Consider the following 57671-nt stretch of genomic DNA (forward strand, 5'->3'; position numbering starts at 1 on the left):
TCGGAAAAACACATCTGTCGGTCGGACTCGCCCGCGCCGCGGCGCACGCCGGATACCGGACGTACTTCACCACCGCAGCCGACCTCGCGGCCCGCTGCCACCGAGCCGCCCTCGAAGGCAGATGGGCCACCACGATGCGATTCTATGCCGGGCCGACACTGCTCGTGATCGACGAACTCGGGTATCTTCCGCTGCCCGGCGAAGCGGCATCAGCTTTGTTTCAGGTTGTCTCACAACGATATATGAAGACATCAATCGTAATGACAACCAACCGTGGCGTGGGATCGTGGGGCGAAGTACTCGGCGACAACACCGTCGCCGCAGCAATGCTCGACCGCCTCCTACACCGCTCGGTCGTACTCAACCTCGATGGCGATTCCTACCGCTTACGAGACCACAACGCACGAACGGAAAAGCTCCGCAAAGCCACCACCGGAACCCGCCAACCGCTACAGTAAACACCGCTCACAGGTAGGGAATTTCACCGAGCATGATCAGGGAAATTCGCTGAGCCTCGTCAGCACAGCGCTCTGCGCCTCGCGCATCGCCATCCGCGCGGCCTGCCGGAACCGTTCAGCGTCCTTGCCCGTTCCTTTGCCGACACTTCGGATGTGGTCCCGGTAGGACTGCAGTGCCGTCACTTCGCTGGCACTCATCCGCTGTAGACAACTCATCCACGCTCGTTCAGCGGCCAAACGCGAGGTGAGAGAGCTAATGTCCGCTGTTGTAGCGTCGAGCTCGCTGCTCAGACGAGCCTCGAGGCCAGGAGCCCTTTGCTTCTCCACCCAGTCGTGTGCGCGACGCCAGTGCCATGCCTCATGGATGGTCTCCAGTCGGACCGCGATGTCGGGCTCGTCCGCGCGCGCCACGAGTTCGTCGAGCAGTGCGGGAGCTTCCGCTCGCAACCGCTGTTTGATGACTTGGCACTCTTCGTACTCGCGCTGCTGTTGCTGTGCCCGCGCATACGCTGAGACGGCGTCGCTGAGGCGCTCTCTCGAAGCAGCATGAACGCTGTCGATGATGGTGCGCGCTTCGGGCGCTGGCGCGGGCCCGAACGCATTGCTCAGTGAATCAGTGACTCGAGCTAGTTCCGCACGCGCGGATCTCCGCTGTAGTTCCAGCGTGATGGCCGACGCTGCGTGGGAGAGGCTTTCGGCCTCGTCGACGCTGCGGACGATGACCTGGCGACGGGCGCTCCGGTAGAGCGTGTCTTTGAGGTCATTGCAGGCGGCTACCAACCGTTCGATCGTCGTCAGATCTCGGCGAACGTTGTAGAGGCTGTTTACCTGGACGGCGCGGGGCTGTTCGCCGGGGAGGTTGATGCCGAGGGTGGCGAGGAGTTGGCGCGCAGATTCGACGGCGTCTAACGCTTTCAGATGGGCAACAATTATCTCGAGCTCGTCGGCTCGTCTCACTGGATCGCCGTCCACAGCGATGTTCAGCTCGAGCTCGTCAAATGCTTTTTGCTCTGCGGAACGCCGGAATCGACCCTTCCACTCGACACCGGACTGAAGACGATTGAGCCATGCTTCGACAGTCCGCAGTGCTCCGCGGGACACCGCAGGTGCCTCGACAGTGGTCGTACCTACCAATCGATCACAGCGGATCGCTTCCTCCACGTACGCGTCCAGGTCCTGGACACGACTCCAGAGATGGTCAATCGCGCCCGTGAGCACACTGTTCGCTAGGTGCTGTTGGTCGGGGGCAAGCGCACGGCCGTTGTCGACCCACTCTCTCAGCGTCTCGCACTGGGCGAGAACCTGCTGAGCAGTGGCGTCGTCGACGGATTCAATGATCTCGACGAGATCGCGCGTCTGTGCTGGTAGGTCCATGGGAGGACGGTTGACTGCGTCGAAAAGACTCGTCATGTGTGCCGCGCCGGGAAGCAGCCCTTCTAATCGAGGCAGAGTTTGTCCGGCGCGAGCTTCATGTTCGGTAGTTTGCAGTTGGACTAGTCGAACGAGCTCCCTGAATTCTGCTGCACTCAAGGCGGGTTCGGCGGAAGCGAGCGGACCAGGTAGCCACTCCAGCCGGTCGCGATGCTTTTCGAGACGACGAACGATCGCGGCTAGCGTCCCGCTGTATCCGGGCGCGATCTCGGGGTGCTGGTACGTCTCGGATTCACGCAGAGCCCGGATCGATTCGAGAATCGTTGATCGCCGGGTGAGCGCTTGTTCGCGTTTGTCGGTGAGGTCCGCAATCGTGCGTTCGGACGCTTCGGGGATGAACGACGTCTTCCGTTCGGCGATCGTCGCGACGCTGCGATTAAGCTCTTGGGAACCACCGCGGGACAGATCGGTGATCGACACACAGAGTTCCTGCATGTCCTCGGGGAGCTTGTCCCGGAGAACCTGCAGCGCCTGGGACTTCTCACTAGTGACCAGGACGCGCTGTCCTCGAGCAAGCAACGCCGACATCAGGTTTGCGATCGTGTGGGTCTTGCCTGTCCCTGGTGGACCTTCAACGACGACGCCACTGTCGCCGCCGAGTCGCTCGATGATCTTCGACTGTTCGGCATTCGCAGGTAGCGGGAAAAGTGGATCCTCAGCTAGCTCGCTCGGAGCCGTGGCACCCGTGGATTCCAGCCATTGAAGGCGCTCCTCCGCCTCGATTGACGTGACCAATTGGGCGAGACCAAGCGGCGTCTTAGCGGACACCTGTTCAGCTTGGTTGATCATCTGGTCGTAGTACTCGACCAGTGCGAACGCACCGCGCTTTCGTAGGACCAAGGCCGGAGCGAGCGCGAGCGACACATCGTTGCTGACGGTAGGCGGTTCGAGAGCGTCGTCTACTGATACCTCCACGCCAAGCGCCCGAACCGCCCAGCTTTTGAGGAAGACCTGGATCGACGCGTCGAGCGGGGAAGCCGATTCTTTGAGTTGCGCCAGAAGCGTTCGGCTTCCGGTCTGGTCAAAGATCTCGAGGCTGTCATTTGCCACTGCTATGGGACCGCCTGGATTGCCACGAGGATGGGACCACCTTGGCGCGTTATTGAGGATGCTCTGCGGGGTTGGGTCGGTCAAGTCCGGGTCGGTGTCGTTGGCGGTAGGAGGGGCCTTCGATGACGAGGGTGTGCGCGCGTGAGGTGAGTCGGTCGATGGCCGATTGGGCCAGTAGCGCGTCGGCGGTCATGGTGAGCCATTCGGCGGGTTCTCGGTTGGATGTGACGATGGTGGTCTTGGTCTGCTGGTGGCGTTCGACGATGAGTTCGTAGAAGTCGTTGGTTTCGGTCGCGTCGAGCGCTCTGAGTGCGAAGTCGTCGATGATCAGGATGTCGACGGCGGTGATGCGGCGGAGTTCGGCGTCGACGCTGTTGTCGAGGCGGGCGGCTTTGAGTCGGTGGAACAGTTTGTCCGCTCGCGCGAACAGCACTGTTTTGCGTCGGCCGATGGCCATGTGGCCCAACGCGTTTGCTAGGTGTGTTTTGCCGACTCCGACGGGGCCGAGCAGGATCGCGGAGTGGCCGGCGTCGATGAACCGCAGGGTGGTGAGGTCCTCGAGCAGGGGGCGGTCGTAGAGTAGATCGTCTGCCGCGCGCCAGTTGTCGATCCGCATGCTGGGGTCGAGACCTGCCTTGGCTGATCGTCGGGCGGCGGAGCTGGATTCACGCCGTGAGACTTCATCGGCGAGCAATTGTTGCAGGAACGTCAGGTGCGAGGTTTTGTGTTGGCGGGCCAGGGCTGCGCGTTGGGGCAGGGTGTCGGCGAGGGCTCCGAGTTTGAGGGTTTTGAGCAGGCCGAGCATGTCGGCGCCGACAGGTTCGGGCACACTGTTGGTGGTTCGGGTCATCGGTTCACTCCTGAATGGTGTTGTCGGGGTTAGGAACAAGTGTCAACTGTGTTCTGTTGGTTGCGTATTCGGAGGGGTCGCGGGCAAAGCGAGACGATTCCGACCCGGCGGCCACGGGCATGTCCGGGGTGGTGTTCTCGGTGGCCTGCTCAAGCATCGAGGCGATCTTGGGCACGGCGATGACATCGAACTCCAGGGCGGTGGCACAGGCAGCATCGACAGGTCCGGGCCCGTAGGTGCGCACCAGGCCGAGCAGGGTGTACACCGCCCGCACCCGAGACCACGGGCGCGGGTCGTCGACGATACGGGCCGCGTAGAGCCCGATATGGGGGCCGTGATGCTCGCAGGTGGCCTGCAGCTTGCTGATGTTGCGCAGCGCGTAGGCGGCCTTGTCTGCGGGGTAGTCGTTGGGGTCGGTGCTCTGCCCACCGGCGGGCTGGCGCGGGTGTTGCTTGACCAACTCGCCGCGGTGATAGAACTTCACCGCTTCGCTGTCCAGGCGAACGTCCAGTGTCGAGCCGATCCAGGTTTCGGGCAGTGAGTACAGTGCTTTGCCGACCGAGGCGTGAAAGTCTCTGTGCACCTTGACAGTTTTGAAGATCGGTACGTCGTAGTCGGCCGGTATCGGTAACAGGTGGGCGCGCTCGTCTGTGTCGAACAGCACCGCTGGCGCGGCGGCGGTGGTGCCGTGAATCCGCAGCCCCGCGGTGCTCTGGCACCACGCCACCGCGGCGGCCTGGGCATCGGGCAGGCTCGAGAATCGCTCACCGGCCCAAAAGTTGTTCTGCACGTAGTGGATGGTGCGTTCTACCCGCGGCTTGTCGGTTGGTGTGGCGACTCGGGCGGTGTCGGTGACGAACCCGGCATGCTGGCCGTAGTCCAACCAGCCCCGAGACAACCTCGGATTGAGGGTGTCTGCTTGGGTGACAATAGGTTTCATGTTGTCCGGAATGATCACAGCGAACACGCCGCCGAAGAACTCCCACGCCGCTGAACAGCCCTCGAGGATCGTTGACAGGGTTTGGGTGTGTGAGAGCCACACGAACGTGTGCCGCGAGTACACGGCGGTGAACACCAGCGCGAACACTTTGCGGCGCTTACCTGTTGCCGCATCATCGAGCATCCCGAGGTAGCCGAAGTCGATCTGGCACTCCACCCCGGGATCCCCATCGGCCACCCGCACCGTGGTCGTGGTGCGGCGATACCCACAGCACTCGGTCGCGAACCGCACCAGCGTCCGATACGGGACCACACACCCCTGACGGGCCAGCAGGATGTGAATCTTCGTCACCGTCAACGGTTCTGGATTCTCCGGCGTTCCTCCCCTCACCCACTGCGTGATCTGTTCGCTGAACGGCACCAACGCTTCCCACGCCTGGCCATGACCATTCGGCCGCGCCGGACGCACCCCGGCCACCACCGCACCGAGCAACTCATCGGTCAGTGCCGACGCACCGACATCGCGCGTCAACCCCGCCGCCTGCGCCGCCGCGATGTAGCGTCGCACCGTCTTCCTATCGACACCCGCACGCGCGGCGATCGTGCGCAGACCCGGCGCCGGTAACCCCACCGCAAGGCCCAACCACAACCGCAGGACTTCTCTGATCTCTTCCACTGCAACCTCCCGGTAGCCCATGCCGTCGGCCCCTTCCGTGAACATCGTCACGGCCGAGTCAACGGACAAAATGAAGGACCACCAGCGCGACGCGCCGGTGGTCCCATAACTGGCAATCCAGGTGGTCCCATCCCTATGGCAAACAATCAGCCCAGGTGGTCCCTTCACGGTGGCAAATGACAGAGGCCGGTGAGAAGCTCACTGTCTTCTAATCGGCAGGAAGACAGCTCTACGAGTCTCACGAGCAGATCACCGGTCGATTCGTCTCGTTCGACGGTCGCTTCCTGCGTCACGAGGTGTGTGTTGACCCGTGAACCGTCAGCCATCTTCGACGGGAGACTGAGTAGACCCGACGCGACCACCAGTTCAACAGACTCTGGCCGCGCGCTGAGCTCGTGCAGCATTTCTGTCAGGGCCTGATAGAGCTCAAATTGGGGTCGACGCTGCCGATCTGTCTGGGCCCACATCGCCCAGTCTTGATACCACCGGTGATACTCCGAGCGAGCACTCTCAACCTCAGGTGCCGGCGTAGAGTTCGACGATTCGGGCTCATGAAACTGCGGACCTGCCGTATCGCTGCGGTCGATTAGGTCTGTGTCGGCCACCCACGGCTCGAGAGAGCGGGGTAACGCGGGCGGATCTTCCAGATGCACGCGCGGCGCCTGAACGACCACCTCGCCGGCCGTCGCAGAGTGTTCCACCTGGAAGGGTGCACTACCAGGGAAAAGCCACTGAACTCGCTCGTGGTCCTCTACCCGGAGGACGGGCCGTGTACGGGCCTTCACCATCTCGCGGAGGAACTGCATCAACCTGCCGACGCGATCCTTCAGGTCCGCGTCATTTTCTCGACTGGCCACTCGACAACCTACTAACTCAAGCCGCGAAGCCACGGCGCCCTAGTAATCGAAGACACCATAGCGGTAGCCCGCGACAGTTAGCGGAAGTAACTGTCGCTTTGCAGGCGTGTGCGGAGGTTCGCCCAGAAGGCGCCTCGGAAATCGTCCGTTCGGGTGACAACGCGTTAGCGCTGCGCGATGCCGGTGTTCCACTCGCGATACCCGTACGACGAACACGCTGAGCAAACTAGGCCGTTCCGATCAGCGCAGACTACCAAGCCTTCCAGTTGGAACAACGTTCGAAAATGACTAATGCGTGGACGAATATGAGATGCAGCCCTATATCGGGTGCAGATTCTATTTGGAAAAGGCGGGCCGGCAAGGTGGACCCGCACCCTTCGGACAGATTCCGAAGTGCATAGTCGTCCCGAGTTCTTGGGAATTCCACCTATATTGCTAGTCGCTCCAGAGGCGGCCGCCGCGGTCCCGGCAAAAACCACGAAAGAATCCGATCCCGGTCACTGCCGTCGCGTAATCTCGTCGACGAAAGCAGTCCAGTCCTTATCGCCTACGATGGCAATCGATTCCGCGCGGGATGCAGCTCGTCGGATGCCCTCTGAAATATCCGCCGGGATCGGTGCGTTATAAGCCGTCGAAACACCGGGTGCGTGTGCAACGAGTTCGATGTCGAACCGATATGGGTACATCAACTCGGACTGGCGAACCTCATCGGGCCAAAAGTACCCCGACTCCAGCACAAGTGGTGACAGCACGCGGAATATGTACACGTCGATCGTCGCGGTGACCCACTCCTCGGGTTGACAACGAGGACCTCGACGAAGGCCTTTGGCCTGCGCGCCGATAACGTGCCAACCGAAAGTAGTGGCAGCCTTCCAGTCGACCGGCTCCTTTCGTAGCCCCCACCGCCCCTTTCGGATCCCGAATCTCAGGTTGCGTTGTACGTCAGGGTCGACGCCGGAGTACGTAGTGAGGACAGACGGCATCCCTAGGGCCCCTCAACAAGAGAGTGCAGCAGGGCCTGGGTTTCGGGGTCAGTGGAGTACATTCGCATACCCCGCATTCCGCGAGTAAGAAGCACCTTGTAGGTGTTCCGAATAGCCCGATCGAACGACAAACCGTCACCCCGCTTGACCTGCTTGTCGTGGCTGTACTCCGGGCGCGCCTCCCAATGGTCCGTACGCCAGACCAGGTCAGGCCCGAAAATTACGGCGCCATAGTCATATTCGAAACCCTGGGCTGTGTATACGCATCCAACCTGGTCGAAGCCTGCCGGATCAAACGCCCAGTACGCCGTCCCTGGGGCTCCAGCATGTGATGTGGACTTCTTGTTGTTCCAGGGCCGCTTCCAGTCGCCGATCACTACATCGTCGACAAGTCCGCCGCCTTTTATCGGGTCGCTCCACTCCCAGCAGTACCCGGCGGCGATGCGGGCGGAGTAGCCGTCCTCCAATAGTTGGCGCAGCCTGGTCTCGATCAGTGAAGGAGCTTCATCGACGTGAACGTCGAAGGCTTCGTCACCCTCCCATTTGACCGGACCTCCGGGCTCCAACTGTAGGAGGCGATGGACCCACTTTTCGTATGCTCGGCTACCCCCGCAGCGGAACTGTCCATCAAGGTCGACTTCGGTGACCTTGCAGCCCATCCTGCTTGCTGCGCTCTTGATTTCGGCCACACTGCCGCGTTCCGACGGCTTAACGACTTGGTACTCATCTAGCAGAAAGACCGGGACTCGCGCCGAATCAATGAGCTCTTCCACCTGTGGGCGGCCGGTGCGCAGGATCGCCTTGGTAAATCGGTTGGTGGAGGTCTCACGTATGCGGTGAGCCTCGTCGCAGATCAGCACATCGACACCGTTCGGCTCTGCATCGATGAACTGGTTGTAGTAGGTGAAGAGCCGCTGGACACGGGGTTGCCTCGCGCCTGCAACCTTTCGCAGCGTCTGAGTGAACGCAGACGACCCGGTGGCGTGGAGAGTCGTGCGACCCTGCCGTGACAGTTCACCGAGGAGACTTAGCGCGATGACGGACTTTCCGGAGCCTGGTCCGCCCTTGATGATGACGACCTCTTTCGTCGCACCACGGGAAGCGTTGCGCACGGCACGCATGACGTCTTCGTAGGCGACCTGTTGCTCGTCAAGAAGGACGAACTGCTCGCGGTGCTGGACCTCCTCGGCGGCCAGTGCCATCAGTTGCTTACTTGGCCGGACGGCGGAGTTCAGTAGAAGGTCCGCTGCGCCAGCGCCATTCGCCGCCGATAACTTTGACTTTAGGAAGCTGATGAAGTCGCTTCTCCGGTCGGCTGTGAAGAGTCGTCCAGTTTCGCTCTGCTCGAAGTCCCACAGCTCGTCAACTCCCCCACTAGACGCGTTGTGTAGGTAGACGACTCCAGAGAGCTGTTCAGTGGTTCCCCCGAGGGCGGCGATGAAGTCAGAGATGTGGGTGCAATATCGACGGACCTGCTCGACCGGATGAAGCCGTTCCAGCACGCCGTCCAGGAGGACGACGCTTTCAGTTCCTGGAGCCTTGCACGCTCTCGTCCATTGCTTCAGCTCGACAACGACGTAGGACGGTTCAGCTGTCTTTGGATGCTCACCACACAAAACGACGTCGGCGCGTTTACTCGTCAGCGGTAGCCGGTACTCAATCAGCATCTCAACCTTGTCGAGACCTGCGTCTTCGAGGTCGCCGACCAGCACTTGAAGGCTTCGTTCCCAGGAACGGACCTCTCCAGGAGACGGCTGATACCCGAACTCGTACGAAAATTGCTCAGTCAGCGTCTCGACCAGGCGGGTAGAAGTTATCTGGCCGCGCACACCGGCGACCGAGGCTCTGAACAGCGACAAGGCAGCTCCAGGAAGACACGAAGGACTTCCCGCTCGGGTTGGAGCCTTGTCGTAGAGACGCGTCTGTCGGGCCGTAGCGGATTACTCGGCCGAGTCTAGTGCCGTAGGCGACAATCGGAGCAACGCGGCCGCGCACCTTATGCAGGACATTGCAGCGTTGATCAATAGGAACTCGAGTCTGTGTGGCTTGACCGGCTTGGCTAACCATGAGGGCATCGCGGACCGCAAGCTGCGTGCCTTTCGGAAGAACGACGAACATATTGATCCAAGTACCGCGCTTTGATGCGCGGTACCGCGGAGTGGACATGCGGTCCGTCGGGCGCGACTCCGACACCCGGCGACGAAGCCGTCCAGCGACCTGTTGGCCTTGATAGCCTCAGCGGATGCGACGACGAGCCCGCTCTCGGGTCGAGGAAGCTTCAGCAACAGGATGGTGACGTGGCACAGGGTGAGGACCGTTGGATTGAGGTCTCGAAGTCCGCTTTCTCCCACGAAGCCGAGGGACTGAAGTTTCTTCACGATCTTGTACCGAATGCTTCGCCCTACCGTGCGTGGACGAACTTCGAGTTCATGGACAACCATGGACAGTGGCATGAGATTGACGCCCTGATCCTTGGCCGCCGCCGGCTACACCTGGTTGAGCTGAAGGCGTACACCGGCGTCCTCCAGGGGTCAGAGACGAGCTGGGTGATCACATCGCTCGGTGGCCGCTCGCGTACCCAGCGTTCGCCGCTGCTGGTCACTCGCCGCAAAGCGCAGCGCCTGGCGTCAAGAATCGAGGAAGAGGCTCGCAAAGTCGCGTTGAGTGCGGGGCTTGATGCTGAGAAAGTTCGCCGAGCCCTTCCGTTCGTGCAGGAATCCGTGTTCCTCCACGGAGACCAGTTTCACGCCGATATGCCGGACTTGGCCAAGTCCAGCCTCTTCGGGATGGATGGCCGCGAAGACCAGACCGGCCTTCCTGGCATTTCAACCCGCCTACTCGAACCCCCGAGCGACAGTCGCCGCGTCGATGAAGACCTCAGTGTCATCATCGCCCTCGCCTTGCAGAACCTGGGGATCGCGCGGCGTACCGAGCGCGACGCCGGTTCGTGGACCATCACCGGAAAGCCCCTGGCGAACGGAATCGACTGGCAGGAGTGGTCCGCCAAGCACAAGGCGACCGGGACAGAAGGCCGCGCCCGCATAGTGTCGCTCCGTCCTGGCACTCCGGCGCAGGCCCGCGCCGCAGCGCATCGGCGGATGCAACGAGAGTTCTCTCTACTGAGCTCTCTGCGCCACGAATCGATCGTCGCGCCGCGAGACCTGGTACAGGACGACGACGGCAACACTGTCCTGATCTTCCCCGACCTGCCCGAATACGAACAGCTCGACCTCGCACTCGCCACGCGCGAACTCACCGCCGAGCAGCAAATCCAGGTCCTCACGGAAGTCTCCGAGGCGCTCGCGTACGCCCACCGCAACCAGGTGGCGCACCGCGGCCTGAGTCCCAGCACGGTGCTGATCAATACGCATGCTCTCGACGAGGGCGGCACGGTTCGCATCAGGCTGGCCGACTGGTCATGGGCAGGTCGCGTCCACTCCCCTGGCACCCAGTCATCGACCATGCTCGGAACGCCCGACCAGCCCGGTACGGCGGTCGAAGACGTCTATCAAGCCCCCGAGGACAGATGGGCGTCCGACGCCGACCGCCTGGCGTTGGACGTGTTCTCCCTCGGAGCTCTCGCGTACTACCTCCTCTCTGGTGGGCAGGCGCCGGCCAGCAACCGGGCAGAGTTGCTGGAACGACTGCGACAGGAACAAGGTCTCGACCTTGCAGCGTCTGGCGGCCGGTTTGTCGACGAGAATCTTCGGGCTTTGGTGCTCCGTTCCACATGTCCATCGGTCTCCAAGCGGGTGGCCGCTGACAGAAAGACCGGTGTCCCGAGTTTCGGCGCGCATCAGTTCGCGGCCGAATTATCCGACTACCGTCGCGACCGGCTCGAGCCGGCCACGCAGCATGTTGATCCACTCAACCCCGCACCCGGCTCGCTGATCGCGGACCGCTTCGAGGTAATCCGGGTACTTGGCGTCGGGTCCACTGCCCGCGGGGTGCTGGTCACCGACAGGAACGACGACGACGCCGTTCGGGTGTTGAAGGTGGGTCTCGACGATAGCGCGGCGGCGCGTCTCCACGATGAAGCCCAGGTGTTGACCGAACTCGCCCGGCACACTCCACGGGTGCCCGGAGTTGTGGAACTGATCGACGGACCACTCGACTTGTCTGGACGCAAGGCGTTGCTGCTCACCAATTGTGGCGAGCAGACGTTGTCTGACCTGGTTCGACACACGCCACTGACCGAATCGCGTTTGCGGACCTGGGGGCTCGAGTTACTGGACATCGTGGTGGCGCTCGACTCGATCGGTATCTCGCACCGTGACATCAAACCAGCCAATCTGGGTCTGGCCCGCGTTGACGGCCGGACTAAGGCAGCGCGGAGAACACGGCTCGCCCTATTCGACTTCTCGTTGTCACGAGCAGATGTTTCGCAGATCGAGGCCGGAACGCCGCCGTATCGGGATCCGTTCTTAGGCATAGGCATTCGAACCACATTCGACTCGGCGGCCGAAAGGTATTCGGCGGCCGTGGTGCTTTACGAAATGGCCACCTCGTCCACTCCCGTGTATGGCGACGGAATGAGCGACCCACGGGTACTCAACGACGACGTCACCGTGACCGCCGAAGACTTCACCGCCGCCGGATTGAGTCGGAGTCGCGCCGAAGCATTGGTCGCGTTCTTCCGGACGGCGCTTACACGGAATGCAAAAGACCGTTTCGATACCGCCGCCGCGATGCGCGCGGCCTGGGCGTCTGCATTCCAGGTTAAAGCCGCCGGCGAGCACCCCTCAGCTCCTGCACCGATTGACCCCATTGCGAAACCTGCTGCGCCACAGCCCGTAGCGCGCACCTACGACTCACTGGACACTCTCGCAACCGAGTTTGCAAAAGCCGCTGGCAACAAGCCGTCCGTGATGCGTCGACAGGTCGTTGAACTGGTACTCGGCACCCACGAGCGCAGTCCCGCCGACCCGTTCATTACCTATCCAGCACTGGCTGCGCTCGCGGGGGTCACATCTGGTCGCATTGCACAGATCTTCGGAGAGTTTTCTGATCTCTGGGCGAAGAATGACCGATTGGCAGCTACCGCCGCCGACCTCTACCGGCGCGGACTCACCCTGCTCGAGGCATCAGGCGGTGCTTCGACACCCGAACTCCTGGCACGCGAACTCGCAGGATCCCTGAACACCGAGTCCGTGGCGGATCCACAGCGCACCGCGCTTGGTGTTTTGCGCTTGCTGCTGTCCTCCAGGCCAGGTACCGAGTATCAAGACCGTTCCTCGACCGACACCGCAGTGCAGATGGTGCGCCGCCACGGCTCGGGCACGGTTGCCATGATCGCGACCGTCGCTGTCCCCCGTCGACTGCCGGCCGTGCTCGCATCCGCTGCCGAGACATTGGTCGATTCCGCTCTCGCGCAAGGCACGCTGCTGGTCATGCCGGACGACGCCAAGAATCAATTGCGATCGGCCGCAGCTGCCGTTCTCGATCTCGACGGCGCCGATGTCGAGATACCGGGGCACGCGCTGCTCCGCATAGCAGCGGTCGCGTCCACCGAAGTTGCGCTGTCATCGCGTGACGAGCTTCATGCAGCATCACTACCTGTCGATGGGGCTTTACGAATACTCCTGCGTGGTCTTTCAACTGCCGATTCGTTCGGCCGCTCCGAGTTGGAATCGCGTTGGTCTGCACGATTCCCCGCGCTCACGCAACTGCTGCCGCGCAGACCCGATCTCGACGGGTTGATCGAATCGGTGGTCCCAGGCATGACATGGGACGACGCGTCTGCGCGGTATCGATTCGCCGACGCACCACGTACAGGAACGAACATCCCCACCCGTACGACCCTGACCACCGCTCACCCGGTGCCAACCACCGGCACGTCCGACGTCGAATACATACTCGCAGCAAGTGCACGCGAGCGTACGTTCCGTGCACTTGGTGTGCCACTCGGGTATTCCGACGTGGTCGCCCAAGCGCTCGTCGAACACTTCGGTGCTACGCACATCGATGTCACCGAGCTTCTGCTCGGCGAGCTGAAGCAGCGTGCCTCCTCCGCAGGATTAGCTTGGGAGGCCATCCTTGCTGCCGATGCCGGTGCCGCCGCAGACCGCGATGGCCTCAAAGGGTTCGTTGCCCAGGCGCTCCCAACGCTGGTCTCCGCCGTCGATCACGCCGGTGGCCCCGTGGTGCTCACCGATCTGTCCACTCTCGCCGCATATGGCCAGTTGAGCGTCCTCCATAAGTGGCTGGATCTCACGGCCCCACCGAAATATGCAGTGTGGGCACTGGTTCCACAGCCTGAAGAGGCCGGCGGCCCGCCCGGGGCGAGAGTCGACGGCACGGCACTTCTCCCGAACAGCCCAGAACAATTTGTGCAAGTGAACAAGGACGAGATCAAGGCTCTGATTGCCGCAGTCCGTTCCAACGACCAAGTGAAGGAACACATCTGATGGCGTTGGCCACGATCGCAGGCACCCAGTTGACGGCCGCCCTGAAACCTCAGCTCACGCTCTTGGTCGACGATATGCGTACGCGTTTGGACGCTGATCCCACGAGACTCGACAAATGGAAGAGCACGCATCGGGAAGCAGTCCAGGAACAACGCACTGCAGGATCCTGGACTGATTGGGCCGAAGATCAACTCAACCAGGCTGCCGTTGGTTGGTTACTGACATCGGTGTTCGTCCGCTTCTGCGAAGACAACCTCTTGTTGGGTGAATCGGCCGTGTGGATCTCCGGCCCCACACCGATGCTGCGCCAGCGGGCTATCGATGCAGAGAATGATTTCTACCGTAACCACCAGGATCTCTCGTACCGAGAGTGGTTGGCACAGTCGTTCGAAGCGTTGCGCGACAATCCTGCGACTGCGGCGCTCGTGGACGAGCATGCAGCACTGAACATCATGGAACCGTCTTCTGACGCAGTGCAACAGCTTCTCGGGTTCTGGCGCCGAACTGACGATCACGGTGACCTCGTCTGGTCGTTCGCGGACACCGAGCTCACAACACGTTTCCTCGGCGACCTCTACCAAGACCTCTCTGACTTCGCGAAGAAGAAGTACGCACTCCTCCAAACCCCGGAGTTTGTCGAAGAGTTCATTCTTGACCGAACGCTAGAACCCGCCCTTAAGGACCGGCCACTCGAGGGCTTCAAGATCATTGATCCCACCTGCGGGTCGGGACACTTCCTACTCGGAGCTTTCGAGCGACTGGTCGAGCGGTGGCACCACCACGCACCCGGTTTAGAACTACGCACCCGCGTGGACAACGCGTTGGCATCCGTGTATGGAGTGGACCTCAACCCGTTTGCTGTCGCCATCGCAAAGTTCCGGCTCATTGTCGCTGCAATGAAAGCCTGCAACGAGAAGTCACTCGTAAACGCTCCGAAATTCACTTTGAATCTCGCCGCCGGCGACTCCCTGCTGCATGGACCGGAGAAAGGTGGCGCCCACGCCATCGATTTCGGCGACACCGCCTACGACAAAGACGCCGTGGTGTCGGCACTGACCTACAGTACTGAGGACGCTCGGCTACTCCGGACGCTTCTTGCTCCGGGGCAATACGACGCCGTTGTCGGCAACCCGCCGTACATCACTGTCAGCGACAAAGCGTTGAACGCGCGCTATCGCGAGATCTACCACTACTGCAAGGGCAAGTACGCACTCACCGTCCCGTTCATGGAGAAGTTCTTCACCCTCGCCAAAGGCGGCGATAGGGCTGGCTGGGTTGGCCAGATCACCTCGAACTCGTTTATGAAGCGTGAGTTCGGTGTGCCGCTGATCGAAGACTTCCTAGCTGGCAAGGACCTCAGGCTCGTTGCTGACACCTCGGGCGCGTACATTCCCGGGCACGGTACTCCGACAGTGATCGTTGTAGGGCGCAACCATACGAAGATCCACGACGATGTGCGAGCGGTTCTCGGCATCCAGGGTGAACCGGGCGCACCCGAGAATCCTGCCAAGGGCAAGGTGTGGACGTCCATCGTCGCGAACGTCGAGAACGCTAGCTACGAAGACCAGTGGGTATCAGTGACGGATCTCCCCCGCGAGAATCTGCGGCAACACCCCTGGAGTCTTTCCGGCGGTGGCGCGGTGAACCTACTACAAGCAATCGAGTCTGCACGCGTTTTCGAGCTCCATGATGCCGCGAAACGAATCGGGGTATTTGGTATGACCAACTGCGACCCCGGAATGATCATCGACCGGCGGACGAGTGCACGCCGTCAACTGGAGCCAGAGGCGCTACGCCGATTGGTTTTGGGTGACGAGATTCGCGACTATCTGATCGCTGAAGGCAATGATGTTTGGTTTCCCTATCGCGGACACAGTGAACTGCAATCCATTTCGCTGTATCCCAATGGCGCGATGTACCTGTGGCCGAACCGAACGGAACTCGGCAACCGGGTCACATTTAACAAGGTTCCCTACTTCGTCGAAGGGCGTCCGTGGTACGAGTGGCATCAGGTGCCGAAGGGGGACGATCAAAACACCCCGACGATTACCTTCGCCTTCGTCGCCACACACAACCATTTTGTGCTCGACCGCGGCGGGAAGGTGTTCAAACAGTCTGCGCCAGTGATCAAGCTGCCGGCGGGCGCGACTGAGGATGATCACCTACGGTTGCTCGGCACCCTCAACAGTTCCACCGCATGCTTCTGGCTCAAGCAGAACAGTCACGACAAGGGCCGGCCGGGAGCCGACACTGCTGGAGCTGACGAGCCGTGGGAACGCCGATTTGAGTTCACTGGCACCACTCTCCAAGAGTTTCCATTGCCTGCCACGGCACCGCTCGACCGCGCGCGTTACCTCGACACTTTGGCGCAAGAGCTTGCCCAACATGAACCTGCGGCGTCTGTCGCAACAGACGGCCCGATAGAGAGCAGCCTTGCTTCAGCACGCTTAGCGCACAAACAGGTTCGGATGTTGATGGTGGCTGAGCAAGATGAACTGGATTGGGAAACGTATCGCAGTTACGGTCTTATTGACGATGACCTAACACTGCCAGTCGGAAACTCGCCGGGAATCGAGCCCGGCGAACGCGCCTTTGCAATCGTCCTAGCCCGAAGAGTCGCCAACAGTGACCTCGAAACCAGTTGGTTCGACCACCACAACCACAAGTTCACCCCGACCATTGAGATCCCGACTCACTGGCCCGATGAATACCGCGCGCTGGTTCAGAAGCGTCTCGACGCGATCGAGACGAACCCGTTCGTAAGACTCCTTGAACGCCCCGAGTATAAGCGTCGATGGGCGGGCGACACGTGGGACCTCAAACTTCTACGGGCACTGCGTGATTGGTTGCTAGACAAGCTCGAAGAGCCGAGCCTCTGGTTCACCCAGCAAGGCACCCCGCAGCCACGATCCATCGGCGAACTCGCCGGTGAGATGGAACGCGATCCCGAGTTCCTCACTGCGCTCGATCTGTGGGCCGGACAGAAGGACGCACCGGTGACGGCCAACCTGGTCAAACTTCTGTCCGTCGAAGCGGTACCGTACCTTGCAGCCCTGCGCTACAAGGACTCCGGCCTTCGAAAACGTGCCGAGTGGGAACGCGTGTGGGACCTGCAGCGCAATGAAGATGCAGGCCTGATCAAAGCCACGGACATCCCCGTGCCCCCGAAATACACGACTGCCGACTTCCGCAAGACGTCGTATTGGGCACACCGAGGGAAGCTCGATGTGCCCAAGGAACGGTTCATTGCATTTCCCGACGCCGGCAGGGCGACCGACCCGACCCCACTGCTCGGCTGGGCCGGTTGGAGCCACGCCCATCAAGGGTTGGCATTGGCGACCATTTACGCGCTACGTGAATCCGAAGGCACACCGCTCGAAGAACTAGTCCCGGTGGTCGCGGGTATCGCTGAGGTTCTTCCGTGGGTCAAGCAATGGCATTCTGGCGCCGATCCCCACCTGGGTGTCGATCTCGCCGAGTACCTGACTGCACAACTCAGCGAAAAGTCCTCCAGCGTAGGGGTTCCCGTCGCTGAGTTGAAGAACTGGCGGCCAGCGGCCGGCACTCGGGGGCGCAAAACAGCAAGCAAGACGTCACAATCGCGAAAGGCAGGCAACTAGTGTTCCCAGGTTCCTCCACGCCCGCGCGCACACTGCGGGAGACCTTCGCGATCCCGAAGTCGCATGGCACCAATGACTATGTCCTGCGACTGTCCGATTCGGTCGGGGACGCGCGGCTCGCGTCCACGATCGACTCGTACGTTGTCACTCCGGCGTTGGCGGATGCGTTCAGTGCTGCGCTTGGTGTCGTCGAGGAGTCCCAGCGCACCGGTGAGAACAAGGCAGCGTTCCTCGATGGCTCTTTCGGATCAGGTAAGTCCCACTTCATGGCCGTGCTCTACGCCATCTTGGGACGCGCACCGCACGCGCTTGCCGTGCCCGAGTTGCAGCCGGCTGTCACTGCGCATGCGGCACTCGGCCAAGCAAAGCTGTTGCGACTCACGTTCCACTTTCTCGACGCGCGCACGATCGAGTCGGCTCTGTTCGACCAATACCTAAGGCAGATCACTACCCTTCACCCGGAGACGTTGCCGCCTGTACTCCACTCCGCGGGAGGGCTGTTCACTGACGCGGATAACCGCCGCGCTGAGGTCGGCGACGACAAGTTTTTCGCAGCGCTCAACGGCGGCAGCGGCACCAGTGGTGCAACGATCGACTGGGGCAAGGTCGGCGCTGCTTCTGCAGACTGGAACGCTGAGTCCTACGCATCTGCAACTGCTCCGGACGCTGAACCTACCGAGCGCGCCCGGGTACAGCAAGCTCTGATCTCCACCTACTTCACCAGCTACTCGCGTAACACTGACTGGTTGCCGTTGGAAGACGGGCTTGCCGTCATCGCAGATCACGCGAAATCGCTTGGCTACGACGGTGTCGTACTCCTCCTCGACGAATTGGTGCTGTGGCTCACGTTTCTTATCAGCGAACGGGAACGCTTCAACGCCGAGGTTCAGAAGATTACCAAGTTCGTCGAAACCAGTCGTGGTCGATTGGCCGTTCCGATTGCCTCATTCATCGCTCGCCAGCATGATCTCGCGGACTGGGTAGCCGGCGGCTCCGACGCCGGCGCCACACAGCAGGCGGTCGAACAGGCCTTTGCCCATCAAGCTGATCGCTTCGGCAAAGTCGTCCTCGGCGACGAGAACCTTCCGTTCATCGCCCACAAGCGGCTACTGCAGCCCCTCAATAGCGACGCCTCGGCGGCGCTCGACGAGGCGTTCGTCCGGCTCGATCGGAATCCGCAGGTGTGGGATGTGCTCCTAGACGGCATCAATACTGACGACCGGCATCGGGGGTCTGATGCAGATGCCTTTAAACTTACCTACCCGTTCTCGCCGGCGCTGATCGCAACACTGCGCAGCCTGTCCGGGCAGATGCAGCGCGAACGTACCGCGCTCAAGGTTATGCAGCAGATGCTCGAAGACAACGCCGACAGGCTGACCATCGACAACGTGATCCCCGTGGGGGAAGCGTTCGACTACGTCATCGACAGCGCCAACGCGACGCCAATCAACAGCACGATCGCCCAAACCTTCAAGACTGCCCGCAACCTGTGGTCAGAAAAGCTGCGGCCAACGATCTTCCGCAACCACAACGTGCCCGAGACGACACCCGACAAAGACGTGCCAACAGGACTGCGAGCAGACATTCGAATCGCCAAGACACTGTTGATGTCAGCGGTCGCACCGAACGTGCCTGCCCTCAAACAAATTGATGCCTCTAGGCTGGCGTCACTCAACCACGGCAGCGTCATCAGCTTGATCCCCGGTGATCAAGTCGGTCAGATCACGAACAAGGTCAAACAGTGGGCAGCTGAGATCCCCGAGCTGTCCGTGACCAGCGAAGCGAACCCGATCATCTCGGTGACGCTGGAGTCCGTTGACTACGAACGAATCGTCAACCGCGCCAAGGGTGAAGATACCGACGGACGTCGCCGCGAACTGATGCGCGAACTCCTCGCCGAACACTTCCGCGTGCAAGGTGCCGAGCACACCGTCGACAATGCACTATTGCGCACAGTTGTCTGGCGCGCGACCGAACGCGAAGTAGAGGTGGTATTCGGTAACGTCCGCGATCACAGTTATCTGCCGGACGAAGCATTTCGCCCGTCACGGGATGGGGCACTGCGTCTGATCGTCGACCTTCCATTCGACGACCCAGGTCACACGACCGGCGAGGACCACGACCGAGTCGAGCAGCTTCTCCGTACTGGGCAAGACCGGTTCACGGTCACCTGGCTACCGAACTTTTTCTCCGACAAGGTCAATCGTCAACTGGGCCGACTGGTCATCCTCAATTACGTGCTCACCGGTGATCGGTGGGCCGGTTACTCCAATGAACTATCCGATGCTGACCGGGCAGCGGCGCGATCAATCTTGCAGCAACAGCAAACGCAGGTCCGCGGGCAATTGAACAACGCCATTCAGATTGCCTACGGTGTCGCGGCCGGCGCCGAGTTCCCCGACGGGCAACCGCCCCTGCGTTCTTTACACGCCGGGTTCATCGTGCAACCTCCAATCGGCAATACGCTCGGAGAAGCCGCCGACCGGCTCATCGGCGACGCCTTCAGCGCCCTGTACCCCGACCACCCCGACTTCACGCCCCCCGAACGTCTGATCACCCGACGAGACCTCAATCTCACGTTGAGCCGCCTGCGGGAAGCGCAGTCGACGGCTGACGGCCGAATCGCCTTGGATCGTGGTGAACGCGAGACCGTTCGCCGCATCGTGGAGCCGTTAGGCATCGCCCGCACCAGCGAAACACATCTCCTATTCGGACCCGAACACTTCTCCGCGTGGCGGACCCGGCTGACACAGGAACTCTCACGCTCTGCCATCGCCGAAGACACAGAAGTACCCATCGGTTTGCTGCGTTCTGCAATCTCGCCGGCGGGATCGAAACGCGGACTGACCGACGACGTCGTCGATCTGGTAGCTGGAGCATGGGCCGCACAAACCAAACGGTCGTGGTATTTGCACTCCGCATCGGTGGATGAGCCGGCGATCGGCGAGTTCCGGCGTTACCTCACTCTCCGGATCGAACCGCTACCGGAGCGACAGCTGTGGCTCGACGCGTGCCGGCGCTGGAAAACACTGACTGCGCAAGGCATCAACGAGTACCTCACTGCTCCGAATGTGTCGGCGTTCGCCCAGCAAGTCCACGACTACGCCGCAGCCGGACGCGACGACCGAGCGCGCTTGGTTGAGGCGCTGTCGCGTGCTTACCAGTTCCTCGAGATCGACGCGGGCGAACGGCTCACCGCGGCACGAGCGCTCGACGAACTGTTCGGCGCCACGCTGAACCGCCTCGACACCCTCACGCTTGTCGACACCCTGGCGCGCGCGAACTTCGGCGCCACTGATCTGGAAGCCAGCCGTTCACTGACACAGGCCGGAGCGCTTGGCGAGGCCGTCGGCGGGTTCGAGCTCAACCGTCTGAACGTGCTTCGCAGTGCATCCGAAGCCGACAACGATCGGGGCCGGCAAGCGGCAGCCATCCTTGCCGCACTGAAGCAAGCCTTCATCGAGCACGAATTATCTCGGCCCCTCAGCGAGGCACTACGGACCGCAAGTATCGCCCGCGACAAGTGGCTAGAGGAAGGGGTCACGCAACCATCTACGCCGCTCCCCCCGAAGCCCGAACCTCGGGCGGACCCGCCGGCAAGGCCCGATACGATCCAACTGGTCGTGTCCTCGACCAGCGATTACAGCGTGGTCGAACAGCGCCTGACGGAGCTTCTCCGGAACAATCGCGGAACCAAGTACACGGTCACGATTACCCCGGAGCAGCCGTGACAGCTGCGACTGGACTGCCCGAAGCGGACCTCGCAGCGATCCGCGGTTTGATCCGCGATCTGCGGGTCAAGAATCACACCCGAGGTGTGATTGCTGTGGCAGCCGTACCCCAATGGTCGGGCGAAGGCGAGTTCTCGGTGGACGGGCAACGGATACGCGTCCGTACTGCGCCTAGTGTCCTCGCAATCCGCGACGCGATCACCAATCGTCGCGAAGTCGATTGGGTGGTGATTCTCACTGATCGTGATGCGTCTGAGCTACCTGCAGGTGTACTCGAGCATCTGACAGGAAACCGACTGTCGAACTTCGACCCGTTCCCAATGCTGCGTGATGCCTTCGCAGCCTCCCAGCACGAGTTCCGGTTACTCGATCTCGATACCCGCGCAGCGCGGGCGGTGCTCCGCGAGCTGGGTGACACCACCACGCCGGCGCCGGGCGGTGTACTCACCAACGAACATGTGTTTGCCACGCTGGCGAAACTCAAGTTCGGCCTTGATCCCGTCGAGTTCACACCGCACCACGTAGCCCTGTGGTCGATCGACGTATCTCGGACCCAACGATTCGACACTTGGTCAAAGACCACCGAACCGGCGCTGCTTGAACAGTTTTACGCGTGGATCTCAGCCCGTCTGGGAACAGTCGGCCCACTCTTCACCACCGTCTGGCGGGTGAACGGCCCGGAACACATCGTCCCGCTCGGTATGGTCGCTGCGTTGCTGTCCGATTCGGCGAAAGCCGCCGCCTCGTTTCCCGCGACCGCCGACGTGATCGTCGAGGTTCGTACTCGGCTGAAGCTGGAACTCGGCGACAACGTCTACTCCGAGCAACAGCTGGCAACGTGGGGCAACGTGGCTACGCTCGCGGTCACCGCCGCGGAAGACCCCACAGCCGCGTTGACGCGAGCTGAGTCTTTCGTGACGAAACTACATGCATCGCCCCTGGTTGCCCGGTCCGATGTCCTGTCGTCCGCGCTCGCGCCGCGCATAAAGCACTTCGCCGGCGCACTCGCGACGTCGATAGACAGCGACGATCTCGCTCCAGCCGAAAACGCGTGGGCCGATGTCCTTGCACATCGCGATGCACGAGCCGACACCTCCGACGCTCCGCGAGACGTCCAGGTTGGTGCGGCCGCGCTTCGACTGCTTCGTCGACTCCGAGCACCCTGGCAGCAGCCCACCACGCTGGCGGACTGGTTACAAGAACATCGAACCGACCTCTCGTGGGTAGACAGCGCCGTCAACAATGCATTCGTCGGTGCCACCGACCCACAACTTGCCGCGGTGGCACACAAACTCGTCACGGAGATTCGCGAGAAGCGCGCAGCCCTCGATCGCAGTTTCGCCCGCATGCTGGCGGCGGCCGGTACCCATCGCGAAAGTGGAACGGGCGCACCGCTCTACATCGAGGACGTCCTCGACCAGATCGTGAAGCCGCTGACTGCTCCTGTTTCGGGCCCAACCGGTCTGGGTGCACACGAAGCGCAGGCGTCACCTGTGCTCGTCGTCGTAGCGGATGGTATGGATGCTGCGACGTCCCATGATGTTGTTGCTGACGCACTGCGTCGTCACCGCCCGCAATGGCAGGACTGTCGATTCACCGGAGCAGACGGACCACATACTGCCCTTGCCACACTGCCTACAGTCACCAAGTTCTCGCGCTGCTCGTTGCTGACCGGAGCGCTTGCCGCGGGGACGCAGGATGTCGAGCGAACCGGATTTTCGAATTGGTTGCAGCACAACGGGTTACGTGGAACTGGCCAAGTGCTTTTCCACAAGGCCGATCTCGAAGCGGTGGCGCAAGGTCACGCGTTGGCCGTCGACGTCCGAACAGCAGTTGAAGATACCGATGACCGTCCAGTCGTCGCGTGCATACTCAACGACATCGACGACGCCCTCGATCGTTCCGATCCGATCGGAACATCCTGGACCACATCAACTTTTAAGCGACTCGACGCACTACTCGCGACAGCGGCGACGGTGGGCCGCACCGTGGTGCTGCTCAGTGACCACGGGCACGTTGTCGAGCGCCGAGAACAAGCAAGCAAACAACGCGGGCAGCAAATCTCCGCACGGTATAGGTCCGCAGTCAGTGTCGATGGCGCCTCCCTGCCTGCCGACGAGGTTCTTGTCGAAGGTCAACGTGTTCTCACCGAGGATCACCGCGCGGTGCTTGCTGTTGATGAACAGCTGCGGTACACCGGGCTCAAAGCTGGCTACCACGGCGGTGCGACACTTGCAGAGGCCGTGATCCCTATATCGATTCTCGTGAACGGTACGGTCTCGGTTGACGGGTACGTGTCCAGACACCTAGGGCTGGAAGCGGCACCGAACCCCCAACCATCCTGGTGGACGCCAGCGCGCATCACGTCCGCACCCGTTACGCAGGTACACGTATCTGCACCGACCGCGACGAAGAAGAAAGCTGCGACCAAGATGCCGCAAGTTGATACCTTGTTCGACGTCGGTGAACCTGAATCTCTGGTGGCGTCCCCGGACTCGTCGCCAACTGAAGGCCATGACCAGGTTGCCAAGCTCTTGACCAGCGCGCTGTTCAAGGAACAGTTCAAGCTGTATGGAAGGCGAATGTCTACAGACGCTATTGGAACTCTGCTTCGCGAGACGATCGCCGGGGGTGGTGTGCTTACCTTGCCCCGTGCCGGAGAAATTCTTGGCGTCAAGGCATCTCGCGCCAACAGCTCGGTACAGGTAGTTGCCCAGATTTTCAACACCGATGGCGTCATAGTGCTCACAGTCAACGGTGGTGAGCTCGCGCTCGAAGCCCCACTGATGTTCGAGCAGTTCCAGGTGAAGGCATGAGTACCCTTTCTCCGGTGCGGCGCCGAGAGGTGCTGACGGCCCTCCGACAGGGCACCGTCCCCGCCGGAAATCTTGATGTTTTGGCAGTCGGAATAGACCGCTTTGCGCCGACAGTCGACGAGGAGATCGAAACGGTCGCTGCAGGCGGTTCTGCGTTCAAAGCTGTTCGCGGTGAATACGGTTCGGGAAAGACGTTCTTTGCTCGCTGGGTACAGCAACGTGCAATGCGTCGCGGAATGGCTGTTGCCGAGGTACAGATCAGCGAGCTCGAGACCCCGCTTCACAAGCTCGAAACCGTCTATCGCCGCACGACCGAATCGCTGCACACGGCAGCCTTTCCACCCTCAGCCTTCCGGAACGTGATCGACACCTGGTTGTTCGGGATCGAGGAGGACGCCGCCGCCGCGGCCGGAGTTGATGAGGCCTCCACCGCACAGATCGAGGCGCTCCTCGAGCAGCGCCTGGCAGCAGTTGCATCTGCGACCCCGGTGTATCCGATGGTGTTGCGTGCGTATCGAGATGCACTCGAGCGGGAGGACGTGGCCACTGCCGACGCACTGATCGCCTGGCTCGGTGGACAACCGCATGTGGGCGCTGCAGCCAAACGTGCCGCCGGCGTGCGGCAAGACGTGGACCACTTCCTCGCGATGGGCTTTCTACAAGGCTTGCTTGCCGTCCTCAAGGGCGCCCGCCATCCCGGGCTATTGCTCGTGATAGACGAGGTCGAAACCCTCCAGCGCATGCGATCGGACAGTCGAGCCAAAGCGCTCAACGCGCTGCGCCAATGGATCGACGAACTCGACTCCGGGCGGTATCCCGGCCTGTACTTGATGATTACCGGAACACCAGCGTTCTTCGATGGCCGGATGGGAATCCAGTCACTCCCACCACTGGCGCAGCGTCTCCATACGGACTTCACCACGGACGCACGTTTCGACAACCCACGTGCCCCGCAGGTTCGCCTCGCCGGATTCGATCTGGATCGCCTGGTAGAGGTGGGCATCCGGGTACGCGATCTGTTTGCAGACGGAGCGCAATCACCCGAACGAATCCGCACAGTCGTCGACGACGCGTACATTCGTCACCTCGCATCCGCGGTAGCAGGAAAATTGGGTGGGCAGGTCGGCATCTCGCCGCGACTGTTCCTGAAGAAGTTGGTCCTCGACGTGCTCGATCGAGTGGACCTACATGACGAATTCGATCCGCGCCAACACTATTCACTCACCGTGGACAAGAAGGAACTCACCGACATCGAACGAGCCGCCATGTCAGCCGACGACATCGAGCTGTGAAATGGCCGGATTCGATATCCTCGATCCGGTCCTGCAACACCATGTCGTGAACTCTCTCGGCTGGCCGGGTTTGCGACCGTTGCAGGATGAGGCCGCCGAACCGATCGTGGGTGGCTCGGATGCGATCCTGCTCGCGCCGACCGCTGGCGGCAAGACCGAGGCAGCGATGTTCCCACTGCTCACTCGAATGCAAACGGAGCACTGGACCGGCATCTCAGTGCTGTACATATGCCCGCTGAAGGCACTACTCAACAATCTGCAACCACGACTGGCGGAATACGCAGCATGGCTTGGACGTGGCGCCATGACGTGGCACGGCGACGTCGCCCAATCGGTACGCGGACGAATAAAGCGTGACCGGCCGGACATCCTCTTGACCACGCCCGAATCACTTGAATCGATGCTCGTATCCGAGAATGTCGATGCTGCTCAACTTCTCGGTGGCGTTCAAGCAGTGGTCGTAGACGAAGTCCATGCATTCGCCGGCGACGACCGCGGTTGGCATCTTCTTGCAGTACTTGCACGGCTCGAGTCTTTGCTGGGCCGCAAGCTCCAGCGGGTCGGCATGTCGGCTACGGTTGGCAATCCAGACGAACTCCTGGGGTGGTTGCAGGGTCGAGCCGAGCGACCTGGTCTCGTGGTATCCCCCGTCGTTGGCGGCGGTGCGGTCGTTCCCGACATCACCGTCGATTCCGTCGGCAGCACAGAGAACGCGGCGAAGATCATCGCATCACTGCATCTCGGGGAGAAGCGACTGGTATTCGTCGATTCTCGACGACTGGCCGAGGAACTCGGGTCTCAGCTGCGACAGCGAGGGGTTACAACATTCATCTCCCACTCTTCTCTGTCCGCAGCCGAGCGCCGCGAGTCTGAGGAAGCTTTCGCCGGAGCACGAGACTGCGTCATCGTCGCTACGTCAACGCTCGAGCTCGGCATCGATGTCGGCGACCTCGACCGCGTGATCCAGATCAACGCACCGCGCACAGTGTCGTCCTTTCTGCAGCGTCTCGGACGCACCGGCCGACGCGCAGGTACGACTGGGAATTGTCTCTTCCTCTGTCTGAGCGATGCCTCGACACTTGAAGCGCTAGGAATGCTCCACTGTTGGTCCCACGGGTGGGTGGAGCCTGTGACTGCCACACCTGAACCCCGACATATTGCTGCCCAGCAGATCCTCGCGGCCGCACTGCAAACACGACGAGTTCCGCTCACCGACTGGCAAGCCATCTGGGGAACCCTCCCCCTCTTCGGCGAGGACTCTCAGCAGATCATGAGCTACCTGCTTGACGAAGGTTTCCTTGAGCACGACGCTGGCAGTGCCTTTATTGGCGCGGAGGCCGAAAAACATTTCGGTAGAAGGCATTTCATGGACCTACTCGCGGTCTTCACCGCAGCACCCGAGTTCACCGTGTACGCAGGACGCAACGAGATCGGCGCTGTCGAGACGAGTGTTCTCACCGATGACGTCGAAGGCCCTCGCGTGTTGCTTCTGGCCGGCAGGTCGTGGAAAGTCACTCACATCGATTGGAAGCGCCGACACGTGTATGTCGAGGCTACGACCCTCGGCGGTCGAGCGAAGTGGATGTCCGTGCCTGACGGGGCTTCCTTCGAAATCGCCCGCGGCATCCGGGAAGTCCTGCTCGGGTCGAACCCCGCCGGCGTTACTTTGACCCGGCGGGCTGTCGCCACCTTGGACGACCTACGAACAAGCAGGTCGCACCAAGTAGCGCATGGCGCGTTTGTTATCGAACGAGACGACCGCGGCGACTGGCGTTGGTGGACGTGGGCAGGAGCAAAGGCCAACCGGACTCTTGCCGCGTGGGCTCCGAAACTCGTACCCGCGCGACAACGAATCGGCGCAGAGGTCCTTCGTTTGCACTCGGACCTGTCGGTGGACGAGATCAAAGAAGAACTATCTACCATCCGAGCCGGAAACACTCGTGCGTTTCCCTCGATCGACTCCCGTGCGCTGCGTGGGCTCAAGTTCTCCGCTGCACTGCCGGAGTCACTCGCACGCAGGACGCTCGCAGCCCGCATGGCGGATCAGTTGGGTGCAGAGACTGTACTGAGTGAACGTGTTTCCTATCATCTGTAGTCGGCCAGGCTCCTCCCGGCCGAGCTCCTCCATATCCGATACATGCATGGCGTAATAGGCGATAGTCGAAGGATCGTTGCCAGGGTGTACGGCCGACCGCGATGGGTCGGATCTCATAGGAAGGTCAAAGTTGGAGCTGCACGAAGCGATCAGCCAAGGACTTCATCAGTGTCCCCAAAACGAACTGCAAACCGTTGCAGCTTTACGTCAATCAGTGGTCAGACGCTTTCCGCTCGCTGATTGGCCGACCCTCGACCTGGATAGGTACGCACTGGGCACCGGGACCTCCAAGCAGAGCTTCAGCTACGCGTGTCATTTGCCACCGTGAAGGGACCACCTGGGCTGATTGTTTGCCATAGGGATGGGACCACCTGGATTGCCAGTTATGGGACCACCGGCGCGTCGCGCTGGTGGTCCTTCATTTTGTCCGTTGACTCGGCCGTGACGATGTTCACGGAAGGGGCCGACGGCATGGGCTACCGGGAGGTTGCAGTGGAAGAGATCAGAGAAGTCCTGCGGTTGTGGTTGGGCCTTGCGGTGGGGTTACCGGCGCCGGGTCTGCGCACGATCGCCGCGCGTGCGGGTGTCGATAGGAAGACGGTGCGACGCTACATCGCGGCGGCGCAGGCGGCGGGGTTGACGCGCGATGTCGGTGCGTCGGCACTGACCGATGAGTTGCTCGGTGCGGTGGTGGCCGGGGTGCGTCCGGCGCGGCCGAATGGTCATGGCCAGGCGTGGGAAGCGTTGGTGCCGTTCAGCGAACAGATCACGCAGTGGGTGAGGGGAGGAACGCCGGAGAATCCAGAACCGTTGACGGTGACGAAGATTCACATCCTGCTGGCCCGTCAGGGGTGTGTGGTCCCGTATCGGACGCTGGTGCGGTTCGCGACCGAGTGCTGTGGGTATCGCCGCACCACGACCACGGTGCGGGTGGCCGATGGGGATCCCGGGGTGGAGTGCCAGATCGACTTCGGCTACCTCGGGATGCTCGATGATGCGGCAACAGGTAAGCGCCGCAAAGTGTTCGCGCTGGTGTTCACCGCCGTGTACTCGCGGCACACGTTCGTGTGGCTCTCACACACCCAAACCCTGTCAACGATCCTCGAGGGCTGTTCAGCGGCGTGGGAGTTCTTCGGCGGCGTGTTCGCTGTGATCATTCCGGACAACATGAAACCTATTGTCACCCAAGCAGACACCCTCAATCCGAGGTTGTCTCGGGGCTGGTTGGACTACGGCCAGCATGCCGGGTTCGTCACCGACACCGCCCGAGTCGCCACACCAACCGACAAGCCGCGGGTAGAACGCACCATCCACTACGTGCAGAACAACTTTTGGGCCGGTGAGCGATTCTCGAGCCTGCCCGATGCCCAGGCCGCCGCGGTGGCGTGGTGCCAGAGCACCGCGGGGCTGCGGATTCACGGCACCACCGCCGCCGCGCCAGCGGTGCTGTTCGACACAGACGAGCGCGCCCACCTGTTACCGATACCGGCCGACTACGACGTACCGATCTTCAAAACTGTCAAGGTGCACAGAGACTTTCACGCCTCGGTCGGCAAAGCACTGTACTCACTGCCCGAAACCTGGATCGGCTCGACACTGGACGTTCGCCTGGACAGCGAAGCGGTGAAGTTCTATCACCGCGGCGAGTTGGTCAAGCAACACCCGCGCCAGCCCGCCGGTGGGCAGAGCACCGACCCCAACGACTACCCCGCAGACAAGGCCGCCTACGCGCTGCGCAACATCAGCAAGCTGCAGGCCACCTGCGAGCATCACGGCCCCCATATCGGGCTCTACGCGGCCCGTATCGTCGACGACCCGCGCCCGTGGTCTCGGGTGCGGGCGGTGTACACCCTGCTCGGCCTGGTGCGCACCTACGGGCCCGGACCTGTCGATGCTGCCTGTGCCACCGCCCTGGAGTTCGATGTCATCGCCGTGCCCAAGATCGCCTCGATGCTTGAGCAGGCCACCGAGAACACCACCCCGGACATGCCCGTGGCCGCCGGGTCGGAATCGTCTCGCTTTGCCCGCGACCCCTCCGAATACGCAACCAACAGAACACAGTTGACACTTGTTCCTAACCCCGACAACACCATTCAGGAGTGAACCGATGACCCGAACCACCAACAGTGTGCCCGAACCTGTCGGCGCCGACATGCTCGGCCTGCTCAAAACCCTCAAACTCGGAGCCCTCGCCGACACCCTGCCCCAACGCGCAGCCCTGGCCCGCCAACACAAAACCTCGCACCTGACGTTCCTGCAACAATTGCTCGCCGATGAAGTCTCACGGCGTGAATCCAGCTCCGCCGCCCGACGATCAGCCAAGGCAGGTCTCGACCCCAGCATGCGGATCGACAACTGGCGCGCGGCAGACGATCTACTCTACGACCGCCCCCTGCTCGAGGACCTCACCACCCTGCGGTTCATCGACGCCGGCCACTCCGCGATCCTGCTCGGCCCCGTCGGAGTCGGCAAAACACACCTAGCAAACGCGTTGGGCCACATGGCCATCGGCCGACGCAAAACAGTGCTGTTCGCGCGAGCGGACAAACTGTTCCACCGACTCAAAGCCGCCCGCCTCGACAACAGCGTCGACGCCGAACTCCGCCGCATCACCGCCGTCGACATCCTGATCATCGACGACTTCGCACTCAGAGCGCTCGACGCGACCGAAACCAACGACTTCTACGAACTCATCGTCGAACGCCACCAGCAGACCAAGACCACCATCGTCACATCCAACCGAGAACCCGCCGAATGGCTCACCATGACCGCCGACGCGCTACTGGCCCAATCGGCCATCGACCGACTCACCTCACGCGCGCACACCCTCGTCATCGAAGGCCCCTCCTACCGCCAACGACACCGACCCGGACTTGACCGACCCAACCCCGCAGAGCATCCTCAATAACGCGCCAAGGTGGTCCCATCCTCGTGGCAATCCAGGCGGTCCCATAGCAGTGGCAAATGACATACGCGCTCGAAACGGCCACCAAGCAGATTGGAAGCATCTCGGGAGGTAGTGCCTACAAGTTCGGCATCTTCTACCACAACGACGGCGAATGGAAGTTCCCGAAAGACTTCGCCACGCTCGACGAGGCATGGTCGAGCATACGGTCAGAGTTCGCGGCGCTGTTCGACCTCGCCGTGGCCGGCGAGTGGGGTGAAGCGGCAACACTGACCGTCACAGGCGTCTGGCCGATGGTCGTACTGAAGGCCCTCCACATCTACTTCCCGGACGAGATTTTGCCAGTCTTCGCGGGGTCACGGATGAGACACTACGCAGTCGCGCTCGGCGTCGAACCAGACCAGTCCCCGATAGCCTCAACAGAGCCCTCAACACGGCTTTGCAGGCCTACCCGGAACTCTCTTCCGTCGACGGATTCCAGCGAATGATCCTCTTAGAAGGTTGGCAACCACCGTCGGCACGAGGCCGCGGCAACCGAACAGAGTCGAGCGTCTATCTCAAGGTCTCCCCGGTGAGCAAGCATCTGCCTGGCAGGACTGCTTAGACGGTGAATACATTTGCATCGGCTGGGACGAGCTGGGCGACCTGTCCCTGTATGACACATTCGAAGAGTTCTCGAAGGCCTTTGCCCGCACCTATCCGCAGAACACCGACCGGCAAAACCTCCTCGCTGCCAAGAACATCTGGAAGTTTCGAAACCTGAAACCCGGCAACCACGTTGTCGCCAATAAAGGAACGACTGAAATCCTCGGCATCGGCACTGTTCGTGCCGACGGCTATCAGTACCTTCCAGATCGGGATCAGTGTCGACACACAGTCGCAGTCGACTGGGACACCACGCATGCCAGGAAGCTGGATCCGGGCTTCGGTGGCTGGCGCAGCACGTTTCAGACTCTTACGACAAAAGACGTCGCCCGCATTTTAGAGAATGGAACTGGCCCGGCAGCGAGAACCGCATACGCTGAGCTGCCCAACTACACCGACGCTGAAGAGGTCCGCTATACGCAGTGGGCCAAGGCGCTCGATCGTAAGAAACAACTTATCCTGTACGGCCCGCCAGGAACCGGAAAGACATACTGCGCTGCGCGATTCGCCCAATGGTATGGCGAACAGAACAGCGACGGACCTGGGCCTGGAACCGTCACGCCAGTCACCTTCCACGCCTCCTACACGTACGAGGAGTTCGTTGAAGGATACCGGCCGATCGAGGACTCAAGTGATGGCGGCGGGCTACGACTCGCTCGTATCGACGGCATCTTCAAAAACGTGTGCGCAGAAGCAGCAAAATCTCCAGACAAAAAATTCTTCCTGATCATCGACGAGATCAACCGCGCGAACCTACCCAGGGTTTTCGGTGAACTAATCACAGTGATCGAGGCGGACAAACGTGGCACCGAGGTCTTACTACCCACGAGTCAAGCGCGGTTCTCGGTACCCGAGAACTTGCTGATCATTGGCACAATGAACACAGCGGATCGTTCCATACGCACCCTCGATGCCGCGCTTCGTCGGAGGTTTGCTTTTGAGGAAATACTGCCCGACTCGTCTTTGCTCGAAGGTCAGGCCTCCTATGGCTCAACCATTCTGGCGCTGGATCTCTTTCTCGATGATCTCAACAAAAGGATCACCGCGTACGCCGGGCGCGACCGACAGATTGGTCATGCGTTCTTCATGCACAACGGCGAGCCGATTAGCGACCCCATCGACTTCGCGCAGGTCGTCCGACTGGAGGTAATACCGCTGCTGCAGGAACTGGTTTACGACGACTACGCACAGCTTGCTCAGTTCCTTGGGCATACGCTCGTCGATTCGCCCGGTCAGCGCCTGGTACCGGTGGACGACGAACAGTTGGTGGAGCTGCTAGCGGCTGAGTACGGAGTCGCTAACCCTCTATGAGGACGCTGACTGAGTACGAGAGCGAAGTCTTCGAGGTCCAGCCCGCGCGCCAGCATGAGATTTCCGCCGCCGCTGACCACCTCAAGGGCAGAGTTCAGCTCCGCTGGTTAGCAGGTGACCGCGTGGAAGTGACAGCCACGCAGTGGGTGGGTTCGGTAGATGTTCCTGGGGTTGGGCCGCTGAGAGTGGTCCCCAAACTCGCCGGCAACGAACTCGACGTCCTCGCGATGATGGCTTTCGCCGAGGGAAGTTCGCACGATGTCCTCGCCTCGCTCAAGCATCTTCACTCGCCGGGCAAGTCCGATTCTATGCCTGAAATGTTGGCCCGCTTCCTGACCGATTCCGCGAACGACGTACATCGCCAGGGTCTCCTCGCAGGCTACAGACCGGCCGAGGATGATCTTCCGTACATAAGAGGTCGTCTCAACTTCCGGGAGCAAGCGTTGCGGAAGTTCGGAGTGCTCGACACCCTTGCGTGCGACTACGAAGAGTTCGATACCGATATCCTCGAGAATCGGGTGGTGGCTGCAGCGTTGGGTGTTGCTCATCGCTTCACGTCCACCCCCCAGCTTCGATCGATGACTGCTCGCGCCCACGAAGACTTCTTCGGGTCTGCCTCGACGCCACCACCGAGCCCAGAATTCGCGCGGCGCACGCTTCAATACGATCGACGAAACGAACGCTACCGAACGGTGCTGACGTGGTCGCTGGCCGTGTTGGAGAACAGCTTCCTAGACAACATATTCAACGTCGGGCAGGCACGCGCGCAGGCATTCCTAGTCGACATGAACAGCCTGTTCGAACGGTTCGTCACGACGTTGGTGCGAGAGTCGTTGCCTGCCGGTCTTGTGACACTCCCCCAGACCAATGACTCGACTGTCTTTCGATCCGACTCAGATGGATTCGCCATACGCCCAGACATCTCGATCTCAGACGGCTTCCGCTCCTGCTCGATTGACGCCAAATACAAACGCTACGATGAACATTCGCTCTCGCCGGGTGACCTCTACCAACTCACAACATATGCTCAGGCATACCCCGGTTGGGGGTCAGTCCCGCGCTCCATGCTGATCTATCCGAGTATGGGGTCAGCAACTCCACGAACGATCCAGTTTCGACCGGGCGGCCGACTCTTAGCCGAGATACACGTGCATCCACTCCCCATTAGAGGAATCATCGCCGCTCTGTCGGGCGGTGATTCCTCGCCCCTCGACACCTTTAAGCAAGCGCTGCACAGATGGCTCGGAACGAATGGAGATTCAGCAACTGACGACAAGGTCGCGGCCCGACACAGACCAGCGAGTCAAACTCACCTCGGCACACCTTGATCCCGCCAACGAAGACACGTGCGAATTATCTTGTGTCGACGCTCGACCCATCCGATTTGACGTCAGCCATTAGCGACCCTCGTGTCTTCGTAAGCCTGCGTTGCGCACGAATCTTCGATCTCGTGCAACTCGCTCGCCCGGCGTAGCGCGTTTCGGAGCGCGTCGACACTCTCGTCGAGCCCAAGGGCAAGTTCGGCGTCAAGGCCACTATGCTCCGTGATCACTCTCCGGGCTTCATCGAGAGACTTCTGCCACTCATCCAGCGCAACTAGTGTGGCATCCGCTTCCAGTTGATCTTTTAGCGCCTTTTCCTGCTCGCGTGACTGGTTGGCAGTTGCCAGTTTGGAACGAATCTCGTCAATCAACTTCACGATGACGATCGCGGCGGTGAGCGCCATCTTGGCAACCTTCTCCGTGTCGCTTCGTGACCACCCATCGCTCTGACGAGCCGCACCGCCACCCTTCGCTTTCTGTCCGGACCGCTTTCGCATGAGACCGTCGATGTCGACGATGGCCGCGATAACCTTCGGTCCTACGCTTGACAGGATCGGCCCCAAGCGCGTCACATCCGGAACGTCGTTAGAGGTTTCCTTGCTGATCGCGGCGGCCACAAAGGACTCGAGTCGCTTCCACGACGGCTCCACGCGTTGCCTGTCGACCGACTTTTCAGCATCTTGCAGAAGCAGGTCAAGGTCCCGCCCCACCTTTTGGTACCACTCCTCTAGGGAAGACTGGATCGCTGCAGCTATTTGCTCTTGGGTGATATCCGAGTTCACCACGGCGAATCGAATCGCTTCTTTTATGGTTCCTTGCAAACTAGCCCGTGCAGCAGCATCGAGATCGTCGAGCGCAGCCTCCCATTGATCTTGGCGAGCTGTTAGCTCATTCGCATCTGCTAGGGCTGTCTCGAACTCTCTCAGTTGGACGCGCAACTCCCCAACCACTGTAGCGACAACCTGCGACCAAAATCGCTGCTCAGTGGCCGCCCGCAACAAGCCAAGGTCGCTGCCGCCGACTCGGTCGAGCGCCGCGGAAAGTTCCGCCATCCCGTCCCAGTCGCGGGTGTCGTCCCAGATATCTCGATCGACATCCCGTTCTGCGCCCGCATATTGGAAAGGGTCTTGAGCGACAACAAAGACCGGTGTGTTGGGATCTAGTCCAAGCGATTCCCGCAACTCGGCAATCTTGCGTTGCGCGAGGTTCTTGTAACCGTCGAGATCGCTATCCGGGTCGTGGCCGGCCTCGTCGAATCGTGAAATGACGAACCAAAGGGCGTCGGTGGACCATCCGCTGTCAATCAGATCCCGAATCAGTTCCCGTTCCCCTGTGGCAAGCTGCGGTGTCACCGTGACAATTGCGATGTCCGTCAAGCCGATTGCTTCCTGAGCCAACTTAGTGTTGGTTTCGCCCCGAACGTCCTTCGCGCCAACTGCAAGACCGGGTGTGTCGCGGATAACGCAACCGGCCAGCACAACACCCCGAACCTCAAATGTCTCGTGGCGTGCGCTGATCGTCAACCACTCAGGAACTTCGACTCCGGTATCGACGAGCAACCGTCGAATTAGACTGCTCTTGCCGGTGTCGTACGAACCAAAGACTGTCGCGACAGGCCTTGGTTCCGACGCGAATTGCTTCCACTGAACATCGAATACATCGGTCAGTGAACCGCCCGGGATTTCGTCCAACCACTTCTTGGCGGCTTGGATGTCGAAATTGCTCACCCTGTACTCCGTTCCTGTGGGAAGAGTTCGTTCGCTATGTCGATTAGCTCGGACAAACCTTCGATCTGAGTCTCCATGGCATGCAGCGTCGCGCGCACTTCTGCATTCTCTTGCTCGATCGCGTTTCGATGCTCCGCCAGCACCGCAACACGCTCGCGGAGTGCGGGAATGGGGCCGTCCCTGCCGTCTCCGTCGAGAATCTGAGTTTCGGCTATCTCGGCAGCTTGAGTAATGAAATCGATCGCGTCGTTCCGAGCCCTCTCACGATCTTTGCCAGACTTGTGGCCCTTATACAGCGCATGCGCATCGGCAGCCGTACCAATCGCGGCCAGGATCGGCGCCGCCTTTGCCACCCGCCCGCCGGCCTTGACTGCGCCCCAGGGCTTGAACTTCACCCCGAGGCTCTTTCCAATGCTGTAGATCGCGTCTCGATTGCCGATCGCCTTCGCCACCCTCGCCGTGTGGTGCGCCGATCCTGCCACCGCCTTCGCGGCATTGACACCGTCGACCGGCCCGACGAACGTCTCCTCGACGCCTAGCGACACTGTGCCAGCAGGTTCTGCAGATTTCATCCGGCGTCCGATGGTCGACGAGTGGGTCTCAAACCACTGGTCGATATCTCGTCCTGTCTGGTTGATGAATCGATCCAACTCGACCGCCAACTCGTCATCCCGGAGCCACGCACCCGTGACTTCTTCCAATCGTGCCATCTCATCCTTCCCCGCAGCTCGGACTTGATGGCGTGCACGATCGGCGTGCGGCTCCAGGATTCTCCGTAGCCGGTTACGGATCGAGGTTTCGAGAAGGTCCCCGTCGCGCTCACCGTTTGCGATTGCTTGGATGGTTCCTCCGAATTCGGCAGACTTAGGCTCCAGCTCAGTTACCGCCTGGCGCAGCTGGTTTCGGCGAACCATGAGCGTGCTGCTGATCTCATCGACAGTCGCACGTAACAACGCGGCTTGCGACTGCTTCCGAGAAAAGGTGTCAAGAGTCCGAACCAGCGGGTCGACGCCATCCCAATCACGGTTGTCATCGAAATCTGCCCGAGTGACGTCCATCCGACTCCCGACCACACCAAATGGGTCGCCAGCCAACGCGTGAGCCTCGCATGGGTCAATGGTGATTCCCCGCGACGCCAATGCGGCAATCAACTCTTCCACCTTGCGACGCCGCAGCAGCAGATAGTCCCCGGGAGCCGATGTGGGATCGGTCCCGAGCTCATCAGACCGATTGATCAAATACAGAACTCGCCCGGCTTTCGCGACCGTCTCGTCGGTTCCTTTGACAATCGCTTCGAGCAGTGCCATATCACCAATAAGCAGGTTTACGTGGACAACAACCAGTACAAGCGACGCACCCGCCACCGCCCCGAGCGCTTGCTCGTCGTGGTTGGCATGGCCACTTTGAAATCCCGGAGTGTCTACGAGCCTGATGTGATCAAGTTCGTACGTACGCACTGAACTCGTCGCACCGCTTCCACGAACTTGAAGATCCTCCGGAATTGAGCCGCTCATCTCAACCAGCAGTCGCTTGACCAGGCTGGACTTGCCGGCGCTGTAGTCCCCCAAGATGACCACCGCTGGCTTCCGCTGGTCATTCGCTGTGACCTGGTTGACCGCATCCCTCAACTCCAGGTCGTCAGACGAGTAGTCGGTGACAGCTTCAATCCATTCAGCGATCTCACGCTCAGACCTCACCTGCCAGACTTGGGAGAGCCAGGCCCTCAGCTGGCGACGTTCTTGCTCGCGTTGCTCGGCAAAGACGGCGCGATGTGCGTCGGTGAATTCTCCGTTGCTTGAGGACCGTCCGTCATTGTGCTCAAACCAGCTCTCGCCCAAAAGAACATTGGCTTCACTGGCCGATTGCACAGCATGTGAATTCAATACCTTCCGGACTGCACCATCGAGGACATCCACCCCCGCAGAGGAGTAGGCGATATTGGTCGACTGTCCTTGAAGGACTTCGGCCAGCTTCGCGATCTCGATCTTGCTTCGTCTGAGCATTAGATCCTGTTGCAGGAGTGCCACCAAGACGGGTCCGGCTAGGCTCCAGGTTTCTGACGCGCCCCGCTTGCGCAGATCCCTCTCGATGGAATCGAAGGTCTTCTGCACGGCCAGTCGCGACTCACGTTCAATTGCTGAGCGAGCGGCAGCACGATCGTCTTCTCCGCGTTTCGCGAGTCTTTGTCCTGCAAGGTTTTCCCACCTGACCGACAGCGCCCAGCCCGATCGCGGCTGTGGTTCCAACCCAGCCCACCGGATTCCAGATAGTAGCGATCGACGGCACAGCAATGACACCTGCTGCGGCGCCTGCCGCCAAACCTGCCGCTTGTAAGGCCAAACCTGCGCGCGAACTAGCGCCGCTGATGGCCTCGAACGCAACACCGCCAGTTGCCGTGTCACCAACTTCGGGCACCACATCCGAGACCGCAAGCTCGATTTCGCGCAGTAGGAATGCTTGTTTTGCCTTCCATATCTCGTCGACGGCAGCCTGCAGTTCAGCAGCTGAGTACACACCTTGGAAGTCTTCATCCGTGAGCGGTGTGTTCGCGTCGATTGCTGCACTGACCACATCGTCGGCACGTCGAAGTGCGGCTTCACGAACGCGCGACAAGTGTGACTGCATGAGGTGGTCGAACTGGCGGCCTAACGTCCCGACGGAACCGGCGGTGAATGGCTTACCTCGTGCGACTTCTACCGTGGGGATCAAACGACCCTCGACGCCCATGTACGCGTTCCGGTCGTCACCCTCTAGATATCCGAGCGTGTCGAAGAATTGGTCGATTCGGTTCTCTGTAAACAGTATTCGCGAGTCGATGTTCTCAAGGATACTGGCGAGGTCGGAAGCTCGGGAGTGGAAGATCTCCCGCAAACCTTCTCGCAGGGCGGTCTGCCGGAGCTCTGCCCCACCTTCCTCGATCGATGCGACGATCAGATCTTCCAGGACGGAGAAGTTCGACCACTCGGCGAGGTACTCGATCCCAAACTGCTCGCGATCTGAGCTGAAGTCGTTCTCGGCCGGTCCCTTGAATGGCGTTTGGGCCCGAGCAAACAACGCTCTCCTGCTCTGAATCGCCACGATGGGAGTGCTGCCGAGATCAATCTTGGCGAGCTCGGTCCGAATGTTGTTGGCGTGTTCAGCAACCGCCCGTGACAGCGATCTGCGCGTCGATTCACTTCTCACCTTTGCGGGGTGGCGCCACCTGAGGTTGCGGACATTAATTACCGCAATCGTCGGCTTCCCGTAGGCCTGAACCCACTGCGCAACCTTGCCGAACTCGGACGCTTGTTGGCTCTGATTGTCGAAACACAGCAAGACAACATCCGCAACCTCCACGGCACGTCGTGCAGTCTCCTCGAGTTCGGCGCGCTTTTGAGTCCGACCCCAGCCATTGATTCCAGGGGTATCCCAGAGTGAGCAGCCACGCCATTCAATCTCTGTGACGTCCGTTGTCCAGTCACTGTCTCCCGGCGATACGTAACTACCGTCGAGTTCGCCAAAAGCCGAAAGAAGCGTGCTCTTTCCGGCTCCTGTTCGTCCGAAGAACGCGACGTTGAAGGTTGCAAGTCGCTCACGCTGGGCATCCAGGTGCCCACGGACCTCTGTCTCGAAGTCAGAGGTGAAATGCGTGAGGTCTTCGGCCAGGTGGTGGGCCGCACCAGTGTTATTGGCCGACGCGTCCTTAAACCTCGCGAGTACGGTCTCAAACGAGCGTTCGAGCTGGGCAAGTTCGCGCTGTCCGCTTCGGACCGCGCGCTCGACTGCGTACTGCAGTCCCTGGAAGTTGTGTTCCACGTCGAACCCTTCTCACGCACGTGGTCCTACTGATGACCGAGTTGCACGAAGTGTACGAGACGGCCCCGACAGGTCACTTCGGGATCGCGATGACGATGGCGAATCGATGGTCGGCATGCCGTGCAGGGATACGTTCCCGCGGTCGGCGATTCGCTACTTCGGCAAGTACCCTGCCGTTCGTTAGCTGAGGAACTGAACATGAAATTCATCTGTTTGGATCAATCGTGCGTTCCACTTGGTGCCACGTCTCGGGCAGAGGCAGAGTACATTCGGGCGCCGACAACCACGCTCGGCGCTCGTAAAGATGTCGACCGGAGCTGACAGACCGGGTCACCCAAGTCGAAGAGGCGAACAATCACCAACGAGGGACGTGGAACCGTGTCCATCGAAGGTCTGGTCTGGGGTTGATCCCGATTGAGCCGAGGCGTGGGACAGCACTTCAGCTGCGACCGCGTCCGTCGCCGCCTGATAGCTGTAGGCGTGAGGGCAGGCCGGTTGCTGCGAATTGGTCAGACGATCAGATCTGCAGCGTGAGATCGTTCTTAGGTCCGACACGCGCCGCAACGGATTGTGAAAGGTCCCCAGCCTCACTGATGGTCAGGAAGAGTAGTAGGTCTCGCGGTGCTGGGCCACGGACCCCAGCACGCCGGCGCGATTCGAATCCCTAACCACCAGCTCGGAGCTGGTCGTATGAATCGAGCATGCAGAGGGCGGCCGCGGGCCGAGATAATCCCGTCGCAGTCTGGGACAGTGTGCAGGGTTGGGTACGTGCGCGGGCGACCTTCCACACACGAGGGGAAGCCATCGTGAACCGTCCTGGGTCTGGTGGAGACCGTGATCTCACCAGGAGAATGTCGTCATGGTTGCACCGAGGAAGTTCGACGAAGAAACGCGTGAGCGGGCTGTGAGGATGTATCACGACCGGCTCGCCGCTGAGGGCGGCTCCAAACTCGCCGCGCGCGAGCATGTCGGGTGCTTTGCTCGACATCAACCAGGCAACGCTGCGGAACTGGATCGAACGCAACACTCCGATCGTGACCTCGCGCGGAACCACGACGGTGGGTGAACTGGACGCCGAGCTGGTTGCCCTTCGCAAAGAGAATGCCGAATTGCGCAGGGCGAATGAAATTTTGAAGACAGCCTCGGCGTTTTTCGCAGCGGCGGAGGTCGACCGCCGACTGCGGTGATCGTCGACTATATCGACGCTCACCGGGACCGGTTCGGGGTCGCCCCGATCTGCCGCGTGCTCCGCGAGCACGGGATGCAGATCGCCCCGTCCACCTACTACGCCCGCAAACACGCAGGCACGGTCTCGGCCACCGTTCTGGCCGAGGCGTACGACGCTCACGCGGTCTACCAGGCATATCACCGCAACCGCGGCGTCTACGGGGTCCGCAAACTCTGGCACACCATGCACCGCGACGGTCGTGTGATGGGCCGCGATCAGGTGGGTCGGCTGATGAAAATCTGCGGCATCACCGGCGTGGTGCGCGGCGCGCATCGGACCGTGACCACCCAACGCGATGATCGCGCCCCGCGCCACCCCGATCTGGTGGATCGCCAGTGGTCGCTCCCATCGCGTCCCGACCAGTGGTGGGTGGCCGATTTCACCTACTGCTGGACCCTGTCCGGGTTCGTCTACACCGCGTTTCTTGTCGATGTGTTCTCGCGTCGGATCCTGGGCTGGCGGGTGATGACGAGCAAGACGACTCCACTGGTGACCAGCGTTCTCGAGCAGGCCTTGTTCACACGGCGCAGGACTGACTTCTCCTTTACTGCAACAGGTTTGGTGCACCACAGCGATGCGGGCAGTCAAGGCGGATTCAACTGGTCGTCGCAACACCATGATCATGGAGGTGTTCGCGGTGGCTACGGCGGACTGGAGTTGGAAGACCAGCGATGTGGCGGTAGGTGTTCGTCGGCAGTGGCGTGCTGATCGTGCACTTCGGCCGGCGATGCGATCGCCGGGGCGGCCGGAGCCGTCGCGGCAGGTGTCAACGGCGGCCGAAAACTGACCCCTTATCGACGGTTGAAATTTGACCCCCTTTTGGTGTTGGTTACTGGTCGGCGTTGACGAGTTGTCGTCGGGTCTTGGTGCGGTAGGAGTCGCCGTCGATGGTGATGACCTCGGCGTGGTGGACGAGGCGGTCGATGAGTGCGGCGGCAACGACATCGTCGGCGAAGACTTCGCCCCAGCGGCCGAATGGCATGTTCGAGGTGATCAGGATCGAGCCTTGTTCGTAGCGGCTGGCGATGAGTTGGAAGAACAGGTTGGCGGTATCGGAGTCGAACGGCAGGTAGCCGATCTCGTCGATGATGATCAGCCGGTAGCGGCGGAGCCGTTTGAGTTCGGAGACCAGGCGGCCGGTGGTGTGTGCCTCGGTCAGGCGGGTGGCCCATCCGGTGGCGGTGTCGAAGAGCACAGGGTAGGCGTTGTGCGCGGCTTTGATCCCGAGCGCGATCGCGAGGTGGGTCTTACCCACTCCAGGTGGTCCGAGAAGGATCACGTTGTCGCTCTTGGCGATCCAGGTGCTGGTGGCCAGATGGGCGATAACATCGCGACGCAATCCTGGAAGGTGGTCGAAGTTGAAGTCCTCGAGTGTCTTGACCGCGGGGAAGCGAGCGCCACTGATCCGCAGCACGGTGCCGTTGGCTTCGCGTTCACTGACCTGGCGGTCAAGGATCGCTGCGAGGTACTCCTCGTGGGTCCAGTTGTCGGTGCGGGCCCGCTCGGCCAACTCGGCCCAGCAGCGGCGGATCGCTGGCATCTTCAACGCCCGCGCCGCGAACTCGATCTGCTTACCTGTGTGATTGTCGGACATGGTATTTCACCTTTCAGCGATAGTGGACGGGGTGGGTGGTTGAGCACCTGACGGGGTAGCAAAGTGCACCCCGAACAGGTCGTCGTAGTCTGGTAGCGCCCGGATCGGTACCTCGTGGCCGTCGGGGTGGGCGCGGATGCGGGCGGCGTTTCGGGCCCGGTTGGCGAGGTCTTGGCGGCGGTAGTCGCGGCGCAGTTCTTTGGCTGCCCGCACGTGCTGAGGGTCGGCGATGGTGACGTGGTTGGCCCAGCTGCGAGCGTGGTCGGCGACGGTGACCTCGCCGCACTGGATGCGCACCTGCTGCAGGTCGGCGGTGATGTCGACGAAGCGACCGATCACCGACGGGTGCACCGAATAGTCATTGCCGGCCACACGTACGTAGTAGTCGCGACCGAGTCGCACCCGGCTACTCAACCCGATATGAGGTGCGGTCGGGGGAAGCCCGGCCATCTACTCGAGGTCCTCGGCGAGCGCATCACACGGGCGTCGATCACCGATCGCGCGCACCACTCGGGTGTTGGCATGATCGGCCAGCCACCGATCGAACTGGGCGGTGAAATCGTCCGGTGAGGCGAACTGGCGGCCCGGCAGGAACGAGGTCTCGAAGAATCGGTTGTTGCGTTCGACCATGCCCTTGTACTCGGGGTCTCGCGGTGGCGCCAGCTCCAGCCGAGTGCCCAAGGTGCCCACGAATCCTGCGGCCAGCGCGGTGGGTGTGCCCTTGGGGCCGATCGCGGCTTCGCGGTCCCACACCAGCTTGCGGGTCACCGCGCCCAGTTGCGACAGCAGCAGCCACATCCCCGTCAGGATGTCTCCGCCCTGGCGCGACGGGATCATCACCGCCGACCGGTATCGGGAGAACGCCAATGTCATCACCAACACCGGTAACATGGCGAATTGATTGTGGCCCACTGGGATTCGGTAGTCCGGGAACCACAGATCCCACTGCGAACAGCCGCCGGGCTCATAGATCACCCGATCGGCCGGATCTACCCCACGAAACTCCGGGCGAATCACCCGGACCCGGTCTTTGAGGACAGTCAACGATCTCGTCCACCCGATCCGCTCCGCGATCACCGTCGCCGGCATCGTCGGATACTCCCGCAACAACGCCCGGATCTGCGGTTCGAACGCATCGACCACCGAGCCCTTCGCCGGTCGCGAGTACTTCGGCGCGGTGTCTGAGGCCAACGCCGCCCGCACCGTGTTACGGGCCACCCCCAACCGGCGCGCGATCTCCTTGATCGGCACACCCTCACTGCGATGCAAACGGCGGATCTCCGCCCACTGCTCCACTGAAATCACCCTCCTAACAAGACGGGGGTCAAAATTCACCCGTCGTCAGGGGGTCAGTTTTCAGGCGCCGTCAACAGCAGGTGCAACGTGAGTTTTGGCGGGTGGTCGCGACGGGGGTGAGCACGGCGCAGGCATCGATCGCTGTCGGTGTGTCGGTGCCGGTGGGTACACGCTGGTTCCGCCACGCTGGCGGCAATGAGGCCGCTGAGTCTGGATGAGCCTTCGGGCCGCTATCTATCGTTCGCCGAACGGGAAGAGATCGCGCTGCTACGCGCCCAGGATCGTGGGGTGCGTGAGATCGCACGGCGGATCGGGCGCAGTCCGGCCACGATCTCGCGTGAGCTACGGCGCAACGCCGCAACCAGGAGCGGGAAGCTCGAGTATCGGGCGTTGGTGGCGCAGTGGAAAGCCCAGCAGGCCGCCAAGCGCCCAAAAACAGCGAAGCTCGTGGCCCACGTCGAGTTGCGGGAGTACGTACAGCACCGCCTGGCCGGCGTTGTCCGCCGTCCCGATGGCACGATCGCTGCGGGCCCCACGCCACCACCGTGGAAGGGGCTTAACAAACCGCACCGTGCCGACCGGCGGTGGTCGCTGGCGTGGAGTCCAGAGCAGATCTCCCAGCGTTTGAAGGTCGACTTCCCCGATGATGAATCCATGCGTATCAGTCACGAGGCGATCTACCAGTCCCTGTTCATCGAGGGCCGCGGCGCGCTCAAACGTGAGCTGGTGGCGTGCCTGCGCACCGGACGTGCACTGAGGGAGCCGCGGGCCCGCTCGCGCAACAAGCCGCAGGGTCACGTCACCTCCGACGTCGTGTTCAGTCAGCGCCCTGCCGAGGCCGAGGACCGTGCCGTCCCCGGGCACTGGGAGGGTGATCTGATTATCGGAACTGGGAGATCGGCGATCGGCACTATCGTTGAACGTCGTAGTCGTGCAACACTTCTGGTGCATCTGCCACGCCAGAAGGGCTGGGGTGAGCAGCCGCCTGTGAAGAACGGGCCCGCACTCGGTGGCTACGGTGCCATCGCGATGAATGCAGGACTGACAGCGTCGATGGCCGTGCTGCCGCAGCAGTTGCGCAAAACGTTGACGTGGGATCGCGGCAAGGAACTGTCTGCTCACGCCCAGTTCGCGATGGACACCGGAACGCAGGTGTTCTTCGCCGATCCGCACTCACCGTGGCAGCGACCGTCGAACGAGAACACCAATGGTGTTCTGCGTCAATATTTTCCTAAGGGAACTGATCTGTCGCGGTGGTCAGCTGAGGACCTCGAGGCTATCGCCTACACCCTCAACAGCCGTCCTAGAAAAGTCCTCAACTGGAAGACCCCCGCCGAAGTCTTTGGCGAACAACTACACTCGGTACAACAACCCGGTGTTGCATCGACCGATTGAACGCGCCCAATACACGTCGTTCGCATTCACCGAGGCGCTACGCGACTCCGGGCTCGCCGGCTCGATCGGCTCAGTCGGGGACGCCCTGGACAATGCGTTGATGGAATCGACGATCGGGTTGTACAAGAGTGAGCTCATCTCCGGCCAGCGATCCTGGACCGGACGAGCCGAGGTCGAACGCGAAACCGCCGCCTGGGTGCACTGGTACAACACCGAACGGCTGCACTCAGCGATCGGCTACTGCCCGCCGATCGAGTACGAGACACGCTACCGTGAGATCGTCGCCTCCGCGGCGGAGGCGGCCTAAACCAGGTCTCCATCCGGTCCAGGACGGTTCATCGATCCGTCCGAGCCCACCGCACTCAACCTGGTCTACACGCTCCTCAGTCTGGGCTGGCGTCTGTGCGCAAATTCGGACGACAGGCGCATTTCGGTTAGGGCAACACCACCCAAGACATAGACCAGCGCGCTGACTGATCTCGCCTGGGAAACGCGCGGCCTTGACGACCGGGGTGTCTCGTTCGATCCAGTTCCGCGGTGTCGCCTGGTTGATGTCGGGGAGACCTCCTACATGCTCGCGGGCGGCGAGTTTGGAGCCGCCCGCAGCGGCGAGGCGGTCGTGATTCATCCTCACAGTCCGCTCGCGGTTCTCCTGATCAAACTTCCTCGGTGCAGCCATACCGGCATTCTCCTGGTGAGATCACGGCCTCCACCAGACCAAGGATGGTTCACCTTTTCACGTTAGCTACCCTGCTCGTCATTTACGGTAGACGACGGCCAGTACGGCCTAATTCCCTCAGCGATCCGTTCCGTTTCAGCAATCGACAGCTCCTCGACTTGGCCCCACTCCGTACCACCTGAATCCAGTGTGCCAGCGACGTGGAAGTGTACGTGCCGGATTGACTGACTGGCTGACTCACCGTTGTTCTGCCACACGGAGATACCCGGCCGTTGATAGGCTGCATCAATCGCTCGCGCGGCGTCCCGCACCTCCGTCATCAACGCAGAACACTCGTCATCCGTCAAATCGAGAATGGTTTCACGGTGGGCAATTGGGACAACCAACAGGTGGGGTACTCCTCGCTGTTCTTGGGTGACCATCACCGCAGTCGCGCTGCCCTTTCTCACAAAGGTGAAGGGCCTGCTCTCGTCCAGGTAAGCGCAGAATGCGCATGGGTGCGCGTCCGGAAGCCTAAGTCCCGATTGCGTCATGACGGCCTAAGGGAAGAGAGGAAAGCTTGAAGTTCGAGTCGATCAAGCCGATCGAAGTCATTTGGGCGCACAACTATTCGCAGTTCGTCGCAAACCTTCTGAGTGCGTGACGCGAACACAAACGACATAACGATGAAACGGATCGAGTCTTGCGCTGGGATAACTTGCGAGAGGCGAGACTGGCCCCCGCCAATAACGGGAATTGCAACCGGCGTACCGTTCGCCGTCCTGGACACTTCATCCCACAGCGAAGCGAGGCTCCGCCAGATAGCATCCGGAGTGCTCTGCGCCTCGTTATTGGTGTCCATCTCACTATAGGCCAGGAAGTAGAGGCGATGAGATCCATGCCGAAGCGTAGCGACGGCGCCCACTCCATATTTGTCGGTCTTTCCTGGTTTCTGGATTGAACCTCTAACCGCACTACCCTGTAGCGCGGACGCCAGATCAAGATCCAATTTCTGTAAATCGCCACCGTAGAGACGTTCAAGGGCCTGTCCCTGAATGCTACTCTTTGCGATGATATTGGGCGCTAACGTGTCAAATGTGTCGCATGTGCCGACCACGATGTTGCAATCCTGAACGAATAGGTCGCCCTTTACAATTTCGATTCTCATGTTAGGCGAATTATACTGCTGGCTGATCGGGCGTGGCCATGCTCTAATTAGCCCATATCCGATCGAGGTAATAGCTATCAAGATCACAAGCGGCCACCCTCTGATAGGCAAGCGCCCAACAATGAAGTTAATCAGTTCGAGGATGATTGCCAGAACCCCGACCGCCGAGAAGGCCAGGACAAGGAACCATCGCCAGAAGCGCAGGGTCCGCAGATCATTCAATAGGTCTCGCATTTAGAGCCCGAGATTCGCGTATGTCTCCGGTTTGTAGAAATGCGGACCTTCTTTTCCGCTAGCCAAATAATTTGGGGCGTAGTTGTCGAGAGCATACATGATGATCTTTGGTTGAAATGAGACAGACAGCGTGTAGTAGTTGGCATCCAATAATGGCGCGGGTATAAAGTTCTTGTCGATGTTGCGATCGCCATCGAGATTCGCGACGACGACCGGGAGATCGAATTCGATCATGACTTTTATTTCATGCGCAAGGAAGGAAACTCCGTCCCCGCCCTTCTTCTTAGCAGAGCTACTACCCAGAAGAACAACCTGCTTGGCGTTCTTCATGCGCTCCCGAAGATTTCGCTTAATCGTCTCAGGCTGGCTGGTATCCAGAGAAATGAACAAGTCGTGCGCATCATAGAAGGAAAAATCGATATTATTGTTGTCGCGCCATGCCTCCATCAAGCGATACTTTCCGATGTCCTCGCTGGCGAAAGCCACATACGTCTTATTTCGATAGCTCATCTACATCCTCTTCGCTCTGGGGCAGTCCAGTTGATCTATACATGCATGAGTCTATGTTGCAGGTCTGACATCGCCAGGAACGGAGAGCCCATCCAGCAGCTCGTCTGGTGTCGTATCCATAGCCGACCTCGAAGCTGGTCGCAAATTGCCCAGACGGAGGAGTATAGATCTGACGTCTTCAGTGCCAAGTGAGGAGTTCCTCCTTCGTCGATCTGCGCGGCCAGCAGACACGCACGTCTACCGAACCTCGTGTGGCCCGGATGTTCGTAAGGTTCTCAGACATGGTCCGGGCTGACTATGGAGACACGACCGCATGGCACGGGGTTGGTTCGATTGGACGACAAGGTATGACTTAGGGCGTCGTCACCGGCCCGAACTATCGTCAGCGCACGCGACGCTCGGTTCCAGAACATCGAGAAACAGACGTCCCGCACTAGGGAGTCTCGAGCCAACGCATGTGCACTGATGCGGCAATCAAACAGCCAACTGACTCCCCGACCGCCGCAACTCCGAGAACGCCTTGATCGTCGTTGACGTAGCCGTAGCAACCGGCCGCAACTCCGGCCCGACCTCCGTCTTCGACACCATCACCACGTTGTCCACATACGGCTGGATCGTGCTGGTGTTCTGCACTGTGGCGACGATGATCAGCTGGAACCCGAACTTGCGGAACGCCGACAGCGCTTGCTGCGCGAACTGAGGGTCGGACTTGGAGAACGCCTCGTCGAGCATCAGCTGGGCGAAGATCGGCCGGTTGTCGTTGCCGTGCGGGCTGGCCAGGTTGAAGCTCAGCGCACCGGCGAGACAGAAGGCCATCAGCTTCTCCTGCTCGCCACCGGAGTTGTCGCCGGCGTTGGAGTAGGTGCGGATGGTCTCGCCGGTCTCGGCGTGGTGCTCCTCGCAGTAGAAGTCGAAGCGGTTACGCACGTCGAGGGCGTCGCGCGTCCACTGGCGGTCCTCCGGGGTGTTGCCGGCGAGGCGTTCGCGCAGCAGCAGGATGTCGGAGTACTGCTCGAGGATGGCCTGCTCGTCGCCGAAGCTGACCGCCGTTGCGCGGTTGGAGATCTGGCGGGCCTTCTCGGTCAGCTCCTCCACCGCGGCGAGCTTCTTACGACCTGGGACCAGCCGCAGGCGCGTGCCGCGGTTGAACGCCACCGCACCCAGGCCGGTGTTGACGCGCTCGATCTGCTCGACGATGCGTCGTTCCTCGGCGTCGGCCGCCATGTGCAGGCCCAGGATCGCGCCGGGTGCCTGCTCGGTGATCAGGCGGCGCATCCGCTCGTAGGCCGACGGCAGCTCGCGCTCGTCGATGCGGCGGCAGACGGCGACATAGTCGTGGATGCGTTCGTCGAAGTCGTCGCTGTCGTTGGGGATGGCGTCGGGGAACTCCTCGTCGTAGGTGTCGAGGATCCGGGCCAGCTCGTCGCGGGAGCGTCGGGCGTCCGACCGCATGCGGTCGCGTTCGCGGCCGGCGGCCTTGACGATCTCCTGGCGGTACGGCTCGGGGTTGAGCACGTCGAGGGTCGCCGAGAGGTCCTCGCGGAACCCGTCGAGAGTCTTCTCCGCCTGTGCGGGAACGTCTTCGGGCTTCAGTCGGTCGATGAGGTCGAGCAGCTGGGTCCGACGCTCGTCCTGGCGGGCGATCTTGTCCTTGACCAGCGCCGCCTGCGAGATCGCGTGACGCACCTGCTCCCACAGGTCTTCGGCCTTGCGCTGCAGCGCCTCGACGTCGGGGTTCTCCTCTATGAGGAGGTCGTACTGGTCGGTGAGCTGGTCCACGCGATCGTCGACCGAGTCGACGTCGATCTCGTTCCACTGCGTGAACTGCTCACACACGCGGCGGTAGGCGTCGCGGCGTCGTTCCTTCGCGGAGCGTTCGCGGTCGAGCTCGGCACAGTCCTCGCGGGCGTCCTCGAAAACTCTTTCTTCGTAGGCGAGTTCGTCGCGAAGTGCGGTGATCTTCGATTCGACGTCGCCGACGAAGATGTACTGGGACCGGCGCAGCTGCTGGCGGTCGTCCTTGACGGCCAGCTTCGCCGAATCCTTACGCAGACCCTGATCGGTGACCGCCTTGGCGTACTGGGAGAACTCCCCCGGGTTGTCGACGCACATGTGGTTGCCGAGCTTCGCGAGGACAGTCATCGCCTCGGCGGCACACGGATGGCCGGGGTCGACCGAACGCAGCTTGGACGCCAGGGTGCCCGGCTCGACGACGGGCATCGGGCGGGTCTCGGCCTGGTGCAGCTGGATCCGGCCGCGCATGTCGTGCGAGTTGACGAAGCGCAGAGCGGACCGGAAGTGCTTGTCCGGTACGAGGAGTCGCAGACCGGCGTTGCGCAGCACCTTCTCGACGGCCAGGCGCCAGCGTTCCTCGTCGGGGTCGAGTTCGACGAGCTCGGCTACGTACTTCAGCTCGGACTCGTCGATCTGCAGCGCGTGCGCGATGACCCGGCGCATCTCGTGTTCGGTGCGCGGCAGCGCGGAACCGGCCTGTTCGACGCGGCCGAGCTCTTCCTGCGCGGTGTCGCGGCGGCTGCGGGCGGCGACCTCGCGGGCGAGCGCCTCGGCGTAGTGGGCGCGGCCGGCTTCGAGCTGGCCGTCGATCTTGGTGGCCTCCTCGATGAGCTCTTCGCGCAGCGACCAGAAGCCCTCGGCGTTGGTCGGCGGACTGAAACCGAGCGCGGAGACCTTGTCTTCGTAGGCGTTTCGTCGGGCGGTGACCTCGGTGCTGAGTTTCTGTGCGCCGCCGAGCTGTTCGCGCAGCGGGGCGAGGTCGCCAGTGGACGTGGCGATGCGGGCCAGCAGCAGGCTGTGGTCCTGGCGCAGCTGGTCGTGCTGGGTGGTGAGCGCGGCGAGATCGCCGTCGAGGCGGGTGATCTGGTCGTCGAGGTCGGCGACCTCGGGCTGCGCGTTCCGGATCCGCAGGTTGTTGACGTAGCTGCGGATCGTGGTGCTGTCGATGGTGTCGAGGACGCTGAAGGTGGCCGACTCGCTCGCGTACCGCTCGTGGACTTCCTCGATGTTGCCGAGGATGGTGCGCTTGCGGCGCGCGACGTCGAGCAGCTCACGGGCCTCGACGAGCGGGTCGATCTGCTCGAGGGCGTCGGAGATGCCGACGATGGACGTCGGGGCGTCGAGCATGAACTCCCGCACGAACTGCGCGAGACCGCCGACGCTCTTGAGCGACTTGGCTTTTCCGAGGAGCTGCTGCGCGGCGTCGGAGCCGCGGATCCCGATGAGCGAGTACAGCGTCGAGAGGTACTTGCCCTCGCCGGGTCCGCCGCGCCAGCCGCGGTCGCGGAACTTGGCCGAGTTGTAGTTGGCCACGGCCCACTCGTTGCAGGCCTCGACGATGTCGGCGTCGCCGTCGTAGATGAAGTACGAGCTGTGCGCGTCGGTCATCTTGCCCGCGGCCAGCCACTTGAGGACCAGACCGGTGATGGCGGTGCCGGACGTTGAGGTGTAGGTGACCGCGATGGCCGCCCACGCCGGGCCGGTGCCGCGCAGGTACATGATCTCGCGGTGCGCGTTGGTGCCGTCGCGCCGCTCACCCCACGCGCCGCGCACGTACTTGCCGACGGTGCGCTTACCGCTGGACGAGCCGGCGGCGGTGGCGTCACCCGAGGCGTTGAAGTTGCGGCGGTGGTCGGGCAGGAACGCCAGCGAGATGGCGTCGAGCAACGACGACTTACCCGAACCCGACGACCCGGTGATCAGAGAACCGTTGGAGCTGAACGGGATCGAGTGATACCCGTCGAACACGCCCCAGTTGATCAGCTGCAACCGGGACAGGTGGTACTGGTCGACGCTCACCAGTCGTCTCCTTCGTCGTCGCCGTACGCATTCTCGGCGTCGTCGGGCTGGGTGGGTTCGTCGGCCGCACCCTCGGGCGGTTCCTCCCCCGTGTCGCCGGAGCCGATGAACTGCTCGAACTGTCGCTGCAGATCGGTGATCACCGACGCCGTCATCACCGCGGAGATCACCGGGCTGACGGTGAACGTGTCGGCGTCGTCGCGCTGCTTGCGCAGGAATTCGAGCTCTTCCATCTTGTCGATGGCGCGTTCGATGCGCTTGTCGAAGAGCGCGAGGTCGCGGTCGATGGTGTTGGTGACGCCGGCGAACAGCTCGTGGATCTCCTCGCGGGTGATCAGCGCATCCTCGTCGCGCGCGGCGCGGATGTACTTGGCCAGATGCAACGCCAGGATCGCGTCGTAGGTGTGGACGGTCTCGCGCTTGAGAATGCGACGGCCCCAACGAGAGTCGTAGCCAGCCTGCTCGACGAAGGCGACCTGCAGTTCGTCGACGAGGCGGAGGCGAAGGTCGAGCTCGGACAGGCGGATCCGCAGGACGTCCTGGTACTCGGACACCCACGACCACAGCTGCGGCTGCCGGTCGCCGCTGACGTAGCGGCGGGCCAGCAGGTTCTGCAGCGCCCAGCAGGCACGGTCGGGCATCTCGCTGACGTCGCCGTCGAAGCGGGGTGCGCTCGGGGCGTGCGAGGTGGCGCGGTTCGCGACGGTGGGGAGATCGTCGAAGCCGGCGAACTCGTCAGGGGTGCCCTTCGAGGCTCGCTCCGCTCGCACCTCAGGGAGCGAGGGGGCGGCCGCTGCATGCGCCTCTGGGAGCGAGGGGGCGGTCTCTGCTTGCACGTCAGGGCCCTTCGAGGCTCGCTGCGCTCGCACCTCAGGGGGCAAAGATGTCATTCGGCGTCGACCTCCGCAGTCGGAATCGGTTCGGTGAAGGTGAGGTCGGGGACTTCGATGGCGTGGTCCTCCCCGAGGAGGGACCGGAAACGCACGGTGGTCATCGGTACCTTCTCCCCTGCTGCCAGCTGTTTCTGCGCCCAGGACCACAGCACGATGACGTGCGCGAGGTACGGCTCGTCGAGGCCCTCGATCACCTCGGTAAGCGGGACGGGTCCGGCGGCGACGGCGTTGTTGACGGTCTCGGTGAGCTCGACGGTGTCGACCTGGCCGGTCATCGAGGCGAAGGCGGTCAGATCGGCGTCGGCGCCACCGGCGGGTAGCGCCGGTGCGGGCGGAACGTGTTCGCGGATCTCGAAGGCGAGACGGCCGATCGAGTTGAGGGCCGGGGCCGCCAGCGGCAACTCGTAGCCGAGGCGACGGTCGGCGAGCGAGGACTTGAGCAGGTCGTTCGCTGTGGCCAGAGCGTCGTTGAGCTGACGGGCCAGACCACGGCTCTGCTCGAGGGTGCCGGACGCGACGAAGCGTCGGATACGACGGGCACAGCGCTGGCGGGTGCGGCCGACCTCGGCCATCTGCTGGGTGACCAGCCCGAAGAAGTTGTCCATCACCGATCGCAGCCCGGCGTCCATGCCGGGGAAGTTCTCGATGATGGTGTCGATGTCGGTCTTGAGGCGGGCGCGGCGCTCCGGGTCCTGGATCATCTGGCTGAACGCCTGGTACGACGCCGACTGGGATGACTGCAGGAGGGCTTCATAGTCGTCGAAGAGCTGTCGCTGACGATCGCGGTAGGCGAGGTCGGAGTCGCCCGGGTCGTCGAGCAGCGCGGTGGTGATGCGGTCGAGCATCGTTCCGTACTGGCCGATGTCGGAGATGATCTGCTCCATCTGGTAGCCGATGGCGCGGGCGGAGTCCTCGGCGACGCGGAGGTCGACCGGTGGGCGGCGGCCGGCGTCGAGATCGGCGAGCTCGGCGTCGAGGTCGGACATCTGTGCCTCGAGCTCGAGGCGGATGGTCTCGGGGTCGTTGCTGACCTGTCCCGCGACGCGTCGGAGTTCGGCGGCGATGCCGGTGATCGAACCGCCGGTGGCGATCGAGTCCTCGCGACGCTGGCGGCGCATGAAGTCCAGGACCGAGCGGGCCTCGCTGGTCAGGTGACAGAGGTTGGGCGCGTCGGGGTCGGAGGTGTCGGTGACACGGTGCAACCAGCCCTGACGGGCCCAGAGTTTGACCAGTTCGAGGCCGGTCGGCTGGTCGTCGGTGAGGTCGAGTTCGGCGAGGTCGCGTTCGAGGCGCATCGTCAGCTCGACCTCCGACATCTTGGTGCCGTAGTCGAGGTGACGTTCCATCAAGGTGACGTAGAGCGCCGAGTTGGTGGCAGCGAAGAGTCGTACGGCCGCCGACTTCTGCAGGGTACGGTTCGCTTCCAGCGCTTCACCCAGCGTGACCTGCACCGATTCGGTCGGCGCGACAGCTCGCCCGGTCTCGCGCTGAGCCGGGAAGGCAGAAATCTCCATTGCCGCCTCACGGGATCTCGGGGACTACGGGACCCGCGATAGTCTGCCACGTCCCCCCGGCGGGACCCCAGTCCGGTGGGTCGCGTGTCCAGCCGGTCCGCGTGTGCGTCGCTACGCTGAGCGTCATGGTGATGGCTGATCGTCCCGAGGTCGAGACCGCATCCGGACCGTTGACGACGCTGGCCGTCGTCGGGCTGGCGCAAAACATGCTCGGCGGGCTCGCGCGCGTGCCGTTCAAAAGGCCGTGGTCGGGGCCGGCGGGCCTGCTCGACAACGTCGGGCAGGCTGTCACACGCCAGTCGATCCGGGCGTTCATGGGCTATTCGATGGGTCTGCCGATCGAGGAGTTCCGCTCGATGGAGAAGATCCTCGACCAGATCTGCCGGGTCGTGATGCCGCCGTTCGTCGAGTTGACCGACGGCGTCGAACTGACCCAGGACACCATCGGTGGCGTTCCGGGTCTGTGGTGTCGTGCGAAGGCGAGTACGGACGCCTACGTCGACGAGGACGAGGAGAAGCAGGAGATCGGGGCGACGATCCTGTACCTGCACGGCGGTGGGTACATCGGGACGTCGCCGATCATGTACTCGGCGTTCGCGTCGTCGCTGGTGCGGATCACCGGCTTCGAGGTGTTCATCGCCGACTATCGGATGGCACCCGAATTCCCGTTCCCTGCAGGAGTTCTCGACGCCGCGGACGTTTACCAGGCCCTCCTGGGACGGGGCGTGACCCCCGAACACATCATCGTGGCCGGGGATTCAGGGGGCGGTGGGCTCGCAGCGTCGCTCGTGGCGCATCTGCACTCGAAGGGACTGCCCAAGCCCGGTGCGCTCGCGTTGTTCTCCCCCGAGATCGACCTCGACCTCGACCACCCGTCGATCACCGAGAACGCCCAGTACGACGTGCTGCCGTGGAACATCCCGGTGACGCCCTACCTCCACGGAGTGCAGCCGAACGACGCACGCGTGTCGGTGATCAACGCCGACCCGGATCCGGAGTGGTTCCCACCGACCTTCGTCTGCTGGGGTGGCGACGAGATGTTCCGCGACGGGATCCGTGAATTCGCAGCACGGTTGGAGGACTCCGAGGTGCCCACGCACGCGATCGAGGAACCGGGGATGTTCCATGTGTTCCCGATCCTCATGCCGTGGGCCGAGGCATCGAAGAAGGTCTTCCGGGCGCTGCACGATCTCGCCCAGGGCAACGTGGCCAGCGACCCGGAGGCGACGCAGACGCACTGAGGTCGTCGACTCAGCCCAGGACGAACGCGAGCAGGAAGCCGGCCGCGGTGGCCAGCCCCACCCACCAACCGCCTTCGCGGTAGGCCTCGGGCATCAGGCCGGTGGCGAGGACACCGAGGGTCGCACCACCGGCGAAAGCCTGGACGATGCTGATCGCGGTCGGCGAGATGGCGTCGGCGACCGCGTAGCCGCCGACCGTCACCGCGACGAGGATCGCGGCGGTCACCACCCACATCACGAGCGCGTACCGCGGAGACATGTCGTGTTCGCGTCTCATCAACGACGCCCCGCTCACCGCCTCCGGGACGTTGCCGACGGCGATCGCCACCACCAGGACGAGCGAACCGCCGGCCGTGAGCGACACACCGAGGGCGGTGTTCTCCGGGACGCCGTCGAGGAAGACTCCCAGCATCAGCGCTGGACCGATCGCGCGTGAACCGAGCCTGGTTTCGACGAGGTGGTCGGCGACGACGTACACCGCGGTACCGAGGAACAGCGTCGCCCCCGCAAGTCCGATACCCGCCTGTTTGAAGGCCGGGACGAACAGTTCGGTGGAGACCGCCGCGATCATCGTGCCCGCGCCGAACGCCATGAGTGTGGCCAGGACTCGCGACGGCAGATCCCAGCGGAGACCGATCGCGGCGCCGATAGCGATGGGCACCGCGGTGACGAGTCCGTAGAGGAGAGCGGTCGGCATGGGTAACATGCTTGCGCCCGGCCGGCGCGGTGGGTGGGCGCGACACGCGTCGGGGTGACCTCGATACGCGGCGTCATCGCTCCGCTCGGTCGGCGCTACTCGGCCAGCAGGGGGATGCGGCGTGACCTCGATACGCGGCGTCCTCGCTCTGCTCGGTCGGCGCTACTCGGCCAGCAGAAGTAGCGCTACTCGGCCAGCAGAACCTACTCGGCCATCAGAACCTACTCGGCCATCAGGGACGGTCGTCGCTACACCGCCAGCGGAGCGGGGCGCAACGTCACACGGATCGGCCGACGGTGGGTTGTGTCGCCAGGATGGGCGACGTCGACGGATGGTTACGGTGCCGTAAGGGTCGGATTCGTCGGGAATCCGTGAGGAACAGGTCACAGAATTGCGGATCCCTCGCTCGACCTGGCGAGACGCAGAGGATATGCTGAGTTACGTCCGATGAACCGGTCAGACCCCCGACCCGACCGGTTCATCGGACATTTTTATTGGCGGACCCACGCTCTGTCTCGTCGAGCCGACGAGCCGCCCGCTCCGGCGAGCGTCGTGTTTCGCAGATCAGCCATCCATTTATTCCAGCGGTAACCACCCGGTAATCGTCGACCGGTGAACTGGTTCTCGTAGCGATCAGCTACTCGATGAGATCGAGATCTTCCGATCTGCCGCTCTTGGGCAATGATGCCCGATCCGCATTCGTCTCACACGCCGAGCCGCCAGGCGCCGTCGTCTCGCCATTCCAGGAGTCCTTGTGCCCTCTTTCGACGAAACCATCACCGAGAACATCGCCGCGTCGCTGGCGGAGATCCCGCATCCCTCACTTCCCAAGGGGTCCAACATCTATGGCGGCACCAAGATCTTCCCGGACTACCAGGCCGAGGACGGGGAAACGTACTTCACCCTGGTGCACGGCATCGCCCATGAGTCGTCGGTGTCGTTCGTCGCGGTCCTGCAGGCGACTCGCGCGTTGCGCAAGGGATTCGAATCAGCCATGTACTTCTATGGCCCCGGCGCCATCAATTGCCTTGCCACACGAGGCTTTCCGACGACCGGCGACTCCGGCTTCCCCGGTGAGCAGAACATCAACAACGCGCTCGAGACCTTCATCTCCGAGGGAGGCACCGTGTTCTGCTGCCGCTTCGGCCTCGCGCTGCACGGTGGCCGCGAAGAGGACCTGATCGAGGGCGTCATCCCGGCGCACCCGCTCGACGTCCAGGACGCCATCATCCACTACGCGCGCAAGGGCGCGATCATCAACTCCACGTACATGGTGTGAGTGGTTTCGATACGGCTCGTCGCTAGCGCTCCTCACCTACTCAACCAGCAGAGGGCCACTCGTCGCTAGCGCTCCTCACCCACTCAACCAGCGAGATACTTCCACACCACCAACCCTGGGAAATCCTATGACCACCATCGGATCCGTCGCGGCCAACTTCACCCGCGATCTCGAACAGAACTACGCGACGATCGAACAGTATGTCGCCCAGGCGCGGGCTCGTGGCGTCGACTTCCTGGTCTTCCCGGAGGCGGCGATTGGCGGGTACCTGTCGTCGCTGGGGAACCACGGCGACACGCGTAAGAACAGTGCACGGTCGCTGCCACCGGCGATCTCCCTGGACGGACCCGAGATCGCACGGGTGCAGTCCATCGTCGGAGACCTGGTGGTGGCGATCGGGTTCTGCGAACTCGGCGAGGACGGTGAGACCCGCTACAACGCGGCCGCCGTTCTCGACGGGCACCGGATCTACGGCAGCTACCGCAAGGTCCACCAGCCGCTCGGCGAGAACATGTCGTACTCGTCGGGTGACGGGTACGGAGTGTTCAACACCCCGGTCGGGCGGGTGGGCCTCCAAATCTGTTACGACAAGGCCTTTCCCGAGGCCGCACGCATCATGGCCCTCAAGGGCGCGGAGATCATCGCCAGTCTCTCGGCCTGGCCGGCCGCCCGCACCGCGACCGCGGAGAACCTCCAGGACGACCGATGGACCTACCGATTCAACCTCTTCGACACCGCCCGCGCCCTGGAGAACCAGGTCTTCTGGGTGGCGTCGAACCAGAGCGGGACGTTCGGGTGGTTGCGGTATGTGGGCAACGCCAAGATCGTCGACCCCGGCGGCAACATCCTCGACACGACGCTCCTCGGCAGCGGCCTCGCCGTTGCCGACGTGAACATCGCCGACAGCTTCACCGCCATGCGTGCCGGCATGTTCCATCTGCGGGACCGACGACCCGAGGTCTACGGACTGCTCACCGACCCAGAGAACGCCGACGACCTCGCCTGGCGGGACCTCGCTCATGCCTGAGATGACCGTCCAGGTGCGGTGGCCCGACGGGCAGTTCCGCCAGTACTACTCCCCCAGTCTCGTCCTGCACGACCATCTCGCGCCGGGCTCGTATCGCGTCGACGACTTCCGGTCGCGCGCGACCACCGCCCTCGAGGAGGCCAGCGCACGCGTGCGCGCCAAGTACGGCTTCGCGTGTACGTCGGCCGCCGCGTCTGCCGAGGCGATCGCGGGC

31 protein-coding genes, 6 pseudogenes and 1 other annotated feature (2 of these 38 cut by a window edge) are annotated in these 57671 nt (G+C 62.1%); of the genes and pseudogenes, 19 read left to right on the forward strand and 18 right to left on the reverse strand.

The window, feature by feature from the left end:
* Positions 1-458, forward strand: partial view of an IS21-like element helper ATPase IstB gene (gene istB, locus GAA2_RS11765; RefSeq protein ID WP_006438910.1) — the 3' portion only. 394 nt of this gene lie to the left of the window's left edge; only the last 458 of its 852 coding nucleotides appear in the window; the start codon falls outside the window, past its left edge; its stop codon occupies positions 456-458.
* 36 nt (positions 459-494) lie between these two features.
* On the opposite strand, the gene GAA2_RS11770 is transcribed toward istB (GAA2_RS11765), so the two are convergent.
* The 5 genes and pseudogenes from GAA2_RS11770 to GAA2_RS11790 all read right to left on the reverse strand — a co-directional run bounded on the left by GAA2_RS11770 (position 495) and on the right by GAA2_RS11790 (position 9103).
* Positions 495-2939: an AAA domain-containing protein gene (locus tag GAA2_RS11770; protein ID WP_262410957.1), complete on the reverse strand. Its 2445-nt coding sequence runs from the start codon at positions 2937-2939 to the stop codon at positions 495-497.
* 49 nt (positions 2940-2988) lie between these two features.
* A complete protein-coding gene (locus tag GAA2_RS11775; protein WP_006438890.1) occupies positions 2989-3789 on the reverse strand; it encodes an ATP-binding protein in 801 nt (266 codons plus the stop codon).
* Between the two features lie 4 nt (positions 3790-3793).
* Positions 3794-5425: an IS21 family transposase gene (istA, locus tag GAA2_RS11780; protein ID WP_191835001.1), complete on the reverse strand. Its 1632-nt coding sequence runs from the start codon at positions 5423-5425 to the stop codon at positions 3794-3796.
* A 161-nt stretch (positions 5426-5586) separates the two neighbouring features.
* A pseudogene (locus GAA2_RS11785) lies at positions 5587-6261 on the reverse strand (AAA family ATPase); the annotation flags it as partial.
* 985 nt (positions 6262-7246) lie between these two features.
* Positions 7247-9103: a DUF2075 domain-containing protein gene (locus tag GAA2_RS11790; protein WP_006438712.1), complete on the reverse strand. Its 1857-nt coding sequence runs from the start codon at positions 9101-9103 to the stop codon at positions 7247-7249.
* A gap of 438 nt (positions 9104-9541) precedes the next feature.
* Here GAA2_RS11790 and GAA2_RS11795 point away from each other — a divergent pair, with 438 nt between their 5' ends.
* The 11 genes from GAA2_RS11795 (at position 9542) to GAA2_RS11845 (ending at position 33394) form a co-directional block, all read left to right on the forward strand.
* Positions 9542-13651, forward strand: a complete 4110-nt coding sequence (locus tag GAA2_RS11795; protein ID WP_006438713.1) for a protein kinase domain-containing protein — start codon at positions 9542-9544, stop codon at positions 13649-13651.
* On the forward strand, positions 13651-17271 hold the full coding sequence (pglX, locus tag GAA2_RS11800) for a BREX-2 system adenine-specific DNA-methyltransferase PglX (RefSeq protein WP_006438714.1): 3621 nt from the start codon (positions 13651-13653) through the stop codon (positions 17269-17271). The genes GAA2_RS11795 and pglX overlap by 1 nt, the downstream gene beginning before the upstream one ends.
* Positions 17271-21002: a DUF6079 family protein gene (locus tag GAA2_RS11805; RefSeq protein ID WP_191834363.1), complete on the forward strand. Its 3732-nt coding sequence runs from the start codon at positions 17271-17273 to the stop codon at positions 21000-21002. Before pglX ends, GAA2_RS11805 begins: the two co-directional genes overlap by 1 nt.
* On the forward strand, positions 20999-23818 hold the full coding sequence (gene pglZ, locus GAA2_RS11810) for a BREX-2 system phosphatase PglZ (RefSeq protein WP_006438716.1): 2820 nt from the start codon (positions 20999-21001) through the stop codon (positions 23816-23818). Before GAA2_RS11805 ends, pglZ begins: the two co-directional genes overlap by 4 nt.
* Entirely contained in the window at positions 23815-25110 is a 1296-nt protein-coding gene (gene brxD, locus GAA2_RS11815; protein WP_006438717.1) for a BREX system ATP-binding protein BrxD, read from the forward strand. Before pglZ ends, brxD begins: the two co-directional genes overlap by 4 nt.
* 1 nt (position 25111) lies before the next feature.
* Positions 25112-27205 carry a DEAD/DEAH box helicase gene (locus tag GAA2_RS11820; protein WP_191834364.1) on the forward strand — a complete coding sequence of 698 codons (2094 nt, stop codon included), beginning with the start codon at positions 25112-25114 and terminating at the stop codon, positions 27203-27205.
* A gap of 471 nt (positions 27206-27676) precedes the next feature.
* Entirely contained in the window at positions 27677-29308 is a 1632-nt protein-coding gene (gene istA / locus GAA2_RS11825) for an IS21 family transposase (RefSeq protein ID WP_191835001.1), read from the forward strand.
* A gap of 4 nt (positions 29309-29312) precedes the next feature.
* Positions 29313-30113 (forward strand): ATP-binding protein, encoded by an 801-nt coding sequence (locus GAA2_RS11830; RefSeq protein WP_006438890.1) that lies wholly within the window; start codon positions 29313-29315, stop codon positions 30111-30113.
* Positions 30114-30169: 56 nt separating this feature from the next.
* On the forward strand, positions 30170-30598 hold the full coding sequence (locus tag GAA2_RS11835) for a hypothetical protein (protein WP_168432470.1): 429 nt from the start codon (positions 30170-30172) through the stop codon (positions 30596-30598).
* A gap of 13 nt (positions 30599-30611) precedes the next feature.
* A complete protein-coding gene (locus tag GAA2_RS11840) occupies positions 30612-32066 on the forward strand; it encodes an AAA family ATPase (RefSeq protein ID WP_006438849.1) in 1455 nt (484 codons plus the stop codon).
* Complete coding sequence (locus GAA2_RS11845) at positions 32063-33394, forward strand: McrC family protein (RefSeq protein ID WP_006438850.1); 1332 nt, start codon at positions 32063-32065, stop codon at positions 33392-33394. The genes GAA2_RS11840 and GAA2_RS11845 overlap by 4 nt, the downstream gene beginning before the upstream one ends.
* 62 nt (positions 33395-33456) lie before the next feature.
* On the opposite strand, the gene GAA2_RS11850 is transcribed toward GAA2_RS11845, so the two are convergent.
* Genes GAA2_RS11850 through GAA2_RS11860 form a run of 3 tightly spaced genes read right to left on the reverse strand, consistent with a single transcriptional unit; the run spans position 33457 to position 38910 of the window.
* Entirely contained in the window at positions 33457-35115 is a 1659-nt protein-coding gene (locus GAA2_RS11850) for a GTPase domain-containing protein (RefSeq protein WP_006438851.1), read from the reverse strand.
* A complete protein-coding gene (locus tag GAA2_RS11855) occupies positions 35112-37226 on the reverse strand; it encodes a LeoA/HP0731 family dynamin-like GTPase (protein WP_006438852.1) in 2115 nt (704 codons plus the stop codon). Before GAA2_RS11855 ends, GAA2_RS11850 begins: the two co-directional genes overlap by 4 nt.
* A 19-nt stretch (positions 37227-37245) precedes the next feature.
* On the reverse strand, positions 37246-38910 hold the full coding sequence (locus GAA2_RS11860) for a GTPase (RefSeq protein WP_006438853.1): 1665 nt from the start codon (positions 38908-38910) through the stop codon (positions 37246-37248).
* An 859-nt stretch (positions 38911-39769) separates the two neighbouring features.
* Between GAA2_RS11860 and GAA2_RS11865 the strand changes: the two are divergent.
* Positions 39770-40726 (forward strand): annotated as a pseudogene (locus GAA2_RS11865) (IS3 family transposase); the annotation flags it as partial.
* Positions 40055-40186: a sequence feature (AL1L pseudoknot), on the forward strand. (Overlaps the previous pseudogene by 132 nt.)
* Before the next feature lie 241 nt (positions 40727-40967).
* On the opposite strand, the gene istB (GAA2_RS11870) reads toward GAA2_RS11865, so the two are convergent.
* A complete protein-coding gene (gene istB / locus GAA2_RS11870; RefSeq protein WP_006438895.1) occupies positions 40968-41732 on the reverse strand; it encodes an IS21-like element helper ATPase IstB in 765 nt (254 codons plus the stop codon).
* A 6-nt stretch (positions 41733-41738) separates the two neighbouring features.
* Positions 41739-43037: pseudogene (istA, locus tag GAA2_RS11875) on the reverse strand (IS21 family transposase).
* A 65-nt stretch (positions 43038-43102) separates the two neighbouring features.
* Between istA (GAA2_RS11875) and GAA2_RS11880 the strand changes: the two are divergent.
* A pseudogene (locus tag GAA2_RS11880) lies at positions 43103-44423 on the forward strand (IS30 family transposase); the annotation flags it as partial.
* A gap of 4 nt (positions 44424-44427) precedes the next feature.
* Positions 44428-44730, forward strand: a pseudogene (locus tag GAA2_RS11885) (transposase); the annotation flags it as partial.
* A gap of 213 nt (positions 44731-44943) precedes the next feature.
* Here the strand turns inward: GAA2_RS11885 and GAA2_RS23200 are convergent.
* The 7 genes and pseudogenes from GAA2_RS23200 to GAA2_RS11915 all read right to left on the reverse strand — a co-directional run.
* A pseudogene (locus tag GAA2_RS23200) lies at positions 44944-45102 on the reverse strand (IS3 family transposase); the annotation flags it as partial.
* Between the two features lie 62 nt (positions 45103-45164).
* Positions 45165-45635: an HIT family protein gene (locus GAA2_RS11890; protein WP_006438899.1), complete on the reverse strand. Its 471-nt coding sequence runs from the start codon at positions 45633-45635 to the stop codon at positions 45165-45167.
* Positions 45632-46249 (reverse strand): macro domain-containing protein, encoded by a 618-nt coding sequence (locus GAA2_RS11895; RefSeq protein WP_157228365.1) that lies wholly within the window; start codon positions 46247-46249, stop codon positions 45632-45634. Before GAA2_RS11895 ends, GAA2_RS11890 begins: the two co-directional genes overlap by 4 nt.
* Positions 46250-46483: 234 nt before the next feature.
* The gene (locus tag GAA2_RS11900) at positions 46484-46993 is read right to left on the reverse strand and encodes a TIR domain-containing protein (RefSeq protein ID WP_006438441.1); all 510 of its coding nucleotides are present in this window, start codon (positions 46991-46993) and stop codon (positions 46484-46486) included.
* A gap of 474 nt (positions 46994-47467) precedes the next feature.
* On the reverse strand, positions 47468-50806 hold the full coding sequence (locus tag GAA2_RS11905) for an ATP-binding protein (protein ID WP_006438440.1): 3339 nt from the start codon (positions 50804-50806) through the stop codon (positions 47468-47470).
* On the reverse strand, positions 50803-51696 hold the full coding sequence (locus GAA2_RS11910) for a DUF4194 domain-containing protein (protein ID WP_006438439.1): 894 nt from the start codon (positions 51694-51696) through the stop codon (positions 50803-50805). The genes GAA2_RS11905 and GAA2_RS11910 overlap by 4 nt, the downstream gene beginning before the upstream one ends.
* On the reverse strand, positions 51693-53213 hold the full coding sequence (locus tag GAA2_RS11915) for a DUF3375 domain-containing protein (protein WP_006438438.1): 1521 nt from the start codon (positions 53211-53213) through the stop codon (positions 51693-51695). The genes GAA2_RS11910 and GAA2_RS11915 overlap by 4 nt, the downstream gene beginning before the upstream one ends.
* A gap of 125 nt (positions 53214-53338) precedes the next feature.
* Between GAA2_RS11915 and GAA2_RS11920 the strand changes: the two genes are divergently transcribed.
* The gene (locus GAA2_RS11920) at positions 53339-54454 is read left to right on the forward strand and encodes an alpha/beta hydrolase (RefSeq protein WP_191834366.1); all 1116 of its coding nucleotides are present in this window, start codon (positions 53339-53341) and stop codon (positions 54452-54454) included.
* 10 nt (positions 54455-54464) lie between these two features.
* Here the strand turns inward: GAA2_RS11920 and GAA2_RS11925 are convergent, their stop codons facing one another.
* Entirely contained in the window at positions 54465-55151 is a 687-nt protein-coding gene (locus GAA2_RS11925) for a ZIP family metal transporter (protein ID WP_006438436.1), read from the reverse strand.
* Positions 55152-55905: 754 nt separating this feature from the next.
* Between GAA2_RS11925 and GAA2_RS11930 the strand changes: the two genes are divergently transcribed.
* From GAA2_RS11930 to GAA2_RS23205, 3 genes are all read left to right on the forward strand, one after another.
* Entirely contained in the window at positions 55906-56430 is a 525-nt protein-coding gene (locus tag GAA2_RS11930) for an MSMEG_0572/Sll0783 family nitrogen starvation response protein (protein ID WP_005195025.1), read from the forward strand.
* A 127-nt stretch (positions 56431-56557) separates the two neighbouring features.
* Positions 56558-57457, forward strand: coding sequence for a carbon-nitrogen hydrolase family protein (locus tag GAA2_RS11935; protein ID WP_006438435.1), 900 nt, complete (start codon positions 56558-56560; stop codon positions 57455-57457).
* A protein-coding gene (locus tag GAA2_RS23205; protein WP_006438434.1) for an MSMEG_0570 family nitrogen starvation response protein crosses the window boundary here: on the forward strand, positions 57450-57671 show its 5' end (the start). The gene runs 291 nt beyond the window's last position; 222 of the gene's 513 nt are visible here — the first part of the coding sequence; the start codon lies at positions 57450-57452; its stop codon lies beyond the right edge, outside the window. Before GAA2_RS11935 ends, GAA2_RS23205 begins: the two co-directional genes overlap by 8 nt.

It is taken from the genome of Gordonia ajococcus (assembly GCF_012974285.1).
Classification (GTDB): Bacteria; Actinomycetota; Actinomycetes; order Mycobacteriales; family Mycobacteriaceae; genus Gordonia; species Gordonia amicalis.

Excerpts from the sequence above, each read along its gene's own strand:
- GAA2_RS11775 (WP_006438890.1), bottom strand. The coding sequence starts at position 3,789 with ATGACCCGAACCACCAACAGTGTGCCCGAACCTGTCGGCGCCGACATG.
- istA (WP_191835001.1), bottom strand. The coding sequence starts at position 5,425 with ATGGGCTACCGGGAGGTTGCAGTGGAAGAGATCAGAGAAGTCCTGCGG.
- pglX (WP_006438714.1), top strand. The coding sequence starts at position 13,651 with ATGGCGTTGGCCACGATCGCAGGCACCCAGTTGACGGCCGCCCTGAAA.
- brxD (WP_006438717.1), top strand. The coding sequence starts at position 23,815 with ATGAGTACCCTTTCTCCGGTGCGGCGCCGAGAGGTGCTGACGGCCCTC.
- GAA2_RS11820 (WP_191834364.1), top strand. The coding sequence starts at position 25,112 with ATGGCCGGATTCGATATCCTCGATCCGGTCCTGCAACACCATGTCGTG.
- istA (WP_191835001.1), top strand. The coding sequence starts at position 27,677 with ATGGGCTACCGGGAGGTTGCAGTGGAAGAGATCAGAGAAGTCCTGCGG.
- GAA2_RS11830 (WP_006438890.1), top strand. The coding sequence starts at position 29,313 with ATGACCCGAACCACCAACAGTGTGCCCGAACCTGTCGGCGCCGACATG.
- GAA2_RS11835 (WP_168432470.1), top strand. The coding sequence starts at position 30,170 with ATGACATACGCGCTCGAAACGGCCACCAAGCAGATTGGAAGCATCTCG.
- GAA2_RS11845 (WP_006438850.1), top strand. The coding sequence starts at position 32,063 with ATGAGGACGCTGACTGAGTACGAGAGCGAAGTCTTCGAGGTCCAGCCC.
- istB (WP_006438895.1), bottom strand. The coding sequence starts at position 41,732 with ATGTCCGACAATCACACAGGTAAGCAGATCGAGTTCGCGGCGCGGGCG.
- GAA2_RS11890 (WP_006438899.1), bottom strand. The coding sequence starts at position 45,635 with ATGACGCAATCGGGACTTAGGCTTCCGGACGCGCACCCATGCGCATTC.
- GAA2_RS11895 (WP_157228365.1), bottom strand. The coding sequence starts at position 46,249 with ATGAGAATCGAAATTGTAAAGGGCGACCTATTCGTTCAGGATTGCAAC.
- GAA2_RS11900 (WP_006438441.1), bottom strand. The coding sequence starts at position 46,993 with ATGAGCTATCGAAATAAGACGTATGTGGCTTTCGCCAGCGAGGACATC.
- GAA2_RS11910 (WP_006438439.1), bottom strand. The coding sequence starts at position 51,696 with ATGACATCTTTGCCCCCTGAGGTGCGAGCGCAGCGAGCCTCGAAGGGC.
- GAA2_RS11915 (WP_006438438.1), bottom strand. The coding sequence starts at position 53,213 with ATGGAGATTTCTGCCTTCCCGGCTCAGCGCGAGACCGGGCGAGCTGTC.
- GAA2_RS11920 (WP_191834366.1), top strand. The coding sequence starts at position 53,339 with ATGGTGATGGCTGATCGTCCCGAGGTCGAGACCGCATCCGGACCGTTG.
- GAA2_RS11925 (WP_006438436.1), bottom strand. The coding sequence starts at position 55,151 with ATGCCGACCGCTCTCCTCTACGGACTCGTCACCGCGGTGCCCATCGCT.
- GAA2_RS11935 (WP_006438435.1), top strand. The coding sequence starts at position 56,558 with ATGACCACCATCGGATCCGTCGCGGCCAACTTCACCCGCGATCTCGAA.